Genomic DNA, 55,530 nt, shown 5'->3' on the forward strand with positions numbered 1-55,530 from the left:
CCATCAGCGGGATGGTGCCCAGGTAGGTCATGGAGCGGATGAAGGTGCGACTGTGTTCTGGCAGCATGCCGAGGAGTTCCGGAAATCGGGCGGCGCTCACCCGGACAGAAGCTGCTGCCGGCGCCAGCGGAAGCCGATCCGGTGGAGGGGCCGCACGGTGCGGCGGTGGGCGTCAAAGGTTGACAATTTGCTGAATGAATTCAACCACGCCATTGTGGGACAAAAGCCGGGCAGCGGATCGTCCGGGGGCAGCCCCCCGCCAGAAAATCGTCAGAAACCAGTCCGGGGCTGGCGTTTATTTGCTTTCATCCAACAGTTTCTCGAGTTCTGCCGCCGGCACGGCTCCCGGCACCCGCTTGCCGTTGGGGAACACCAGCCCGGGCGTGCCGGTGATGTGGTGCTTCTGGCCAAAGGCCACATTGCGCGACAGTGCGGCAGTGTCGCAGGTGGCCTGGGCCGGGGCCACGCGGCGCAGCATCCAGTCGTCCCAGGCGCGGTTGCGGTCCCGTGCGCACCAGATGTTCTGCGACTTGGTGGCCGAGTCCGGCCCCAGGATCGGCATCAGGAAAGTATAGACGGTGACGTTGTTCACCTTGGCCAGCTCGGCCTCGAAACGGTGGCAGTAGGGACAGTTGGGGTCCTCGAACACCGCAAGCTGGCGCGCGCCGGTGCCGCGTTTGGTCACGATGGCATCTGTCAGGGGCAGGCTTTTGAAGTCGACGGCCGTGAGCGCGTCCACGCGGGCCTGGGTCAGGTCCTTGCGGGCGCGGGTGTCGAGCAGCGAGCCGCGGATGAGGTAGTCGCCCTTGGCATCGGTGTAGAAGATGTCGGCGTCGCCCACCCGCAGCTCGTAGAGCCCCGGCATGGGCGTGGAGCGGATTTCGTCGATGCGCGGGAGCTGGGGCACGCGCTCGGCCAGCGTCTGGCGCAGGGTGGCCTGCGTCTTGGCATCGAGTTCGGCGGCAGGGGCGTCGGTTGCCGTCGAGGCATCGCCCGCGGGCTTGTTGTGGCAGGCAGTGAGCAGCACGGCCGACAGGGCCAGTGCGGTGAGGCGGGGGAGGGCAATCATGGAAACCGACACGAAAGAAAAAGAGCCCCGGCACGCGCCGGGCAGAAGGAGTAGCCCCACGTGCCATTCCGCAGCCTTTCGGATTCGGATCTGCGCACGGAGCGGCAGCGGGGCGGCACAGGAGGGCATGAAATCGCGCGCGAGCTGGCAATGGGTGCATCGAGAAATGGATCACCCATCAGTCCACGACAGGATGTGGACACACGGTCTGCGCCCGCACAGCCATGTCATACCTGCACCACTGTACCCCATTCGCAGGGGGGATCTGTTGCGCGGTTCGCCGCGCGGTCGCCTGCGGGGGCAGGCCAACGGCAGGGCGTGGCCTCAGCCCATGGCGCGCCGGGCGATGAACTGCTTGAGCGGGCCGCTGCGGTCGAACAGGGAGAGTCCCAGATTGCGCAGCTGGCGTGCTGCGCCGCTGTTGTGGGCAAAAAGCTGCTGGATGCCGTCCATGCCCGCCACCAGCGGGGCGATTTCGGCCTTGCGGGTGCGCTCGTACTGGCGCAGCAGGTGCATGTCGCCCGGGCCCCGCCAGTAGGGCCGTTCGCCGACCAGCGCGCCCAGCAGCTCTGCATCCGCGAGGCCGAGGTTCAGCCCCTGGCCCGCCAGCGGATGCACGCTGTGCGCGGCATCTCCGGCCAGCACCCAGCTGCCGGCAGCCTTGCCGTCCGCTGCCGTGCGCAGGCCTGCCCAGCGCCGGGCCAGACCCAGCTGCAGCGGCCATGCCATGCGGCGCGCCACGGACACCACGTCCGGCGCCGCAGCCGTGGCCGCAGCGGCGGAGGAACCATCCGCTTCCGGCAGCAGGTGGGAGGCCAGCTGCAGCGCGGCGGCAAATCCGTCGTCATCGAGTGCCAGCAGGTCGTCCACGCGCTCGCGGTCCACCGACCACACCACCGCCACCTCCTGCCCCTGCGGGCCGCCCAGCGGCAGAAAGGCCAGAATCTCGCCCATGCTGCCGGTGTGGCTGAACCACTGCCACGCCACCCCGCCATGCGGCGCATCGAGCGTGGCGCGGGTGGCAATGGCGGTCTGGCGGTAGGGCGTCACGTCGTAATCCACGCCCAGCTCGGCCCGGGTGGCGCTGTGCTTGCCCTCGCAGACCACCGTCAGCGCCGTGCGCACGCGGCCTGCCTCGTCGGCAGAGAGCACATCGAGCCCGCTCTGGTATTGGCAGGCCTGCTGCAGCATGTGCTCCAGCGCGGGCACGTCCACGATCCAGGTCATGGCGTGTTCGCCCATGGCCTCCGCCTCGAAGCGGGTATGGCCGCCGCCATCGCCTGTCACCCGCATCTCGCGCACGGGGGTGGCCAGCTCGGGTGCCGGCCAGCACTTCAGCCCAGCCAGCAGGCGCTGCGAGCGGTGGTTGAGCGCATAGGCGCGGATGTCGGGCAGGGAGCTGGCCGGAGCGGGCGACTCCACCAGTCCCACGCGCAGGCGGTGCCGGGCGAGCAGAAGGGCCAGCGTGCGGCCCACGATGCCGCTGCCGCGGATGCAGATGTCATAGGTGCTGTAAGCCATGGTGCCAGAGGGCGTCGCGCCGCCCCGCAGTTGAAAGGGATTCATTGTAGGACGCGCACCACCCGCTCCCCCTCCCCCCAGCATGCCCCCTTCGGTAAAATGCCGGATCAACCAGGCCCGCGAGCCGGGCCTCCTGCCGGGGCGTCCGGCCCCTGCATCGGCATGGCCCGGGTGGCTTCGGCTCCCGGCAGAGACCGTGCCGCCCGTGCGCCCCTTCCCGCCCGCGCCACTGCCCCCTCTTTTTCATCAGGAAATCTCCATGAGCCTCAAATGCGGCATCGTCGGCCTGCCCAACGTCGGCAAGTCCACCCTCTTCAACGCACTCACCAAGGCCGGCATCGCCGCCGAGAACTACCCCTTCTGCACCATCGAGCCCAACGTCGGCGTGGTGGAAGTGCCCGATCCCCGCCTGCAGCAGCTCGCAGACATCATCCACCCCGAGCGCATCGTGCCCGCCATCGTCGAGTTCGTGGACATCGCGGGTCTGGTGGCCGGCGCCAGCAAGGGCGAAGGTCTGGGCAACCAGTTCCTGGCCCACATCCGCGAAACCGATGCCATCGTCAACGTCGTGCGCTGCTTCGAGGACCCCAACGTGATCCACGTTGCCGGCAAGGTCGACCCCATCGCCGACATCGAAGTCATCCAGACCGAGCTGTGCCTCGCCGATCTGGGCACCGTCGAAAAGACCCTGCAGCGCTCCATCAAGGCCGCCAAGAGCGGCAACGACAAGGAAGCCGCCGCCATGGTCAAGGTGCTCGAACTCGTGCAGGCCGGCCTGCTCGAAGGCCGCCCCGCGCGCATCCTGTCGCTCACCGACGAACAGAAGGCCCTGCTCAAGCCGCTGTGCCTCATCACCGCCAAGCCCGCCATGTTCGTCGGCAACGTGGCCGAGGACGGCTTCGAGAACAACCCCCTGCTCGACCGCCTGCGCGACTTCGCCAAGGCCCACGGAGATGCCCCCGTCGTGGCCATCTGCGCCAAGATCGAGGCCGAACTCGCCGAAATGAGCGACGAAGACCGTATCCTCTTCCTGCAGGAACTCGGCCAGGACGAACCCGGTCTCAACCGCCTCATCCGTGCCGGCTTCCGCCTGCTCGGCCTGCAGACCTACTTCACCGCCGGCGTCAAGGAAGTCCGCGCCTGGACCATCCCCATCGGCGCAACCGCTCCCCAGGCCGCCGGCGTCATCCACGGCGACTTCGAGCGCGGCTTCATCCGAGCCCAGACCATCGCCTTCGAAGACTTCATCCAGTGCAAGGGCGAACAGGGCGCCAAGGACGCCGGCAAGATGCGCGCCGAAGGCAAGGACTACATCGTCAAGGATGGGGATGTGATGAACTTTTTGTTCAATGTGTGATTCGAGCAAACCATTTCAGGCGATTGCACATGCTTACAGGTGCATCACTGAAAACGACGCAAAGCCCCGTGGATACGGGGCTTTTTCATTTCAACTCGTTGCATGCAACGACGCTTGATAGCGCTGCGCAAGTGAATATGGGCGTGTATATGGATCTTGCACCGGACTGATGAAGGTGTACCAATGAGGACTTTCCGACACCCCAGCCGCCCGATACGCCAATCGAAATGGGTTGTCCGTTCGCCTGCTGCAGAAGCTTTGCGCAGGCATCAGCAACAACGCCGAAATTCAAGTAGTCCGTGGTTGTTTCGTTGTCATGCCACATGTGCTCCCCCCTGAAAATCGAGTGCTTATAGTTGCCCGCCTACACCTTTGAACTTCTCAACAAAGGCAGCGATCTTCTGGAAGACAGTCTGCTTCTTGGTCAGAAATTGCGGGTTCAATGGGCTCATCTTGGGCAGCACGGCGTTGAGCTCGGTGCCGTTCTCGCTGGCAAACTCGCGCTTGAGTGATGTGGTGATGTATCGCTTGGCGGCCTCAGCGTTGAGGTTCTCAGTGTCGATCAACTCCTGCACTTCGCGCTGCTGCTCCGCTTGAGCAAACTTGAAGAACGCATCGATCACGCTGGCCTTATCGCCGATCTGGTCGAGATCAGTCTGGTTGATGAAGTCGACCACCAGACTCTCCTTGGCGCGCTGGCCGAGACTGGCACGTATCACGCGCCGCATTTCCTCCACCAGCTCTGCCTTGCTCTTGATCTTCTTGTTGTGCTCGAAGATCAGCTCCAGGATGTAATCCAGATTGATCTCCTGCGAAGTGAGCAGATCCACCTCAAAGACCACGTCATCCCAGTCGATAGTCGATTTTGCCGTGTCGGCTGAGGATTTTTCCCGGCGCAGCCAGTCGCGCACATCGTTGTAGGTCGAGCGATAGTCCTGAATCTTCCGTTCGGCAGGCATGGTGATGGCCTGCAGGGCGGCCAGATCGGCATCGTCCAGATAGTGCTGGGCCTTGAACGCCTCCACTGCCGCAGGGTCGTTCAGGTCGACGGCTTGCATGGCCTTCAGGCTGGCGAACTCGTCGAAGTTCTGCAGCACGTTTTCCACGCGCAGATATTCCCCGAACAGCTTCACGAAAGCTTTCTTGTCAGCCTCCTTTTCAATGGCAGCGGGGTCTGGAAAGCGCGTTTCCAGCTCTTTCACCACCTCCTCAAAGCCTCGCCTCGCCTCGCCGGTGGTTACATCGGTGAAGCCTTCCATATATTCCCGGTAGCTTTTTTCCAGCACCACGTTTCTGGTGTGCTTGTCACCGAACAGGGTGATGGCATCGATGGTCGCCTGCTCCAGGTCGCGGAAGGTGACGATGTTGCCGAAGGTCTTGGTGGCGTCGAAGATGCGGTTGGTGCGCGAGTAAGCCTGCATCAGGCCATGGAAGCGCAGGTTTTTGTCGACAAACAGCGTGTTGAGCGTGGGGGCATCAAAGCCGGTCAGGAACATGCCTACCACGATCAGCAGGTCGACCTCCTTGGCCTTCACCTGCTTGGCCAGATCGCGGTAGTAGTTCTGGAAGCCGTTGCTGTCCACGCTGAAGTTGGTCTTGAACAGCGCGTTGTAGTCGGCAATGGCCGCGCTCAGGAACTCCTTGGCACTGCTGTTCATGGCAGACACATCAAAACTCTCGTCCTGGATGTCGCCAATCGCGTCCTGCTCTTCGTTGGCGGCGAACGAGAAGATGGTCGCCACTTTCAGCGGCTTTTGGCTGCTCTTTTGCAGTTCCCGGAAGCACTCGTAGTACAGCTTGGCAGCATCCACACTGCTTACGGCAAACATGGCGTTGAAGCCCTTGTTGCCCGCATGCAGGCGGTGGGTCTTCTGCCGGAAGTTGTTCAGAATGTACTGGGTGACCTCGCGGATGCGATCCGGGTGCAGCAGGGCCTGCTTGTTCTCGGCTGCGCTCAGTTTCTTCTCGTCCTTCTCGGTCTCGATGGCCTTGAACTGTGGGCGCACATCGTTGTAGTCCACCTTGAACTTCAGCACCTTCTCGTCACGGATGGCATCGGTGATTACATAGGAATGCAGCTCACGGCCGAACACGCTGGCCGTGGTCTCTGCGCCCAACGCGTTCTCCGGGAAGATGGGCGTGCCGGTGAAGCCGAACTGGCAGAACTTCTTGAACTTCTTCTTCAGGTTCTTCTGGGCTTCGCCAAACTGACTGCGGTGGCACTCATCGAAGATGAAGACCACCTGCTTGCCGTAGATGGGCAAGTCGGCCTCGCTCTTCATCAGGTTGTTGAGCTTCTGGATGGTGGTGACGACGATCTTGTTGTCGTCCTTCTCCAGATTGCGCTTCAGGCCTGCCGTGCTGTCCGAGCCATTCACGCTGTCCGGCGAGAACCGTTGGTATTCCTTCATGGTCTGGTAGTCCAGATCCTTCCGGTCCACCACGAAGAATACCTTGTCGATGAAGTCCAGCTCGGTGGCCAGGCGCGCCGCCTTGAAGCTGGTCAGCGTCTTGCCGCTGCCGGTGGTGTGCCAGATGAAGCCACCACTTTCCGTCTTGCTCCAGTTTTTGGCCTGATGGCTGCTCTTGATCTTCCACAGAATGCGTTCCGTGGCCGCGATCTGGTAGGGGCGCATCACCAGCAGCGTGTTGCTGACGTCAAACACCGAGTAGTGCAGCAGCACGTTGAGCAGCGTGTGTTTCTGAAAGAAGGTGGCCGTGAAGTCCTTCAGGTCCTTGATCAGCGTGTTGTCCGCCTTCGCCCAGTTCATGGTGAAGTCGAAGCTGTTCTTGTTGCGCGCCGTGGTGTTGGCAAAGTAGCGGCTGTCGGTGCCGTTGGAGATCACGAACAGCTGCAAATACTTGAACAGGGAATGCTCGCTGTTGAAGCTCTCCTTGCTGTAACGGTGCACCTGGTTAAACGCCTCGCGAATGGCCACGCCGCGCTTCTTCAATTCCACCTGCACCAGCGGCAGGCCATTGACCAGAATCGTCACGTCATAGCGGTTGGCGTGGCTGCCGGTCTGCTCAAACTGTTTGATCACCTGCACTTTGTTGCGGGCGATGTTCTTCTTGTCCAGCAGGTAGATGTTATGGATGCGGCCGTCGTCAAAGACAAAATCGTGGATGTAGTCGTCGTGAATCTTGCGGGTTTTCTCGACGATGCCATCACTGGGTTTATCCAGCCAAGTCTCGACAAAACGCAGCCACTCGCCATCCAAAAACTGCACCTTGTTCAAGGCTTCAAGCTGCACGCGCACATTGGCCAGTAGCTTTTCTGGCGTGTTCAGGCTGGGCAGGTATTCGTAGCCCTGATTGACCAGATCTTGGATAAGCTCGTGCTCCAGATCGCCTTCGCTCTGGTAGCCCTCCGCCACCTTCCAGTCCGGGTTGTATTTGTCCAGAACGATGAAATGCTTGGATTCGGCGATGGTTTTGTAATCCGTCATTGTTTCGCGCCCTTGTTTTTCAGCAGTTTTTTCACGGCGCGATCAAAATCCGATTCGATGCGTTGCTGTTTGTTGAACTTCTCGTACTCGGCCATGGCCTTGGCGTCGGCCTGCTGGCGTCGGCCTGCTGGCGCTGGACGCAGCCATAGCCCTCCAAAATTCGGTACTCATTGAAGGCCAGGAATTTGTCCACGCTGTCGGCAAAGCCTTCCATGGTGAAGGTATTGCGCCGCTCGATGATGCCTTCGATGTAATCGAAAAATGCCGCAACCGCCCGTTCTAGTTTTTTGATGTCGGCTTCAGCCAGGTAGTTTTTCGCCACCAGCACATCGGATTTCAAGACCCGCCCATCCGGTGCGTTTTTGTACGTCTTCAAGCCCATCAGTGGTTTGCCGGCGTCGGCATTCAGGGCAATGAGCTCTGCGGACGTGTGGCCGGTAATCGCGTAGTGGAATTTGTCTTGCACATGGGCGTAGAACAGGCGCGTGGTTTCCGACTTCGGGTCGTAGTCGATGCTGCACTCGGCGAAAATGTCGGTGATCTGCTGATAGATTCGCCGCTCGCTGGCGCGGATGGATCGCACCCGCTCCAGCAGTTCGCGAAAGTAGTCCTTGCCAAAGTAGCGGCCATTTTTCAGGCGCTCATCATCCATGGCAAAGCCTTTGATGATGTATTGCCGGATCAGTGCGGTGGCCCAGATGCGGAACTGCGTGGCCTGCGCCGAGTTCACCCGGTAGCCGACGGAAATCACCGCATCCAGGTTGTAGTACTTCACCCGCTGAACCTGGGTCAGGCCGTCGATCGCGCCGTGGGCAGTGGTATGTTCCAAAATGGAACTGACCACATCTTCCTGCAACTCATTGCTTTCAAAGATGTTTTTCAGGTGCTTGGTGATGGCCGGGCGCTGCACGCCGAACAGTTGGGCCATCCGTTCCTGCGTCAGCCAGATGCTTTCATCGCGCAGCAGCACCTCCACCTTGATCGCGCCATTCGGGGCGGTGTAGAGCAGGAATTCCGTGGTTTGGTCGTGCAATGTGAGCGGGTGTTTAGGCATGGCTGTGTCCCTTTACGCACCGGCGGCCAAAGCGGTTTCTGGCTTGGGGAAGCTCAGCAGCAAGTCGCGGTAATACTCGTACTGCTTTTGGCGCAATTCGATTTCGCGCGGCAGGCCTTCGGTCAGTGAGTTGGCCAGCGCGTCGAATTTATCGAGAACAGATACGATGCGACGCTGCTCATCAATATGAGGTATTGGGATTCGAAAGGAAAATAGCTTCTTACTGTCAATTGATGCGACTGACCCCCCTGTTTTTCTTGCAACCCGAAGAATTTCTTCGCCTCGCGAACTAATTATATGCGCTATATATCCAGGTAGGGTATCGCTATTAGGTGTTACCGCCTTCATATCCTGGTTAAGAGTAACCGGAACTGGAATTAGCGCACTCGGCAATTTTTTATCCAAGATACTTGAGCGAACGACAATTGCAATAGAGTTGGCTGGCACCAGCTTTGTTGAAGAATTTTTAATGGCCTCCTCAGTTATGTAATCTTCCGAGGAGTCAACAATTGGATTTCCCATGTCTTTAGGCGAAACCCATGGAATAGTGCCATTTTCCCAAAATTCACTTTGGCTTTTCGAGGGTGTGCCGCCACCGTACCAAGTACCAATTTCTCCCAACGCCTTCCACTCGACTTCGTCATCGTCAAAACTCAACAACTGATCCCTATAGTGGTTGTATTGTTTTTTGCGGGCGGTCAGCTCGGCGGTCAGCTCGGCGGTCAGCTCGGCGGTCAGCTCGGTGAAGGCGTCCAGGATGCGGACGATTTCGGCTTGGATTTCAAGGGATTTTTTGGGATTGTCTGGGCAGGGGATGGGGACAAGGATCTTCCTGAAGCGTTCCTTTGAAACATTGAAACGGGTCACGCCACTTGCGGTCTTGGCAATCTCAAGCCGCATCGATCTGCTTCTAAACAAGTATTTGGAAAACTCCGGTGCAAGTGGGACGCCCGCATGCAACCTGACACCAAATGAAAAGCTATTTAGATAAACCTTGCCGTCAAGCTTGGTTGTGATAGCCGATGACATGCCGACCTCATCGGCGGTTTCGGATGACCCCGTGAACAAGATATCGCCATACCTAACTTCGTGCTGACTTTCTGATTCCGAAACCTTCACAGACTCAAGTGATGAAAAGTCCACCTCGATGTTTGAGAATATATTTTTGTAGGTAACGAATTTTGAGTTTCCGCCATCGAAGTCGGATTTGTTTTTACCAGTGAGACCACCATATATCTCCCCCAGATCCCCCAGCGGCGTCCACTGGATGGCAACGCCGGCCAGCAGCCTGTCCAAGAAGTTCACGCAGCTCATGCCTCCAGCTCCCCGCCTTCAATTTCCGCCACGATGGCATCGATGTCCTTGCGCAGTTTGTCGATTTTGGCCAAGGTGGTCTTCAACTCGGCATTGAGCTGGGCAATGTCCACCACTTCGCGGTTGTCCTTGGCTTCCACATAGCTGCTGACCGACAGGTTGTAGTCGTTGGCGGCCACCTTCTCATAGGGCGCACACAGGGCAAAGTAATCCACATTCGCCTTGCTGTCGAACACGGCCATGATCTGGTCGATGTGCGCGTCCAGCAGCACGTTGTTGTTGGTCTCTTTCTTGAACAGGCCGCTGGCGTCGATGAACTGGGTGGTGGTGTCGGTCTTGTGCTTGGACAGCACCAGGATGTTCACCGCGATGGTGGTGCCGTAGAACAGGTTGGGCGCCAGCGAGATCACGGTTTCCACGTAGTTGTTGTCCACCAGGTACCGGCGAATCTTCTGCTCGGCCCCGCCCCGGTAGAAGATGCCCGGGAAGCAGACGATGGCCGCGCGGCCCTTGCTGGAGAGGTAGCTGAGCGCGTGCAGCACAAAAGCAAAGTCGGCCTTGGATTTGGGCGCGAGCACGCCGGCGGGGGCAAAGCGGTCGTCATTGATCAGCGTGGGGTCGTCGCTGCCAATCCACTTCACCGAGTACGGGGGGTTGGAGACGATGGCGTCAAAGGGCTTGTCGTAGGCGAACTGCGGGTCTTCCAGCGTGTCGCCGAGCTGGATGTTGAACTTGTCGTAGTTCACGTTGTGCAAGAACATGTTCATCCGCGCCAGGTTGTACGTGGTGTGGTTGATTTCTTGCCCAAAGAAGCCTTCTTCGATGATGTGATCGTCAAACTGCTTCTTGGCCTGCAGCAGCAGCGAGCCCGAGCCGCAAGCCGGGTCGTAGATCTTGTTGATGCTGGACTGGCCGTGCATCGCCAGCTGCGCAATCAGTTTGGAGACCTGCTGTGGTGTGAAGAACTCGCCACCTGATTTGCCCGCGTTGGCGGCGTAGTTGGAGATGAGGAATTCGTAGGCATCGCCGAACAGGTCGATGTGGCTGGCATCGAAGCCGCCGAAGTCCAGTTCCGCCACGCGTTTGAGCACTTTGGACAGACGATCGTTCTTGTCCTTGACGGTGTTGCCCAGGCGGTTGCTGGTGGTGTCGAAATCTGCGAACAGGCCTTTGATGTCCTGCTCGGAGGGATAGCCGTTGGCCGAGGCTTCAATGGCCTTGAAGATATGGGCCAGGTCGGTGTTCAGGCGTTCGTTGGTGTTGGCATTGGCCGCCACGTTGACGAAGAGCTGGCTGGGGTAGATGAAGTAGCCCTTGGTCTTGATGGCATCGTCTTTGGCAGCCGCGATGTTCGGATCCCTGTCTGCCATGGCGGCGTAATTGACAGCAGGGTCGCCGCCGGTGATGTAGTCGATGAAGTTCTCGCTGATGAAGCGATAGAACAGGGTGCCCAGCACGTATTGCTTGAAGTCCCACCCATCGACGGCACCGCGGACGTCATTGGCGATATCCCAGATCTTGCGCTGTAGGGCGGCGCGTTGTTCGTTGCTTGTCATCTTGAAAGTCCAGTTTTGATTCGTTGGGTCCGGCTCAGGCTCGATGCTTGAACTGGAGGAAATGGGTTGTTACGGCAAAAGGGCCGGGTTCTATCTCCCTGCTTTCTTCGTTTTGGGTTGATAGAAATCCTTGCGCCTTCAGGCGGTTGCCGACGTATCGCCCGGCTTCTATCACCCATCTATCGGCGATAGCGCGCAGGTTGTCCGATAGGCTGTTCATGCCACCGCCCAGTATCGCCGCCAGCGGTTGTTGCCCTCAAAGCGGACTTCCCCGCGATCGATCAGCTCTTCCAGCGCGCGCTTGACTTGCTTGGGATGGATTTCGCCGCCGACGCGCTGGTGGATGCCAGCCCTTGAGCTGGAAGATGCGTTGCACCGTGTTCTTGTTCATGCCCAGCAGATGCGCCACGGTACGGTAGCCCAACGACGGGTGTTCTTCAATCAGGGCCTTGATCGGCTCGGCCAGTTGCTCCTGCGCCTTGGGCGGAGATTTGACGCTGCGGTCATACAGCGTGCGCCGCGGCAGATCAAAGCAGCGGCACAACTTGACCAGGCTGACCGAATAGCCCTCTGCGGCCAGTCCCTGCTGCACGTCGAGGATCATTTCTCGTCCTCGTCGCCCAGCAGGGACGCCAATTTTTTTCGGGCACGCAGCTCCAGCATGGCTTCGCCATAGGCCTCCTGCAAGTCACTGAGCTTCTTCTCGTACAACTGGCGCACATCCAACGGGTTGGTGCGCAGCGCGTTTTCCATGCCGCGTTTGCCCTCATCCACCCACTGTTGCAGCTCAGACGCAGGCAGATCGAAGGCCCGGCTGGCCTCGGCCACCGTGGTCTTGCCCTGAATGATCTCCAGCACCAGCGCTGTCTTGCGCTTGGCCGTCCAGCGCTTGATTTCGTCTTCCATCAAGGTACTCATCGTTGTCTTCCTTTCGCGATAATACCTGTGCAGGATTTCAGTGGGTCAATACAGCAGTCCGTGCATATAGCTCAACCCTGCAGCCTTGCACTGGCCGTCGTAAACATGCCGCTGCTGGATGTAGGTCTTGTGCGCGGGGATAAGCGAGCAGACTTAGCCCAGCTGATGTGTTTCGTCTAGCACCGCATGGCTGCTCTGGCATCGTGATCGGCATGTGGCGCTAGCAGGGATGAATGCGCCTGCGGGGAGCCAAACGAGTGCGCGAGCCCCCAGAGACGAGCGCAAAAAAGCCACGGCAAAAATGCAGCAGCGCGAACGAATCTCGCATCACGAAAACCGCCCGACGCCCGCTGCCTTATCCGGCTCGGTGGCTTGGGTTTTGCAGACTTTTCTTCAAAAGATCTGGGCGCAACAGCTTATTTACCCCAGCACTTCCTGCACCCGTTCCGCCGGGCGGCAGATGAGGGCCTGGGTGGGGGTGACGACGACGGGGCGTTGCAGCAGGATGGGGTGCTGGGCCATGAAGTCGAGGAGTTCGTCTTCGGTCCACTTGGGATTGCCGAGGTCGAGTTCGGCGTAGGGGGTGCCTTTTTCGCGGAGCATGTCGCGCACGGGCAGGCCCAGGCGGGTGGCAAGGGCGCGCAGGGCGGCGTGGTCGGGCGGGGTCTTGAGGTATTCGATGACCTGCGGCTGCAGGCCGGCGGCGCGCAGGGCGTCGAGCACCTTGCGCGAGGTGCTGCACTTGGGGTTGTGGTAGATGGTGACGGGGGTGGTGGAGTCCATGGTGGGGTGGTTCCTGCTGGGGTGGAGTTGTACGGGAATGGGAATGGCGACACATGCGGGCGGCGGGGCGCGCCGGCCAGGTACGCGCAGAGCTGCCGGACGACGGCGCTGGCGGGCAAGGAGAACACCACACCGCCCTGCGGCGCGTAGAGCGCAACACGCGCGCAGTACGCAGGGGCTCGGGGCGCCGGGCGACAGGAGAATGGCAAGGCCCACGGCTGGCGCTGGCGTGTTCGCCGCGCTGGCTGCCGGGCGCTTCGTGCCCTTGTGCGTGTCTGTTTCTGCCGCTCCCAGCCTTTCCCTTTTACCGGGAGAGAGCTTCCTGCCAGTAGCGCTCGCTACTGTACTGGCTTTTGAGAAAGTCGATCCACAGGCGCAGGCGCAAGGGGAGGTGCTTGCGCTGGGCAAAGACAGCGTAGATGCCGTTGGGGGGCGCGGCATAGTCGTCCAGAACCGATTCGAGCCGGCCTTCGCGGATGTCGTGCGCGACTTCCCAGGTGCTGCGCCAGGCGATGCCGTGGCCGGCCAGACACCACTCGTGCAGCACCTGCCCGTCGCTGCAGTCCAGGGGGCCGCTGGGCTTGATGTGGAGCAGGGCGCCGTGTTCCATGAAGGCCCAGCCCCGCGTCTGCGAGGCTTCGCTGCTGAGGGTGAGGCAGTGCCAGCGCCGGCTGTCGAGCAGGTCCTGGGGATGGACGGGGCGGCCGTGGCGGCGCAGGTAGGTGGGCGTGGCCACGCACAGGCGCCGGTTGTCGGCCAGCCGGGTGCTGACGAGGGAGGAGTCCGGCAGGTCGCCCACGCGCACGGCGCAGTCGAAGCCTTCGGCTGCGAGGTCGACCACGCGGTCGCTCAGATTGAGCGAGATGCGCACTTCGGGATGCAGCTCATGGAACCGGGGCACCAGCGGGGCGACGTGCCGGCGGCCAAAGCCGGCCGGGGCGGTGAGGCGGAGCTGGCCGCTCGCGCGCACGCTGCCGGCGCTGACGGCGGCTTCCATGTTGGCGATGTCGCCCAGAATGCGCACGCTTTCTTCGAGGAAGGCGGCGCCTTCGTGCGTGAGCGAGATGCGCCGCGTGGTGCGCACCAGGAGCTTGACGCCGAGCCGGGCCTCCAGCGCGTCGAGGCGGCGGCCGACCATGGCGGCCGCGACGCCCTCGGACTGGGCGGCTGCGGTGAGGCTGCCGCGCTGGGCGACGGCCACGAAGGTTTCGATCTGTTTGAGCTTGTCCACGGCGGGGCGGGCTGGGCAGGGAGGTGGCGGGCCGGACACTCTGCCACGGAGGCAGTGGCGAGGCCAGTGCCCGCAGGGGCACGCATCTTACTGTAGCGGCGAAAGCCGCCGCGCAGGCAGCAGGACGTTCTGGACAGTTGACCTGCGGCAAGTCCCGGCTGGAATGTGAGGATTTGTCAGCGATGGTAAGGCGATGCAGGAGCCACTGCGGGCGGTGCAGGCTCTGGCGCTGCGGTGGCCCGGTGCGACTCTGGGCTGCCGGCGGCGAAGGGCAGGGGGCCGCGTGGGGCATGGACAGGGGCTGGCACGGAGGTGCCCAGAGGGAGATCACTGCCAAGATGGCATGGCTCGTGCTTGGCTCTGGGACATGTGACTGCAGGCGATGCCGGGCTCCCGTGCGGGAGCCGGTGCCGCAGGTGGGGGATTGCACTTGTGACAGGGTGTGGTCTTTGTGTCAGGTCGTTGAAACTCCTTGGTTACACTCGGAACATGTCTTCGCTGGAACTGGTTCTCGTTTATTTGCTCGCAGCGGTGCTCGGAGTGGTTGTCTTCCGGAGCATCAAGCTGCCGCCCATGCTCGGCTATCTGGCCGTGGGGGCCGTCATCGGCCCGCACATGCTCGGCATGGTGCACAGCAACAAGCGCATCGACCATCTGGCGGAGTTCGGCGTGGTGCTGCTGATGTTCGTGATCGGGCTGGAGTTCAGCCTCTCCAAGCTGCGGGCCATGAAGCGCCACGTGTTCGGGCTGGGGGCGGTGCAGGTGGGGGCGACCATGCTGCTGTCCATGCTGATCATGTTTGCCCTGCGCTGGCTCATGCCCTCGCTCTGGAAGCTGTCGTGGCAGGGGTCGCTGGCGCTGGCGGCGGTGCTGGCCATGAGCAGTACCGCCATCGTGGTGAAGATGATGGCAGAGCGGCTGGAGCTCGATACCGAATACGGCAAGCGGGTGCTCGGGGTGCTGCTGTTCCAGGATCTGGCGGTGGTGCCGCTGCTGATCCTGATTCCGGCACTGGGCGCGCGCGACGAGGACATGGGCATGGAGCTGCTCATCGCCATGGGCAAGGCGGTGGTGCTCATCGCGGTGCTGCTCTACGGCGGGCAGCGCATCATGCGGCGCTGGCTCTTCATTGTGGCGCGGCGCAAGAGCAACGAGCTGTTCATGCTCAACCTGCTGCTGATCGCCCTGGGGCTGGCGTGGCTCACGGAGCAGGCGGGCCTGAGCCTGGCGCTGGGAGCCTTCATTGCGGGCATGCTGATCTCGGAGACGCCGTACAAGTACCAGGTCGAGTCCGACATCCGGCCCTTCCATGACCTGCTGCTGGGGCTGTTCTTCATCACCATCGGCATGATGCTCGACTGGCACCAGATCGTGCGGCACTGGCAGTGGGTGCTGTTTCTGGTGACGGTGCCGGTGCTGTTCAAGCTCGTGGTGGTGTGGGTGAGCGCGTATGTGCTGGGCGCCAGCAACGGCGTGGCGCTGCGCACGGGCCTGTATCTGGCGCAGGCCGGGGAGTTCGGCTTTGTGCTGCTCAATCTGGCGCTGCACAGCGGGCTGGTGCCCACGCCACTGTTCAATGCCGTGCTGGCGAGCATGGTGCTGTCGATGATTGCCACGCCCTTCATCATCATGCACAGCAACCGCATCGTGCTGCGGCTGGTCAACAGCGAGTGGATGCATGAATCCCTCAAGATGACCACCATGGCCCGCCAGAGCATGGACCGGCGGGGGCACGTGGTCATCTGCGGCTACGGGCGCACCGGCAGCGCGCTCGGCCAGCTGCTCGACCAGGAGTCCATTCCGCACGTGGCGATCGACCTCGATCCCGAGCGTGTGCGGCAGGCCAACAACCAGGGCGACAGCGTGCTGTACGGCGATGCCACCCGGCCCAACACGCTGCAGGCGGCCGGGGTGTCGCGGGCCAGCGCCATTGTGATCACCATGGGAGATACGGCCACCACCTTCCATCTGCTCGATCAGCTGCGTGCCCAGGCGCCCAGCGTGCCCGTGATCGTGCGCACCCATGACGACCGCCAGCTCGACGACCTGCGCGAGGCCGGCGCCACCGAGGTGGTGCCCGAGGCGCTGGAAGGCACGCTCATGCTGGCGAGTCACACCCTGGCGCTCATGGGCGTGCCGGTGCGCCGCGTGCTGCGGGCCGTGCAGAACCAGCGCGGACAGCGCTACCGGCTGCTGCGCGGCTACTTCCGCAACGCCGAGGAGTTCATGAACGACGAGGACGCCGAGAATCTGGAGCGCCTGTCCACGCTGGTGCTCGATCCTGCGTCCTGCGCCGTGGGGCAGACGTTTGCGCAGATCCAGCCCACTCTGGCCGCCCAGAGCGTCACGCTGGTGAGCCTGCGCCGGGCCTCCGGCAGCTCGCTGGTGCCGCGCAGCGAGATGGTGCTGGCTCCCGGCGACACGCTGGTGATGAGCGGCCGCCAGCAGGAGCTGCAGACGGTCGTCGCGATGTTCTCCCGCCCCACCGACCACTGAGCGGCCGCTACCGCATGGGCAGGGCGACGCCGCAGGGCTGGCGGCGCGGGGCAGGGAAGGAGCCGGTCGCAATGCGGTACAGTTTCCCCTGCACACACTCCACCGGGATGCCGCCATGATCGCTTCTTCCACCGCAGACTTTCTGCGCAGCCGTATTCGCACCGTGCCCGACTGGCCGGCGCCCGGCGTGCAGTTCCGCGACATCACGCCGCTGCTGCAGGATGCCCGCGCCTACCGCGTGCTGGTCGATGCCTTCGTGCACCGCTACCTCGATCCTGCCCTGCGGCCCGACGTGGTGGCCGGGCTCGATGCGCGCGGCTTCATTCTGGGGGCCGTGGTGGCCTACGAGCTCAACGTGGGCTTCGTGCCGATCCGCAAGCAGGGCAAGCTGCCCTACGACACGGTGATGGAAACCTACGACCTCGAATACGGCAGCGCCAGCGTGGAGCTGCATGTCGATGCCGTGCAGCAGGGGCAGCGCGTGTTGCTGATGGACGACCTGATCGCAACTGGCGGCACCATGCTGGCGGGCCTGCGCCTGCTGCAGAAGGTGGGTGCCGAGGTGGTCGAAGGGGCCGCCATCATCGACCTGCCCGACCTGGGCGGCAGCCGTCGCATCCGCGAGGCAGGCCTGCCGCTGTATACGCTGCTCGACTTCGCGGGCGAATGACCGGCTCCCCGCAGGGGGCATGGAACCAGGCCGGGGCCGGGCCAGAGTCCGCCGGGAGGGGCTACATCCCCTTACCAGATGGCAGGAACCGCAGGGGCCATCCCGTGCTCCAATCCGGCATCTCTTTCACAAGCGAGACTGTCATGCGCATTGCATTCCTTCCTCTTGCACGCCGTGGGGCGTGTGCTTCGTCTGCCGGGACCGGGCCTGCGCTCGGGCGTATCGGTGGGCTGGTGGCCCTGTCTGCGGCGCTGCTCGGTGGCTGTGCGGTCTATGTGCCTGGGCAGCGCGTGGTGACTGAAGGCGGCGTGGTGGTGGGCTCGGCTCCGCCGCCCATGGTGCAGGAAACCGTCACCGTGCAGCCGTCCATCGGCATGGTCTGGATTCCCGGCCTCTGGTTCTGGGACGGCGGAAACTATCGCTGGCGCGGCGGTCACTGGGCGCATCCGCCTGCCGGATACAGCCGCTGGGCTCCCGGCGCGTGGCATGCCGCACCCGGCGGTCACGTCTGGCATGCCGGCGGCTGGCGTCGCTGAGCCGGCAGACTCCATGGCTCCCGCCCGGGGGCGCTCTTCTCCCTCGGTTGCGAGGGAGGGGAGAACGACAAAGGCCCACCTTGCGATGGGCCTTTGTCGTATCTGGGGCATTCGCGCGCGCCCCGGCATGGGGCGCGTCGTGCGTGGCCTCAGGCGGTCTGCTGCGGCGTGCCCGAGCGGATCAGGTAGTCGAACGCCGAGAGCGAAGCCTTGGCGCCTTCGCCCATGGCGATGATGATCTGCTTGTAGGGCTCACTGGTGCAGTCGCCCGCAGCGAACACGCCCGGCACACTGGTGCGGTCGTGGTCGTCCACCACGATCTCGCCCATGCGGTTGAGCTCCAGCGTACCCTTGAGCCATTCGGTGTTGGGCAGCAGGCCGATCTGCACGAAGATGCCGGCCACGGCCAGTTCGTGCGCCTCGCCGGTGGTGCGGTCCTGGTAGCGCAGGGCCTGCACCGACTTACCGTTGCCTACCACCTCGGTGGTCTGCACATGGGTCAGGATGTCCACGTTGGGCAGACTGCGCAGCTTGGCCTGCAGCACGGCGTCTGCCTTCATCTCGGGCATGAACTCGAACAGCGTCACATGGTCCACGATGCCGGCGAGGTCAATGGCGGCCTCGACGCCGGAGTTGCCTCCGCCGACCACGGCCACTTTCTTGCCCTTGAACAGCGGACCATCGCAGTGCGGGCAGAAGGCCACCCCCTTGGTCTTGTACTCGGACTCGCCGGGGATGCGCATTTCGCGCCAGTGCGCCCCTGTGGCCAGAATGATGGCCTTGCCCTGCAGGGTGGCGCCGTTTTCCAGCGTGACCTGGGCCAGCGCGCCCGGCTGCGGGGCCGGTGCGAGGGCCGTGACGCGCTGCACGTTCATCACGTCCACGTCGTACTGCTTGACGTGTTCTTCCAGACCGGCCACCAGCTTGGGGCCGTCGGTTTCCTTGACCGAGATGAAGTTCTCGATGGCCAGCGTGTCGAGCACCTGGCCGCCGAAGCGCTCGGCCACGATGCCGGTGCGCAGCCCCTTGCGGGCCGCATAGATGGCGGCGGCACTGCCGGCCGGCCCACCCCCTACGATCAGGACGTCATACGGCGCCTTGGCGCTGAGCTTCTCGGCATCGCGGACTCCGGCGTTCCGGTCGATCAGACCGATGATCTCGTCGACGCCCATGCGGCCGTTGGCGATCATCTTGCCGTCGAGGTAGAGCGTGGGCACCGCCATGATCTGCAGCTCGTCCACTTCCTTCTGGAACAGGCCGCCGTCGATCACCGTCACACGCACCTTGGGGTTGTACACGGCCATGAGGGTGAGGGCCTGCACCACGTCCGGGCAGTTGTGGCAGGACAGGCTCATGTACACCTTGAAGTCGTAGGTGTCGGGCAGCGCACGGATCTTCTCGATCGTGCCGGGTTCCACCTTGGGCGGGTGGCCACCGGTCCACAGCAGCGCCAGCACCAGCGAGGTGAATTCGTGGCCCAGTGGAATGGCGGCGAACGTGAGGTGCTGTTCGCCGTCCTGCCTGGTCAGGGTGAACGAGGGGCGGCGGGTGGCCGTGCCGTCGAGCCACAGCGTGATGCGGTCGCTCATGCCGGCGATTTCCGTCAGCAGTTCGCGCATCCGGCGCGAGCCGTCGTCCGTGCCGAGCGAGGCGGTCAGGGTGATGGGGCGGCGCAGAAGGGTCAGATATTGACGCAGCTGGGCAGCGAGGTCCTGTTCAAGCATGATGTGCTCCTTCATGGGGAAGGGCCGGGGCCCTTCGGATGGCAGGGGAGATGCGGACGAACCCGGCACACGGCCGGGCCACGGACGCATCCGTGGAAGTAACGGGCATGAAAAAGGCCTGCTCACACTCCTTGCTGGAGGCAAACCGAATACTGCCGGGCCTCCGGGGAGGTGCCCATGCGTGTTTTCAGCAGGAGTGTGAGCAGGCCCTTGTCCCGGACCGGCGGCGCCGCCAGCCTGGGAAAGGGAGTCCGGCCCGGCGGCCTGTGCCGCATGCAGTGCGCGCGGTGCAGGGTGCCGGTGCCGGCAGGCGAGATCAGATCTTGCCGACCAGGTCCAGGGACGGGGTCAGGGTCTTGTCGCCTTCCTTCCACTTGGCCGGGCAGACTTCGCCGGGGTGGTTGGCCACGTACTGGGCAGCCTTGACCTTGCGCAGCATTTCGCTGGCGTCACGGCCGATGCCGTTGTCATGGATTTCGCACAGCTTGATCTGGCCTTCGGGATTGATCAGGAAGGAGCCGCGCAGAGCCAGGCCTTCTTCCTCGATCATCACGCCGAAGTTGCGGGTGATGGTGCCGGTGGGATCGCCGAGCATGACGTACTGCACCTTCTTGATGGCTTCGGAGGTGTCATGCCATGCCTTGTGGGTGAAGTGGGTGTCGGTGGAGCAGGAGTAGACCTCGACGCCCAGCTTCTGGAACTCGGCATAGTGGTCGGCCAGGTCTTCCAGCTCGGTCGGGCACACGAAGGTGAAGTCGGCCGGGTAGAACACGAGGAGGGACCACTTGCCCTTGAGGGTTTCATGGGTCACTTCGAAGAAGTCCTTGCCAGCCTGGAAAGCCTGGGTCTTGAACGGCAGTACGGTGGTGTTGATGAGGGACATGGTTTCTCCTTGTTCAGGGTTGCAAAACGGATGAAGGGTCACGGAAGAGACCGTGCGCCACCCAGTGTGGCGCCGGCACCCTGCCGTAGTGTGACAGACCGTGTGTCCACGTGTCTGCCGCATGGGTTCCATGATAGCGGGGGCAGCGCGCAAGTCCATTTCTATTAATCTAATGGATCAATAGGCAAAGGCTATTCAGACGCATGGAAGGTGGGGGGTGCGGTTCGAACGGAAGATCAGGCCGGAGGAGGGAGAGGCGTGGTCGAGGCTTCGAGCGCCTTGAGGCGCCGGTACAGCGTGCGCTCGCTGATGCCCAGGGCGCGGGCCAGCTCGGTGCGGCGTCCGCGATGGGCATGCAGCGCCTGCACCAGCGCCTCTTCCTCGATGGCGCGCAGGCTGCGTGGCGGCGTGCCGGGGGCCAGAGCGGGCGGTGCGGATGCGGGCAGGGCACCCGGCAGGGACAGGGCTGCGCTGCCGAGGGAGAGGGGGCTGGGCTGGGGGGCGTCGGCGAGCAGGGCCTGTTGCAGAATGGCCGCCTCGATGGCATCTGCCTCGGTGAGCAGGGTGGCGCGTTCGAGCACGTTGCGCAGTTCGCGCACATTGCCCGGCCAGGGCTGGAGCTGGAGCAGGGCCATGGCCTGCGGGGTCAGGGAGAGCGGGCGCAGGGGAGCGATGCGCACGAGCAGCGAGCGGGCGATGAGCGGAATGTCCTCGGCGCGCTCGCGCAGCGGAGGCAGCCGGATCGGGAACGTGGCAAGCCGGTAGTAGAGGTCTTCGCGAAAGGTGCCGGCGGCCACCATGTCGCGCAGGTTGCGGTGGGTGGCTGCCACCACCCGCACGTCCACATGGCGCAGATCGGTGCTGCCCACGCGGCGATAGGTGCCGGCTTCGAGCAGACGCAGGAGCTTGACCTGCATGCCCAGCGGGATGTCGCCCACCTCATCGAGAAACAGCGTGCCGCCGTTGGCGGCTTCCACCAGACCGGGCTTGGCATGGGAGGCCCCCGTGAAGGCGCCTTTCTCGTGCCCGAACAGCTCGGACTCGAACAGGCTCTCGGCCAGGCTGGCGCAGTCGACCACCACGATGGGCTGCGTCTGGCGATGGCTGGCGGCGTGGATCGCGTGGGCCACCCCTTCCTTGCCCGTGCCCGATTCTCCCCGCAGCAGCACGCTGGCCTGCGACGGGGCCACGCGGGCCACCAGGTCGAGCATGTGCCGGAAGGCAGAGGATTCGCCCACCAGCGTGTGCTGGCCGGCCTGTCCCTGCGAGACGGGCAGGGTTTCCATCTTCTCGACGAAGAAGTGCAGCGCGCCCGAAGCGTCATGCAGGGGAACCAGCTCGATGCGCACATAGACCTTGCCATGAGGCGTATGGTGCAGGTGCAGCACCTGCTCGCGCTGGCGCGAGATGCGGGCCTGTGCGAGCGGGCAGGTCTCGCCGGCCTGGTCGCAGGGCATGGGGGAGTGGTGGGAGGCCTCATGGCAGCGCCGCCCGACCAGGGGCTTGCCGTCGCCGTACTGCCGGCGGTAGGCCGCATTGGCCGCCACGATGGTGTAGTGCCGGTCGCACACGATGTGTGGCTCGGGCATGCTTTCGAGATAGGCGATCAGGTTGTTGGGAATCTGCATGGAGCGTAATGGAGCACGGAAGGCGCCAGGGCCGGAGAAGGGGGTGTCGAGTGTCCCGCTGCTCCGGAGAGCCGCTTTTCCCCCGAGGGGGAGCGGCGGCTGGCAAAGTGATGACAGCAGCAAGGGCATTGCCTTGCATTCTTGCCGCTGTGCGCCATCTTGGCAAGATGGCTGCCAGATTGGCCGGAATTGACCGTCAATCTGTTTCATCCCTTCTTGTTTCTTGCTCCAAGTCATTGATTGTCATGTGTTTTGCAAACTGGCACGGAGTTTGTTAAGGTCTTTGTCATGTTCATGCCCCGAACCCGTCTCATGCGCCATCTCACGGTGGTGATCGTCGTCAAGATCCTTCTGCTGACGGCCTTGTGGTGGGTGTTTTTTCGGGATGCGCAGGCTCCGGTGGACAGCGAGCGCGTGGCAGAGCATTTCACCCAGTCCACCTCGACATCAGGAGCTTCGCAGTGATAACTGATCAACTGGTTGATCTCTCACGGCTGCAGTTCGCGGCCACAGCGCTCTACCACTTCCTGTTCGTGCCCCTGACGCTGGGCATGGTCTGGATGCTGGTGATCATGGAAAGCGTCTACGTGATGACCGGCAAGGTCATCTGGAAGGACATGACCCGCTACTGGGGCAAGCTTTTCGGCATCAACTTTGCCCTGGGCGTGACCACGGGCATCACCATGGAGTTCCAGTTCGGCACGAACTGGGCCTACTACTCCCACTATGTGGGCGACATCTTCGGGGCACCGCTGGCCATCGAGGGGCTCATGGCGTTCTTCCTGGAGTCCACCTTCATCGGGCTGTTCTTCTTCGGGTGGGATCGCCTGAGCCGTCCCAAGCACCTGATGGTGACCGTGCTGCTGGCGCTGGGCACCAACCTCTCGGCGCTGTGGATTCTGGTGGCCAACGGCTGGATGCAGAACCCGGTGGGCTCGGCGTTCAACTGGCAGACCATGCGCATGGAAATGACGAGTTTCTGGGAGCTGGTGTTCAACCCGGATGCCCAGGCCAAGTTCGTGCACACGGTCTCTGCCGGCTATGTGACCGGCGCCATGTTCGTGCTGGCCATTTCCTCGTGGTATCTGCTGCGGGGACGCAATGTGGAGTTCGCCAAGCGCAGCTTCCGCGTGGCGGCCGCCTTCGGGCTGGCCTCGGTGTGCTCGGTGATCGTGCTGGGTGATGAGTCCGGCTACATGGTCAGCGAGGCCCAGAAGACCAAGATGGCTGCCATCGAGGCCATGTGGAATACCGAGCCCGCCCCGGCCGGTCTGAAGCTGATTGCCGGCATCAACGAAGCCGAGCAGAAGAACGACTGGGAAGTGGAGCTGCCCTGGGTGATGGGCATCATCGGCACCCGTTCGCTCGACAAGACCATTCCGGGCATCCACGAGATCAAGGCGCAGAACCGCGAGCGCATCGTGAGCGGCATCCAGGCCGTGCAGGCGCTTGAAGCCCTGCGGCGTGACCGCAATGACGTCCAGGCTGCTGCGACCTTCAAGGCGCACCAGGCCGACCTGGGCTTCGGTCTGCTGCTCAAGAAGTACACCGCCGACGTGACCCAGGCCACCCCGGCCATGATCCAGCAGGCGGTGGACGACACCGTGCCGCACGTCACTCCCATGTTCTGGAGCTTCCGCATCATGGTGGCGCTGGGCTTCACCATGCTGGTGCTGTTCGCGCTGGCCTTCTGGCAGACGCTCAAGGGCCGCTTCACCGAGAAGCGCTGGCTGCTGCGCGCCGCCATCGTGTGCCTGCCCATGCCCTGGATCTCGATCGAGCTGGGCTGGCTGGTGGCCGAGTACGGCCGGCAGCCGTGGACGATCTATGGCGTGCTGCCCACGCACCTGTCGGTGTCGGCGCTCTCCGTGCAGAGCCTGTATGGCTCGCTCGCCGGGTTCCTGGGCTTCTATACGGTGCTCCTGATCGTGGAGATGTATCTGATGGTCAAGTTCGTGCGCTGGGGCCCCGGCAGTCTCGGCACGGGCCGCTATGACAACGAGGTCGCGCACGGCTGAGCGCCGCCCGCATCCAAGAGGAATACGAGGAGCAAACACAAATGCTGGACTATCCAACCCTCAAGATCATCTGGTGGCTGCTGGTGGGCGTGCTGCTGGTCGGCTTTGCCGTCATGGACGGCCATGACATGGGCGTGGGCACGCTGCTGCCCTTCGTCGGCAAGGGCGACGACGAGCGCCGCGTGGTCATCAACACCGTCGGCCCGCACTGGGACGGCAATCAGGTGTGGTTCATCACCGGAGGCGGCGCCATCTTTGCGGCCTGGCCACTGGTGTACGCCACGGCCTTCTCGGGCTTCTACTGGGCCATGATGGCGGTGCTCTGGGCGCTGTTCTTCCGGCCGGTGGGCTTCGACTACCGCAGCAAGATCCAGAACGCCACCTGGCGCAACACCTGGGACTGGGGCCTGTTCATCGGCGGCTTCATTCCGCCGGTCATCTTCGGCGTGGCCTTCGGCAACCTGCTGCAGGGCGTGCCCTTCCACTTCACGGGGCTGCTCGAACCCATCTACACCGGCAGCTTCTGGCAGCTGCTCAATCCCTTTGCGCTGCTTGCGGGGGTGGTGAGCAGTGCCCTGATCACCATGCACGGCGCCGTCTATCTGGCCCACCGTACCGAAGGCGACATCGAGCGCCGCGCACAGACTGCAGCCACCTGGGCGGCCGTGGTGATGGCGCTGGGCTTCGTGGCGGCCGGCCTGTGGCTGCGCTTCGGCGGCATCCAGGGCTACATGATCACGTCGCCGGTCGATCCGGCCGGGCTGCCCGACCCGCTGGCCAAGACGGTGGTGCGCAGTGCCGACGCCTGGTGGCTCAACTACGGCAGGCAGCCGCTCATCTGGCTGCTGCCTGCCCTGGGCATCGGATCGGCCCTGCTGGCAGCGACCCTGTGCCGCGCAGGCAAGACCCTCACGGCCTTCGTGATGTCGTCGCTCTCCATTCTGGGCGTGATCGGCACGGCAGGGGCTGCCATGTTCCCCTTCGTGATGCCGTCCTCCACCATGCCGAATGCCAGCCTGACCGTGTGGGACAGCGTGTCGAGCCACCTGACCCTGACCGTGATGTTCTGGGCCACGATGATCTTCATGCCGATCATCATCTTCTACACCAGCTGGGCCTACCGCGTGATGCGCGGGAAGGTGACGGTGGCGCACATCCGCGCCAATGACCATGCCGCGTATTGAAAGGAATGCACATGTGGTACTTCGCTTGGATATTGGGTGTCGGGTTTGCCGTGCTGCTGGCCATCCTGAACGCCATGTGGGGCGAGCACGAGGAACACCGTCAGGCGGCTCCCTCGCCCGATGAACACGCCTGAGCCACAGGCACAGGCACAGGCCATGGCATCCGCTCCCCGCCCCGATGACGGACCGCCTTCCGCGCCCCTCCCTGCGGAGGAAGCGCCCGAGGGTTCCCTGAGCCTGCCCCTGCTGTGCGTAGGGCTGGTGCTCATGCTGGGGCTGAGCCTGTATCCGCCCCTCGTGACACGGGCGGACGGCAAGCCCGATCACCTGCTCCTCATGCTGCTGGGCTGGGCCATGGCAGCGGGGCTGGTGCGAGGCATCGGCTTCATCCCGCGGCTGGCAGTGTGGCGCTGGCTGCTGTCGGGGTGGGCCTGCCTGGGAGCCCTTGTGGCCGCTGCAGCCTGGTGGTGGCTGCACGGCGGGGCTTCCGCTTTCCCTTTCGCACACTGATGTGCTCCCGGTCGGTCCGCCTGCTCCAAGGTCCGGCCGGTTTTTTTGTGTGGGGCTCCGTGTGCCCCTGACTCCCGGCAGGGCATGGCGCGGGAGTGCGCGGGACCGAAGGGCCCGGCGTACACTTGCCGGCATGAAACTGCTCTTCGTCGCCGATCCCCTCGAATCCTTCGTCATCTACAAGGACAGTACCTACGCCATGATGCGCGAGGCACAGTCCCGCGGGCATACCGTGAGCGCCTGCGAGCCGCGCGACCTGCACTGGTCCGCGCACAGCCACAGCGCCACCGGCAGGATCAGCGCCGTGGTGCGCGACATCACCCTCACGGGCGAGAAGCCGCTGTGGTTCACCGAGGCCGAACCCGCAGGCCGCCGCCGGCGCGTGGCGCTGTGCGATATGGATGCCGTCATCATGCGCAAGGACCCGCCCTTCGATGGCGAGTTCTTCTACTGCACCCACATGCTCTCGCAGGCCGAGCGAGAGGGCGCGCGCGTGTTCAACCGGCCCGGCGCGCTGCGCGAACACCCCGAGAAGCTCGCGATCATGGAGTTTCCGCAGTACATTGCGCCGACTCTGGTCACGCGCAATCCGGCCGACATCCGCGCCTTCCATGCCGAGCACCAGGACGTGATCCTCAAGCCGCTCGACGGCATGGGCGGCATGGGCATTTACCGGGTGCGGGCGGACGGACTCAACCTGGGCAGCATCATCGAGACCCTCAACCAGGGCGGCCGCACCAGCGTGATGGTGCAGAAGTACCTGCCCGAGATCGTCGACGGCGACAAGCGCGTGCTCATCATCGACGGCGAGCCCGTGCCCTACTGCCTGGCCCGCATTCCGCAGGGCAACGAGGTGCGGGGCAATCTCGCCGCCGGCGGCAAGGGCGTGGCACAGCCGCTCACCGAGGCCGACCGGACCACTGCGCGGGCCATCGGGCAGGTGCTTGCGCCGCGCGGGCTCACGCTCATCGGGCTCGACATCATCGGCACCCGGGTGACCGAGATCAACGTCACGAGCCCCACCTGCTTCCAGGAAATCCAGGTCCAGAAGGGCTGCAACGTGGCGGCCCTGTTCATCGACGCCATCGAGCGCGGGGTGTTGACGCAGCGCGTCTGAGCCTGCGGCCGGCGTCCCTGTGGCGCCTTGCGCGCCGGCGCAGCCTGGCAAGGCGGCGCCGAGCGCTTCGGGCGTCTGCCCGCTTTTCTGGAACCCACCATGTCCGCCACCTCAGCCCCTGCCACCGTCTCCCACCGTATGCTCGATCGTTCGGACATGCGGACCCTGGCCCTGTCCTCGCTGGGCGGGGCGCTGGAGTTCTACGACTTCATCATCTTCGTCTTCTACGCCAAGCTCATCAGCGAGCTGTTCTTTCCGCGGCAGCTCGATCCGTTCTGGGCCCTGCTGACCACCTATGGCATCTTTGCGGCAGGGTATTTCTTCCGGCCCGTGGGGGGCATCGTGATGGCGCACTTCGGCGACCGCCTGGGACGCAAGCGCATGTTCACGCTCTCCATCCTGCTGATGGCGCTGCCGACCTTCGCCATCGGGCTGCTGCCCACCTATGCGGCCGTGGGGGTAGCGGCGCCGCTTTTGCTGCTAACCATGCGCATCCTGCAGGGGGTGGCCATCGGGGGCGAGATTCCGGCGGCCTGGACCTTCGTGTCCGAGCACGTGCCGCAGCGGCATGTGGGGCTGGCCAACGGGGTGCTGTGCGCGGGGCTGAACGTGGGCATTCTCATCGGCTCGCTGGTGGCGCTCGGGGTGGAGCGCAGCTTCTCGCCGGCGGACATCCATGACGGGGCCTGGCGGCTGCCCTTTCTGCTGGGCGGGGTGCTGGGGCTGGTGACCATGTACCTGCGCCGCTGGCTGCAGGAAACGCCGGTGTTCCGCGAGATGCAGGCCCGGCGCGCCCTCTGCGAGGGCATCCCACTCAAGGCGGTGCTGACCCGGCACGTCGGTGGCGTGGTGCTCTCGATGCTGCTGACCTGGGTGCTGACTGCCTGCATCATGGTGGCGCTGCTGTCGACGCCGCAGCTCATGAGCGGCACCTTCCATGTGCCGCGGGCCACTGCGTTCACGCTGCAGAGCTGGGCCATTGTGGCGGGCGCGGTCGGCTGTGTGCTCGTGGGGGGACTGTGCGACCGATTCGGGGTGGGCAACACCCTGCTGGGCGTCGGCCTGCTGGAGCTGGTGGCCTGCACCTTCTACTACACGGGACTGGGGCACATGGCGTGGGGGACGGTGGCCTTCTGGTATGTGCTCATGGGGGCCGGCACCGGCATGGCGGCTGCGGTGCCTGCCGCCATGGTGCGCAGCTTTCCGGCGCCGGTGCGGCTCTCGGGGGTCTCGTTCTCGTACAACGTGTGCTATGCCGTGTGCGGGGGCGTGACCTTTCCGCTCATCACCGTGCTGTCGCGCCATAGCCCCATAGGCGGCATGTACTACCTGTGGGGCATCTGTCTGCTGGCCATGCTCTGCGGGCTGGTGGTGCGCTCGCAGCGCGAATCGGGCCTCTGACCCACAGCCTTCCGGACCACGCCGCCCCCAAACCGGGCGGGGGCAGGCTTCAGACGCCCCGTGCGCGCTCGGCGTGGAAGCGTGCCACCCAGGCCTCGAAGGCACCTGCATCCATCGCTTCGCGAATCTCGCGCATCAGGTGGAGGTAGTAGTGCAGGTTGTGGATGGTCGTGAGCATGGGGCCCAGCATCTCGCCGCACCGGTCGAGGTGGTGCAGATAGGCACGGCTGAAGCCATCGCGTCCCCCGGCGGCATAGGGCACTCCGCTTGCGCCCGCACAGGCATAGCAGGTGCAGGTCTCGTCGAGCGGACGGGCGTCGGTCTTGTGCCGGGCGTTGCGGATCTTGAGGTCTCCGAAGCGCGTGAACACATGGCCGTTGCGTGCGTTGCGGGTGGGCATGACGCAGTCGAACATGTCCACGCCATGCTGCACGCCGTGCACGAGGTCCTCCGGTGTGCCCACGCCCATGAGATAGCGGGGCTTGTGGGCGGGGAGCTGGTGCGGGGTGTGCGCGGTGATGCGCTGCATGTCTTCCTTGGGTTCGCCCACGCTCACGCCACCGACGGCATAGCCGGGGAAGTCCATTTCCACGAGCTGTTCGAGAGATTCCTGGCGCAGGTGCTCGAACATGCCGCCCTGCACGATGCCGAAGAGGGCGTTGGGGTTTTCCAGCCGGGCGAATTCGTCGCTGCAGCGACGGGCCCAGCGCAGGCTGAGCTCCATCGAGGCGCGGGCCTCGGCCTCGGTGGTGATGTGGCCGCGCGTCTCGTAGGGCGTGCATTCGTCGAACTGCATGACGATGTCCGAGTTCAGCACGGTCTGGATCTGCATGCTGATCTCGGGCGTGAGAAAGAGGCGGTCGCCGTTGACGGGGCTGGCAAAGCGCACGCCTTCCTCGCTGATCTTGCGCATCTCGCCGAGGCTCCATACCTGGAAGCCCCCGCTGTCGGTGAGGATCGGCTTGTGCCAGTTCTCGAAGGCGTGCAGCCCGCCGAACTGGCGCAGGATGTCGAGTCCCGGCCGCATCCACAGGTGGAAGGTGTTGCCCAGGATGATCTGGGCGCCCATGTCGTGCAGGCTCCGGGGCATGACGCCCTTGACCGTGCCATAGGTGCCCACGGGCATGAAGATGGGGGTTTCCACCACGCCGTGCGTGAGCGTCATGCGGCCACGGCGGGCCATGCCCTGAGCCCCGTGGGTGGAGAGAAGTTCGAATTGCAGCATGGGCGAGATTGTAGTCAGGCCCGTGCTGCCCTGCCGGCTCCTGGCGGCGACAGGCCGCAGGAGGCTCAGGCCAGGAGGGTGTCGTGTGCTCCCTGCTCAGGGAGGGGGCGGGAGTGCGGATTCCTGCCCCGGCCGTGCAGGATCAGGGCTGTTCCTGCGGGGTGTGCGAATCGGCCACGGTCTGGAAATGGGCCGGCGGGTGGGCGCGGCTGGCGTGGTCGGACTTGTCCCAGGCCCAGGCGGCCAGCAGACTGAAGGAGAACAAGATGACGAGGGACGCCAGAAGGCGCCCGAGCAGACCGACCATGATGTGAGCAATTCCTGTGCAATGGATGTCAGATTGTGCCAGCCGTGCACCGCACTGGGTCGGCGGGCTGCGCGGAAAGCGGGCAGAAGCCGCCAGGAATTACCGATCGTTGCATTTGCCGTGCGGGCCGTTGGCGCAGGGCAACGGTTCGGGGCGGCAGGCACCGCAGCGGTGCGCAGCGGCCGCCCCGTGCGGGATCAGGACTGTGGCTGCAGTGCCTGTGCCTGTGCCCATGCCTGGGCCTGCGGTTGGCGGGCCAGCAGCATGGCATCTCCGTAGCTGAAGAACCGGTAGCGCTCGGCAATGGCATGGCGGTAGAGCGCCATGACGTGCGCATGTCCCGAGAGGGCGCTCACCAGCATCATCAGCGTGCTCTTGGGCAGGTGAAAGTTGGTGAGCAGCAGATCGACCACCCGGAACTGGAAGCCCGGGGTGATGAAGATGTCGGTATCGCCCACGGTCTCGCCGGTGGCGGCCCAGCTCTCCAGTGCCCGCACGCTGGTGGTGCCGATGGCCAGCACCCGCCCGCCGCGGGCACGGCAGGCCTCGATGGCGGCGATGGTGGTCTCGGGGACCTGGTAGCGTTCGTGGTGCATCACATGGTCGGCGATGCGCTCGGTCTTGACCGGCTGGAAGGTGCCGGCACCCACATGGAGCGTCACGTTGGCACGCTGCACGCCCAGGGCATCGAGCCGCTCCAGCATGGCCTCGTCGAAGTGCAGGGCCGCCGTGGGGGCAGCCACGGCACCGGGCTGGCGTGCGAACACGGTCTGGTAGCGGCGCTCATCCTCTTCGTCGTCGGCGTGGGCGATGTAGGGCGGCAGGGGCACATGGCCGTGGCGGGCCATGAGCGTGTAGGGGTCGTCGCTGAAGCGGAAGCGGAAGATGGGGCCGTCTTCATGGGGCCAGCGGCCGAGCAGGGTGGCGGTGAAGCCACCGTCCATGTCCAGCACGGTGCCGGGTGCGGGCTTCTTGCTCACCTTCATGTGGGCGGCCACGGTGTACGGCTCGCCCGGCTCCAGCAGCACCCGCTCCACCAGGAGTTCGAGTCGTCCGCCGCTCGGCTTGCGGCCATAGAGGCGGGCCTTGACCACCTGGGTGTCGTTGAAGACCATGAGATCGCCTGCCCGCAGCAGGCCGGGCAGGTCACGGAACTGACGATCCACGGGCTGCTCGCCTGTGCCGTCGAGCAGGCGCGAGCCGCTGCGCTCGGCAGCGGGGTGCTGGGCAATGAGCTCCGGAGGAAGGTCGAAATCGTAGTCGCTGAGGGTATGGGTGAAATCGGCGCACATGGCAGGCAGACGGACGCAGGCAAAGGCGCTAGCTTACCGCGCGCAGCCCCACCGCTGCACATGGCCTCCCATGCGGCCCGATGCGGGGCAGGGGCAGTCTTCGCCCATAGGGCGGCATCATGGGCGGATGCCGGACGCTGCGGCCGTCGACGCAGAGGCGGCCGAGGCCGGGGATGCGGGCGGGGCAATGGCCGGGCCGACCGTGAAGTGGACGTGCACGTCCGTCTGGCCGAGGCGGGCCTTGAACCAGTCGATGATGCGCTGGCGGTCGGCTTCGCGCAGGGGGGCTTCGGTGCGCACTTCCAGTGCGTAGGCCGGAGTGGAGGTGCCCTGCGGATACAGGAACAGTCCTTCGCCGAGGAACACGTTGGACACGGACGGGTACAGCGCCCGCAGCTCGCGCACCATCGCATCGGTCTGCCGGGTCAGGGCGTTGCGCCGGTCGAGCTGGCTCTGGGTCTGCTGGAGTTTCTCGGTCATCTGCCGCAGGGCCTCTTCCTGCCCCTGGACCACGCCAGCGGTGTCGCGCTGGATGTCCTGCAGCAGGGTGGATCGCAGCGAGCCCATGTCGGGCTGGAGGCGGTCGGTCTGGTAGACCTTGAGGGTGCTGCCGCGCAGGGGCGTGGCAGCGAGGCGGTCGCGGATCTGGGCCAGCGTGGCCTCGGGGACGGGGGAGCCGATGAGGGCCACCTCGATGGCCCGGCTTGCCGGCGTGACGCGGATGTCCGTCACGTGGCTGAGCGGAAAGCTGAACTGCTGGGCCACGAACTGGCGGGCACGCGACTTGTAGAGCTCCACGTTGACGAGCTGGGTGGCCAGCCAGGCGCTCGGCAGGGCGGTGGCCAGCGCCACGAGCCACAGCACGATCTTGACGCGGTATTCGGTGCGGCGGTCGATGAAGCGGTGCGCGGGCATGTGCATGAGCCGCAGCGCGATGAGGGTGGGCAGGGCGATGAAGACGCAGTTGATGAAGTACAGGTAGAGCGCGTTGCCGAAGAAGTGCCACTGCTGGGTGGCAAGGCCGTAGCCGGCGGTGCAGATGGGCGGCATGAGCGCCGTGGCAATGGCCACCCCTGGAATGACGTTGGTGGTTTCGCGCCGGGTGATGCCGAGCACGCCGGCGATGCCGCCGAAGAAGGCGATGAGCACGTCCCACAGCGTGGGCGAGGAGCGTGCCAGCAGCTCGGAGCCGGCCTCGCGCAGGGGGCTGATGGCAAAGTACAGCGCCGAGACGGCCAGGCTGATGCCTGTGGCCACGAGCAGGTTGAACACCGAGCGCTTGATGAGGGCAAAGTCGTACACCGCCATGCTGTAGCCGATGCCGATGATGGGCCCCATGAGCGGCGAGATGAGCATGGCGCCGATGATGACGGCAGTGGAGTTGACGTTGAGCCCGATCGAGGCGATCAGGATGGCCGACATCAGGATCCAGGGAGTGGTGCCCGTGAGCTCGACCGAATCCCGGATGCGGGCATCGATGTCGGCGGGGGCGGCCTGGTCGATGCCGAGCTGGAACTTGCGGCCGAAGCGCCGCGGCAGATCGGGATGGTGGGCAGACTCGGGCTCCAGGGCAGGAGCGTCGGGGCGGGAATCGGGCTGGGTCATGGCAGGGAGTCGGATCGGAGAGGGAGCATGGAGCGCGTCGTCAGGCATCCTGCTGCAGGGTGCGCTGGAGCACGCCGCCCATGGTCATGCCCTGCACCAGCAGGGAGAACACCACCACGCAGTAGGTGAGCGCCAGGATGGCCGAGCGCGCCTCTCCGGCCGGCAGCGAGAGGGCCAGCGCCACCGAGATGCCGCCGCGCACGCCGCCCCAGGTGAGCACCTTCCAGGAGCCGGGAGGCAGGCGCAGCCAACGGCCGAAGGCCCAGGTGGGCAGTCCGGCCGACACGAAGCGCGCCAGCAGCGCCACTCCCACGGCGCAGGCGCCCAGCCCCAGCAGCTGAGGACTGAAGGGGATGAGCAGCAGCTCCAGCCCCAGAAAGACGAAGAGCACCGCATTGAGGATCTGGTCCATCAGCTCCCAGAACATGTCCACGTGTTGCCGGGTCAGCTCGGACATGGCCGAGGCCCGTCCCGCGTTGCCCACGAGCAGGCCGGTGACCACCATGGCCAGCGGGCCGGAGCATTCGAGGTGCAGCGCGAGCTGGTAGCCCCCGAGCACGCCCGCGAGCGTGAGCATGACCTCCACCACGTAGTTGTCGATGCTGCGCATGAGCAGGTTGAGCAGCAGCCCGAGGGCCAGCCCCAGAGCCAGGCCGCCTCCCACTTCCTGGCCCACGGTGTGCAGGATGCCCTGCATGTCGGGACTCTGTCCGCTCACGGCCATGCGGGTGAAGAGCACGAAGAGCACCACGCCCACGCCGTCGTTGAACAGCGATTCGCCCGCGATGGTCACCGACATGCTGGCCGGGGCCTTGTAGCGCTGCAGCAGTCCCATGACGGCCACCGGATCGGTGGGCGAGATCAGGGCGCCGAACACCATGCAGTACCACAGCGACAGCGGCAGCCCTGCCCAGCCCGCCAGCATCCAGGTGATCCAGCCGACGATGACGGTGGACACCAGCGTGGCCACGATCGACAGGGCCAGCACCGCGAGCCGGTAGCTGCGCAGCTGGTCGAAGCGCACGTGCAGGGCTCCGGCAAACAGCAGCAGCGAGAGCATGCCGTCCATCAGCATGGCGGAGAAGTCCACGTCGTTCAGAAAGGCCGTCACCGGCCGGTAGGCGAACTCCCACCCCAGATGGTGCGTGACCACCAGTCCGAGCGAGAGCACCATGGCGATCGTCATCACGCCCACCGTGCCTGGCAGGCGGATCCAGCGTTCGTTCACGTAGGCGAACAGGGCGGTGACGACGAGACAGGCAACGGCAATATCGAACATGGGCAAGGAAGCGGCGGTGGCAGGCGTGCAGGGCACGCACCGGCAAGGGGCTGCAGCGTGTGTGCGGCAGAAGGACACAGACAGGGGGCGAGCAGACGATGTCCGCCTGCGCAGCGGCCCGGGGCAAGGGGACTCGGCACGGGCCGCCATGCGCTGCATTATCCCCTGACGGCTGGAGCCTGGGGTGCGCCAGGGGCGTGGAGCGGCTCGGCACAGCCGGCATCGAACTGTCACATGATTGCGGTACCCTCGAAGACCGGAATACACAGACTGGCCCCCTGTGCGCGCGGAGGGCCGGATGCACGAGGAGACCCCGCGACATGAACAAGGAAGAACTGGTCCAGCGCCTGCAGAGCGACCTGCTCGACGGCTACGACGAAGAGCTCGAAATGGAGCTGGAGGACCGCAACATCGACCGCCTGGCCCAGGTGATGACCGACAGCGATGCCTACAGGGAAGCCCGGAGAACCTACTTCCGCGAGCTGTTCCGGCTGCAGGCCGAGCTCGTCAAGCTGCAGGACTGGGTGGTGCACACCGGCTACAAGCTCATCGTGATCTTCGAGGGGCGGGATGCGGCCGGCAAGGGCGGCATCATCAAGCGCATCACGCAGCGGCTCAATCCGCGCGTGTGCCGGGTGGCAGCCCTGCCCGCGCCCAGCGACCGCGAGCGCACGCAGTGGTATTTCCAGCGCTACGTGAGCCATCTGCCGGCAGCCGGCGAGATGGTGCTGTTCGACCGCAGCTGGTACAACCGCGCCGGTGTCGAGCGGGTCATGGGGTTCTGCAGCGACGACGAGCTCGAACAGTTCTTCCGCGACGTGCCCGAGTTCGAGAAGATGCTGGTGCGCTCCGGCATCAAGCTCATCAAGTACTGGTTCTCGATCTCCGACGACGAGCAGCACACCCGCTTCCTCGGGCGCATCTACGATCCGCTCAAGCAGTGGAAGCTCAGCCCCATGGACCTGGAGAGCCGGCGCCGCTGGGAGGACTACACCCGCGCCAAGGAAGACATGTTCGAGCGCACGCACATCCCCGAGGCGCCCTGGTGGGTCGTGCAGGCCGACGACAAGAAAAAGGCCCGCCTCAACTGCATCGAGCACCTGCTCAGCCAGATCCCCTACTACGAGATCGACCGCCCCGAGATCGTCCTGCCCGAGCGGGTGCATCACCTCGACTACGAGCGCCACCCCGTGCCGCCCGAGATGATGGTGCCGGAGAAGTTCTGAGGCGCGGTCGGGGCGCACACCCGCCGGAGGCGGGGCTATCGGCCTCCGGCCGCCCTGACCTCGGACAGAAACGCCTCGAACGTGCGTCTGGCCGCCGGGGTGAGAGAGGGCGCAAGGCGCGCGAACGGAATTTCCGCATCCTCGGCACAGGCCTGCACGACATGGGGCATCTCGGGCGTGAAGGCCATGCCTCTGGCCGTGAGGTGCGGGCTCCAGAACGTGGTGCTCCGTGCCGCGTCCCGGCAGTCGGCATCGTGGCGGGGATAGGCGGCCTCGATGAGCCGGCGGAACGCCGGGGTGTAGGTGGGGGGCAGATCGAAGGCATCTGCTTCCCTGTCGGTGCCAGCGCCAGCGCCGGCGGGCGGTCTGGAGCGTTGCCTGTGCAGGGCCGTGGCGGTGAACCATGAATAGAGATCGACCACCGCGCCGTGCCGCAGGTCCCAGGTCTGGTAATCCACCCCGGCGCTGGGATGAGCGCCCCCGCAGGTGACGGAGGTGCTGTTCTGTACCACCAGCCAGCCCGGGGTCAGGATCAGTGGGGTCAGCGTGGTCGAGATCGCGCCGTCGAGTCCGCTCTGTCCCAGCGCGGCCCGTGAACAGGCGAAATGGGCCGCATCCTCCCGGCTGCGGGGCACTGGCCGGGAGAGTGCCGCGTTCACCCGGCGGATTTCGGGCGAGTCGCCAGGAAGCTGGAAGGTCTCGATGGACGAGTCCTCGAACTGCCTGCCGGGATCGACCTGCACGCGCGTGTAGGTCCGGCCCATGAGGGTGGCCGGCCGTGTCGTCACCACCGGGCGGGTGTAGCGGGGCGCGCTGAAGGCCACGCTGCCGCAGGGCGACTCGCCGGCGGAGGTGCTTGTCTGCGGTACCGGGACGCGCTGCAGCCGCAGCGGCAGCGTGCGGGAGCCGCTCTGCCAGACCCCCTGCAGATGATGGTCGTTCAGTGGGGTGATGCGCCACAGCGGCCCCTTGCCAGGTGTGCGGCCGTACGGGGACTCGCTCCACACCGGGAGCGTGGCACTGTTCGTGGGGCGGTCGAGCGGCCCCAGTGAAATGATTTTCAGGTGCTTCAGGTAGTAGTAGGCTCCGAAATCCCGGTCCAGACAGACCTGCACCGGAGCCTGACCGATGGTGCCGCGCCACACCCCCTGCCAGGTCGAGGGTGCGGGACTCTGGGCCTGTGCAGGGGCAGCTGCGAGCCCCAGCGCGGTGCCGAGGAAACTCGTCAGCACGGCCTGCAGCAGGATGGAGCGAGGAAGGTGCAGAGCCTGATGACAGCGCATGGAAGATTCCTGGTCGAGGAGGGCAAAAAAGGATCAGTCACAGGACTGCAAGGTGGCAAGGAGGACGTGCCAGGCCTCGGTGGCCATGCGGGAGAACACGATCCGGGCATCAGACCCGGGAAACCCACAGCGGCAGGTCGCGCATGTGCCGCATCGTCCTGCCCTGAACCTTCTGGCAGTGCATGATGGCCTTGCCCACGGTCGAGAGATGCAGGTTCAGGGTGTGGCTTTCGAACTGCGGCCACTCTACCCGATCGATCGAACCTGCAGCCGGCCCAGCACCCAAGGGTTTGCAGTGCCTTGCGATCCAGCCATGGCTGCTCCCGCTCTCTGTCGATGCAGGCATCCGATTGCCCCCTCACTCCATTCCTTGAGGTGATCATAAAAATGAGGCGACACCTGGATCGCCTCGTGGACGCTGCGTGGTGGGCTCCCCTGACCACCAACGGAACCTTTGGGCCCCAGGTCTGCCCTCAACGATTGTCGGGAGGCTTTGCCGCAGCGTCTTGCCCTCAATCTACTGCATAGGGGCCTGCAGTGCAACGCAAGGGACGATATGGGGGTGAGGGATGTGTACAGCCCGCTGTACACGGGCGCATTCCATGCGGTGGTGCACCTGGGGCTGGACGCAGCTCCATCTCCTTCAGCAGGGCCTGCGGCACAGCCACGCCCCACCTCACTTCCATGCCCTGTGTGCGATGCCGGAGGGGCGCCCTGCATCGCACGGAATTCCCCAACGAAAAATGGCCTCGAACGACGAGGCCATGCGGCTATTCCGTCATGGGGTCTGCGGCCCATGGCGGGGGACGGCGGTCGGCACCTCTTGGAGAGGCACCGATCGCGCCGACCCTGCTCAGAACGGGGCGTCGATGTCCACCACGTCGATGAGCTTGTGGTTCACGAATTCCTTGATGCCCAGGCCCAGCAGCTCACGGCCATAGCCGGAGCGGCGGATGCCGCCGAAGGGCAGGTCGGCTTCCACCTTGGTGGGGTGGTTGACGAACACCATGCCGGTGGAGATCTGGGCTGCCACTTCGGCGCCGTGGGCCGTGTCGCGCGTGAACACCGAGCCGCCCAGGCCGAAGGGCGAGTCGTTGGCGATGCGGATGGCATCGGCCTCGTCGCGGGCACGGAACAGCATCGACACCGGGCCAAACAGCTCCATGGAGTACACCGGGTTGTCCTCGCCCACCTCGGTCAGGATGGTGGGCTGCACGAAGGCGCCCTGCGTGGGCACCGGCGCACCCACCTGCTCGGCGCGTGCGCCGTGAGAGATGGCGAATTCGATCTTTTCCTTGAGCTCGTCGGCAGCGCCCTGGGACGACAGCGGTGCAAGCGTGGTGGCAGGGTCGAGCGGATCACCGGCCACGAGTTTGGCCACGCCCTCGCGGTACAGAGCCAGGAAGCGGTCGTACACCTCGTCGACGATGATCATGCGCTTGGAGGACACACACACCTGACCGCCGTTCCAGTGGCGACCGAACACGGCCCACTTGACCGTCTTTTCCAGATCGGCATCGGCGAGCACCACGAAGGCATCGGCGCCGCCGAGTTCCATGGTGGACTTCTTGAGGGCCTTGCCGGCCGCAGCGGCGACGATGGAGCCAGCCGCTTCGGATCCGGTCAGGGCCACGCCGTGCACGCGCGGGTCGTTGAGCACCAGCTCGATCTGGCTGTGGGCCATGTACAGGTTGATGAAGGCGCCTGCGGGCAGACCGGCTTCGCGCATCAGTGCCTCGAAGGCGGCAGCGGACTGCGGCACGTTGGAGGCATGCTTGAGCAGCATGGTGTTGCCGGCGGAGAGCTGGGGCGCCAGGATGCGGGCGATCTGGTAGTAGGGGAAGTTCCAGGGCTCGATGGCGAGCAGCACGCCCAGGGGCTCATGCACCAGCACGGCGTCGCCTTCGGCAGCGTCGAGCACCGGCAGCTTTTCGGGCTTGAGCAGCGCTTCGGCGTTGCGCACGTAGTATTCGAGGATCTTGGCGGAGAGTTCGACTTCGGCATGGGCCTCGGTCAGGAGCTTGCCCATTTCCAGGGTGAGCAGGCGGGCGTAGCGGTCTGCGTCCTTGCGCAGCAGGTCGGCGGCTTTCTGCAGGATGGTGGCACGCTCGGCAAAGGATGTCTTGCGCCAGTCGAGGAACGCGGCATGCGACTGGTCGATGGCGGCCTGCACTTCGGCGTCGGTGGCGGTGGGGAACGTCTTGAGGGTTTCACCCGTGTACGGGTTGACGGTTGCATAAGACATGAAGGTCTCCTTTTTGGAAAAAGAAGGCGTGGCCGGCGTACTCCTGGAATCATGCCGGACCGGGGGACTCATGAACTGCCGAAACCCTCGGGCCCCTGACTTCGGAACGCTGTCCGGCGGTCTTTCCGATCCGCGCGCCGACACGCCCGTTGTCCTGTCGGCGGGCCTTTGCAGGTGTGCGCAGATCGCGTCCGCAGGAACTGTGGGGCACTCTAGCACTGGCCCCATGCTGCGGTGCAGCCGGTTGCGGGCATATCCCTGCTGAACGGGAGGGTGACTTGCAGACGGCGTGCAGCCGCTGCACTTTGAGGCTATGGAACATACGCCGTGCAGTGCTCGATGCGCAGTGCGCCGGGGCGGAAGCGCTGCTCCTGCAGAGCCGGGCAGCCTCAGCCGGCAGAACCGTCCGCCGGCTTGTCGTAGCCGTGCTCGACGGCATATACGGCGGCCTGCACGCGGCTGTGCAGGTCGAGCTTGCGCAGGATGTTCTGCACATGAACCTTGATGGTGCTCTCGGCCACGTCGAGGGTGCGGGCGATCTGCTTGTTGCTCGCGCCCCGGGCCAGCCAGGTCAGGGTCTCGCGTTCGCGCGGGGTGAGGGATTCGTATTCGGGCGGCACGCTTTCCACGACGGGGGCGCGCAGCTTCTGCACGAGCTTGGCCGTCATCTCGGGCGAGAGCACGCTGTCGCCGGCCACGGCGCGCCGGATGCTGCCGAGCAGGAAATCGGCATCGATCTTCTTGAGCAGGTAGCCGCGCGCGCCCATCTTCATGCATTCGGCCAGGTCGTCGCTGTCTTCCGAGACGGTGAGCATCAGCACGGCGAGATCGGGATGCGTGTCGAGCATCTGCGCCAGGGCATCGCGGCCGTGCATGACGGGCATGTCGAGGTCGAGCAGCACCACGTCCGGGCGCAGCTGCTGGGCGAGCTTGACCCCTTCGAGGCCGTCGCCGGCCTCGCCCACCACCTGCAGGTCGGGCTGGCGCTGCAGCAGGGCCTTGAGGCCGCTGCGGAAGAGGGTGTGGTCGTCCACGAGCAGGATGCGGATGGGCGCATCGGACGAAGCGGAGGGGAGGGGAGAGGCGTCGGTCATGGTCAGGTGGCAATGCGTTGTTGCTGCGGGAGCACCAGCTCCACCCGGGTGCCGCCCTGCGGGGCCGGGGTGATGTGCACGGTGGCGTGGATGCGGCTGGCGCGCTCCTGCATGATGGACAGGCCGACATGCCGGGCCTTGCGCTCCTGCATCTGCGCATAGTCTATGCCACGGCCGTTGTCGGTGACGGTGAGGGTGAAGTCCGCCTCGTTGCGCACATGCACGTCGACATGGCTGGCCTGGGCGTGCTTGCGCACGTTCGAGAGGGCTTCCTGCAGGATGAAGATGACCTGCAGCTGCTGCTGCGGGTCGAGCGGCAGGCCCGTGCCGGTCAGGTCGAGGTGGGTGGCCACATGCGTCTGCTGCTCGAAGCGGGCGAGCAGGGTGCGGATGGCCTCGGGCAGCTCCTGGCGGTTGATGCGCACGCGGAAGTTGAGCAGCAGCTCGCGCACGTCCTCGTAGCTTTCCTGCACGCCGGCGCGGATGAAGGCCAGATTCTCCTGCGCCTGCGCGAGCTCGCCGTCGCGCAGGGCGGTGTCGAGCATCTGCACCTGCAGGTTGAGGAAGGACAGCGACTGCGCGATGCTGTCGTGCAGCCCCTGCGCCATGAGGTTGCGCTCCTCCATGACGGCCAGCTGCCGGTCGCGGGCGGCCAGGCGGGTGTTGTCGATGGCCACGCCCAGGTGGCTGCCCAGCACTTCGAGCAGGTGGCGCTCGTCCGTGTCCAGCGTGCGCGGGGTGCGGAAAAACAGCGTGAACACGCCGATGTTGTGCTGTCCGCTGCGAATCTGGAACACCGAGATGCCGTGAAAGCCCGCCGTCTCGCAGGGACGCACGGCCGGGCCTGCCTCGCCGGCTGCGGCACCGCCCTGGACGATGGGGAGCACCGCAGGCAGAAGCTCGCCGGGGCTGGGGCCGGGATCGGACGCAGCGGCGCGCCGGAGGTCCTCGGCGCTGAAGAAGTGCACCACGGCGTCGGTCTGGTTGGCAGCCTGGCCGCAGAAGCAGCCGTCCACGCGGGCACAGACGTCCTGGTGCTGCAGCTCCTCGGGCAGGCCGATCTCGGCGACCTCGTCGATCTTGCCGCGAGCCTCGTCGAGCAGACGCACGCTGCCGCCGTCGGCCTGCACCAGCGCCATCACATGGCGCAGAAAGCCCGCGCAGATGTCTTCGAGGTTGTGCGACTGGTGCAGGAAGGTGGTGACCGCATACAGGGCGCCGAGCTGCCGGTTGTTGGATTCGAGCGCGTGGGTCTTGTCGCGCACCTTGCGCTCCATGTCCTGCACCAGCCCCTGCAGGCGGCTGGCCATCTGGTTGAAGCCCGAGGCCAGCGCCCCGAATTCGTCCCGGCTCTCGATGTCCACCCGGCTTCCCAGATCGCCCTGACTCAGGCGCTGCATGCCCTGGTGGAGCAGGTCCACGGGCAGGATCACCATGAGATAGAGCAGGTAGATCATGCTGATCGAGCCGACCACCGCCATGCCGATGAGCGTGAGCTGGAAGATGCGCAGCAGTGCGGTATTGGAGGCGTTGTCGATCTCCACCAGCCGCACGAGCTGGTCGATGCGGCCCACGAAGCGGTCTCCCTCGGTGTCGAGTGCCGCGTTGCCCAGCCGTTGGGCCGACGCCGCCGTGAGCAGCGGCAGCATGTGGGTGTGCCACTGCTGCCGCACGAGCTCCGCCTGTGCGCGCACCTGGGGCTGGTCGGGCAGGAACAGGGGGCGCGAGGGATCCCCCGCGATCAGGCGGTCGAGCGTGTTCGTGAATTCCTGCTTCTCGGCCTCCACCACCGCCGGGGGCTGGTTCTGGCTCAGCAGCTCCATGGCGTGGTAGGTGTGCATGCGCAGGCTGCCGGCGTCGTTGATGGCGGCGGCGCCGCCCTGCAGCTTCCACGACAGCACGAGCGTGTAGCCGATCGACACCATGGCGGCCACCAGCCAGACCAGTGAAAGCAGCAGCAGCTTGCTCGCCAGGCTGTGGCGGTTGGGGAGTTGGTCGAGATTCATGGCCGCATGATAGAGGAGCCTTCTGGCCCGCGTGCCCGGGCGGCAGGGAGTCCGCGCGGGCCAGTGCGGGATGGAGTCGCTCGCGTCAGCCGCCCGTCATCGACATGAAGCGCACGATCTTCTCGGGGCGGGCCAGAAAGTCATGGCGTTCCGGCTTGCGGTCGATGGCGGCGCGCAGCGTGGCCTCCAGTTCGGCGTCGCTGCAGCCGGCGCGCAGCAGCGGGCGCAGCTCCACACGGTCCTCCTGGCCGAGGCACAGGTACAGCGTCCCGTCCACCGACAGGCGCACCCGGTTGCACGTGGCGCAGAAATGCTGCGACATGGGCGTGATGAGGCCGAGCGTGAATCCGGTGGCCGGATTGCGCCAGTACCGGGCCGGCCCTCCGCCCAGCGGCTCGATGGCCGGCAGCAAGCCCAGGCGGGGCTGCAGCTGCGCCAGCAGCGGGCCGAGCGCCAGTCCGCGGGCGGCGCGGCCGGTCTCGCCCATGGGCATGGCCTCGATGAGCCGCAGCACGAAACCCTCGTTCATGCACCACTGTGCCATCGCCTCGATGTCCTGCACGTTCACCCCTTCGAGCGGCACCATGTTGATCTTGATGCGCTCGAATCCGGCGTCCCGGGCGGCGTGCAGGCCGTCGAGCACCGGCTGCAGGCAGTCGCTTCCGGTAATGGCCTGCACGCAGTCGGCCCGCAGGGAGTCGAGGCTCACGTTCAGCCGGCGTACCCCCGCTGCGCGCAGGGCTTGCGCCTGCCGGGCCAGCTGGGTGCCGTTGGTGGTGAGCGAGAGGTCTTCCATGCCAGGCAGTGCGGACAGCCGCCCCGCCAGCTCCGGCAGGCCCCGGCGCAGCAGCGGTTCGCCTCCCGTGAGCCGCACGCGGCGCGTGCCCATGCGCACAAAGGCCGCCACCACGCGCTCGATCTCGTCAAAGGTGAGCCAGTGCTCCGGCTCCTCGAAGCCCCGGAACCGGCGGGGCATGCAGTAGGTGCAGCGCAGGTCGCACTTGTCGGTGACCGACACGCGCAGATAGTCCACCGTGCGGCCGTAGCGGTCCTGCAGGCTGGCGGAGGAGAGAGGCTGGAAAGAGGGGGGCGAGGCGGTCATGCTCCGGTTATAGCCTGTGGCGTGTGGCGGCACAGCTCCCCTGCGGAAGGGGGCCGGCTACTCCTTTCGGAGAGGGGCCCCTGCCGTGCGCTCGCAGCAGGCCGCAGCGCCGAAATGCACTTCCGGCAGCCTTGCGGGATAATTCCCCCAGTCGCTTTCCCCTCTTTTTCCATTCACGCACTCCGGGAGCGGGTTGCCTGCGCGGCCCGTGGCCTGCTGCCCACACATGAAGATCGCCCTCCTCGTCCTGCTCCTTCTCTTTGCGGCCTCGGCCACGGTCATGCACCTGCGCGGCAAGGTGCGCCTGCGCCTGTCGCGGCAGGCGTTCGACCACTCGACCTTCATGGCGCCCATCAATGTCTTCATGCTGGCGTTCTCGCGCGTGCCGCGCACGCCCTATCTGCCGGTCGAGACCTTCCCCGAGCTGGCCGTGCTGCAGGCGCACTGGAAGGAAATCCGGGAGGAGGCCGAGAACCTGTCGCGCGCCATGCAGATCAAGGCTGCCGCCAACAACGACGACGCCGGTTTCAACTCCTTCTTCAAGACGGGCTGGAAGCGCTTCTATCTCAAGTGGTATGGCGATGCCCATCCCTCCGCCGCCAAGCTGTGCCCCAAGACCACGGCCCTCGTGGCCGGCCTGCCGAGCATCAAGGCTGCCATGTTCGCCGAACTGCCCGACGGCGCCCGCCTCGGCATCCACCGCGATCCCTATGCCGGGTCGCTGCGCTACCACCTCGGACTCATCGCACCGGGCAACGAGGCCTGCTACATCGACGTCGACGGCCAGCGCTACAGCTGGCGCGAGGGCGCGGGAGTCGTGTTCGACGAAACCTATCTGCACTACGCCGACAACCACAGCGGCCAGAACCGCATCGTGCTGTTCTGCGACGTCGAGCGTCCCATGCGCAACCGGTTTGCGCAGGCTGTCAACCGCTGGATCGGCGAGCACATGGTCGCTGCGGCCAGCTCGCCCAACAGCGAGGGCGATCCCAAGGGACTGGTGAGCCGGCTGTTCTTGGTCTCCTTCTACGCCGGCAAGGCCCGCCGCCGCTTCAAGAACTGGAACCCCACCGTCTATCGCCTCACCAAGCTGGCGCTGCTGGCCGGGGTGGTGGCGCTGTTCGTGTGGTGGTGAGTCACTCGCCTGTGCCTTCCAGGGCGTCTGGCATGTCGGGGCCGGCATGGCGTGCGCCCCGGACACAGGCCTGCGAAGGCGGGGATTTTCTGCTCCCGCTATGATGGTGCCGCCGCGGATGGGGCCAGAAGGCCCCTCCCGGTCGCGCCGGCGTGCCAGCCCGATTCCGGGGGGTGCCGGGCGACGGCAGAGGCCTGTGTGCCGTGGAGGTCAGGGATGACCTCCCGCAGCAGGCGACCTGCATGGCCGATCCTTCCCTGTCTATGAATGCTTCTACCCTGAGCACCCTGTCTTCCCGGCTTGCTGCCCTCACTGCCGACCGCGTGGGCGGCATGCGGCGCGGACTGGAAAAGGAGAGCCTGCGCGTGCGTCCCGACGGCATGCTCGCCCTCACCCCGCACCCGGCCGAGCTGGGTGCGCCGCTGACCCACCCGCACATCACCACCGATTTCAGCGAGTCCCAGATCGAGCTCGTCACCGGCGTGCACCCCAGCCCCGAAGCCTGCCTCGACGAACTCACCCGCGTCCACCGCGAGGTCTATCGCGTGCTGGCCGCACATGGCGACGAGATGCTCTGGGCGGCCAGCATGCCCTGTGGCCTGCCCACCGACGAGACCATCCCGCTGGGGCGCTACGGCACCTCCAACATCGGACGCGCCAAGAGCGTCTACCGCATGGGGCTGGGCCACCGCTATGGCAGGCGCATGCAGACCATCTCCGGCATCCACTACAACTGGTCGATGCCCGGCATCGACAGCGAAGCCTATTTCGGCCTCATCCGCAACTTCCGCCGCCATTCCTTCCTGCTGCTCTATCTGTTCGGCGCGTCTCCCGCCGTGTGCAGCACCTTCGTGGCCGGACGCGAGCATGGGCTCGAACCCCTGGGCCCGCGCACCATGCACCTGCCCTGGGCCACGTCGCTGCGCATGGGGCGGCTCGGCTACCAGAGCGATGCCCAGGCCACGCTGGCCGTGAGCTACAACCACCTGGAAGGCTATGCCGCCTCCCTCCAGGAAGCGCTCACCGTGCCCTATCCGCCCTACGAAGCCATCGGCATCCGCAACCTGGGAGGCGAGTACAACCAGCTCTCCACCACCCTGCTGCAGATCGAGAACGAGTTCTACGGCACCATCCGGCCCAAGCGGGTGATCCACCAGGGCGAACGGCCCCTGCATGCCCTGCGTGAGCGTGGCGTGGAATACGTCGAGGTCCGCCTCATGGACCTCAACCCCTTCCTCGATGTCGGCATCGATGCAGGCACCATGCGCTTCCTCGATCTTTTCCTGCTGCATGCGCTCCTGACCGACAGCCCGCCCGACACGCCCGAGGAGCTCGCGGCCCTCAAGCACAACCAGCACCTCACAGCCTCGCGCGGACGCGAACCCGGCCTGCGGCTGGAGCGCCACGGAAGCGAGGTGGTGCTCACCGAATGGGCTCATGAGCTTCTGGAGGAAATGGCTCCCATCGCCGCCCACCTCGATGCCGTGGGCGGTGGGCAGGCCCATGTGCAGGCGCTTGCCGAGGCGCGCCGGCGTCTGGCCGCCCCCGAGACCCTGCCGTCGGCCCAGGTGCTTGAGGCGCTGCGGCGCGATGTGGAGCAGGGCAGCTTCGTGGGCTTCGTGCGGAGCCGCTCGGCTGCCACGCGCGCCGCCATGCTGGCGCAGCCGCTGGCCCCCGACCAAGAAGCCGCCTTCCGGCACATGGCGGAGGCCTCGGTGGCGGAACGCCAGCGCATCGAGGCCGCCGACACCATGCCGTTCGAGATCTTCCGCCAGTGCTATGTCTCGGCCGAACGGCTCATGCCGGCTGCCATGCGGCGGACCCAGACGGCAGGCTGCGGCAGCTGAGCTGCAGCGGAAAGGGCCGCAGTGTGCACGGCCCGCTGCACAGCGACACAAGGGGGAAGGAGTCCGGGCAGCAGGGCTGCACGCGCACCGGGCGTGCTCCTGCGGTGGGAGAGTGGCTCAGCCCTTGATGGTCTGCTCCAGCACGTGCAGCTGCTGGTTCAGGTCGGGATCGTTGGCGCGTTCGCCGCCGATCTTGCGCACGGCATGCAGCACCGTGGTGTGGTCGCGCCCGCCAAACATCTCGCCGATTTCCGGCAGGCTCTTCTGCGTCATTTCCTTGGCCAGGTACATGGCAATCTGGCGTGGCCGTGCGATGTTGGCCGGCCGCTTCTTGCTGTGCATGTCGGCGACCTTGATCTTGTAGTAGTCGGCCACCGTCTTCTGGATGTTCTCGACGCTGATCTGGCGGTTCTTGATCGACAGCAGGTCGCGCAGCGCCTCGCGCACGAGCTGGATGTCGATCGGGCGGCCGCTGAAGCGCGAATACGCCAGGATGTTCTGCAGCGCCCCTTCGAGTTCGCGCACGTTGGCCCGCACGTTCTTGGCCACGAAGAAGGCCACTTCCTCGGGCAGCTCGCGGTCCTCGGCCTGCGCCTTGTTCATCAGGATCGCCACGCGCATCTCCAGCTCGGGCGGTTCGATCGCCACCGTGAGGCCGGAGTCGAAGCGCGACACCAGCCGCTGCGTGATGTTGGCCAGTCCCTTGGGATAGGTGTCGCTCGTCATCACGATGTGGCTCTTGCGCGAGAGCAGCGCCTCGAAGGCGTTGAAGAACTCCTCCTGCGTGCGGTCCTTGTTGGCAAAGAACTGCACGTCGTCGATCATCAGCAGGTCGAGCTGGTGGTAGCGGGCCTTGAACTCGTCGAAGGCCTTGCGCTGGTAGGACTTGACCACGTCCGTCACGAACTGTTCGGCATGGGTGTAGAGCACGCGCGCCGAGGGGCGCAGCTCCAGCAGCTTGTTGCCCACGGCCTGCAGCAGGTGGGTCTTGCCCAGGCCCACGCCGCCATAGATGAACAGCGGGTTGTAGAGCTGCCCCGGCTGCGAGGCCACATGCAGCGCGGCAGCGCGTGCCATGCGGTTGGCACTCCCCTCCACCAGGTTCTCGAACGTGCGGTTGGGGTCGAGCCGGGTCGGGTTGGCGCGCACGCCGGTCTGCGGCGGCAGGGAGGGGGGCGCCATCAGCGGATCGGCAGGCGGCAGAGGCTGCGGGGCCGCCATGGGCTGCATCGGCGGCGCCATCAGGGGCTGTGCAGCCGGCTGGGCGGCCGCGAGCGCGGCCCGCGACACCCCCGCACGGGGCCGGCGGCTGGCGATGCCCAGCTCCACCGGCACGGGCTGGTCGGCGAGCTGTTCCAGGATCTCGACAATGCGCGGCAGGTACTGGGCGCGGATCCAGTCGAGCTTGAAGCGGTTGGCCACCAGAATCTGCACGTGCTGCTCGGTCACCGAGGCCTGCAGGGGCTTGATCCAGGTGTTGAACTGCTGCGAGGGCACATCCAGCGCCAGAACGTCCAGGCAGGCCTGCCACAGATCGGCATCGAGCGGTTCACTGGCAGACGGGGAAACTTCGGCGGGCATGGACACAGGCAACACGGGGCGGAAAAGGACTCGGAGGGCGCAGGGCGCCGGAGCGATGGAAGTATAGCGGCCTGTGGATAACTTGGGCAGTCCCGACCGGCCGGGGCGTCCCGATGGTGGGGATTTGGCACAGGTGCTTGACGCGCCCGGCAGGCTCGCGGTATGCGCGGGGCAGGGTGTGCCGCAGGAGCCGCGGCCCTCTGCAGAAGCCACAATCTGCACGAGCTGTGGGGGCAAATGGTTGATTCGACGAAAAAAGTTTGTGATAATCCGAGGCTTTCCCGAAATTTTGCGGGAGAACGAGGGTCCGGCGAGCCGCCGGGCCTGGCATAACAACAGGTTTCTTTCCCAGGAATTTCTCCCATGAAACGCACTTACCAGCCCTCCAAGACCCGCCGCGCACGTACCCACGGTTTCCTCGTGCGCATGAAGACCCGTGGCGGCCGCGCCGTCATCAACGCTCGCCGTGCCAAGGGCCGCAAGCGCCTGGCCGTCTGATTTTCCTGCGATGACTGGCGGGCGCTGTGCCGTCCGCAAGCCATCCATGCGCCATGGACCAGCCTGACGCCTGCACCGCGAGCCTGCAACGGTTGCGCAGCAGTGCCCAGTTTCAGGCGGTGCTGCAGGGCGCGACCGTGGGGCGTACGCCCCATTTTGCGTTGCATGTCCTGCGCTGGCAGCCCCGGCAGGAAGGGGCTGCAGCCTCTTCTCTCCTCTTTGCCGATGCCCACCGCCATGCGGGGGTGCTCGTGCCCAAGCGCTGGGCCCGCCGGGCCGTGACGCGCAACACCATCAAGCGCCAGATGCGCGAGGCCGTGCGGGCGCACCTGCCCGAACTGCCGGAGTGCTGTGCGCTGGTGCTGCGTCTGCGCAGCGGCTATGACCGCAAGGTGTATGTGAGCGCCACCTCCGACGCTCTCAAGCGGGCGGTGCGGGCCGAGCTCGACCAGCTCTTTCTGCAGGCCCGGTCCCGCTGGGCCTCTCTCCCGTCCCCTTTCCGCCCTGCGCCGGCACCCCGCCGCAGGCCTTCCGCCGCGCCGGCAACGGCCGGGGAGCAGGGGGCGCCATCTGGCACAATGCGGAGCGCATCATGAAACATCTCCTCATGCTCGGGGTCAGGGCCTACCGGCTGCTGCTGAGTCCGTGGGTCGGGTCGCAATGCCGGTTCGAGCCCACCTGCTCGGCCTATGCGCTCGAAGCCCTGGAGCGGCACGGCGCGGCAGCCGGCAGCTACCTCACGCTGCGCCGTCTGGGACGCTGCCAGCCCTGGTGCGAGGGGGGATGCGATCCCGTGCCGGAGCAGGCACCCCGCCTGTTCAGCGGTCTGGCAGGCCTGCGCCGCCGCGCACCCGCCCCGTCTTCCTCCGACGAATCCCCGTCATCCATCACGCACTGCTCATGAACGATTTTCGCCGTACCTTTCTGTGGGTCATCTTCGGCATCTCGCTGATCCTGCTCTGGGATCAGTGGCAGATCCACAATGGCCGTCAACCGACGTTCTTCCCCGGCAGCACGCCCCCTGCAGTGACTGCGTCGGCTCCGGCCTCGACCGGCGTGCCGGCTGCTGCTCCGGCAGCAGGCGCATCGGCCGCTGCGGCGCAGCCTGCACAGGCGGCATCGGCTCCGGCCGCAGGGCAGAACGTGACGGTCACCACCGACGTCTACCGCCTCACGTTCAATACGCAGGGTGGCTCTCTCGTGGGGGCACAGCTCCTGCAGTATCCAGAGGCCAGCAACGACCGCAACAGCCCGCCCATCGTGCTGCTGGAAAACGCAGGCTCCCACGTCTATGAGGCGCAGACCGGACTGGCGGGCGGCACGCTGCCCAACCACCTCACGCCCATGCAGCTCGTGGGCTCGGTCCACAACCTGGCCGATGGGCAGGACAGCCTGCAGGTGCGCTTCGAATCCGCGCCCGTGGGTGGCGTGAAGCTGGTCAAGACCTATACCCTCAAGCGCGGCAGCTACGCCATCGGCGTGCAGCACAGCGTGGTCAACGTGGGCACTACCGCCGTGTCTCCCCAGCTCTACGAGCAGCTGGTGCGTGACGGCAGCAAGGCTCCGGGCGGCAACCGCTTCTATTCCACCTTCACGGGGCCGGCCTTCTACAGCAGCGAGGGCAAGTACCAGAAGCTCACCTTCGAGGACATCGACAAGGGCAAGGTCACTCTGCAGAAGGACAGCAGCGACGGCTATGTCGCCATGGTGCAGCACTATTTCGCCAGCGCCTGGCTGCCGGCAGCCGGCACGGCCCGCGAGAACTACGTGCGCAAGGTCGACGGCCTGTATGCGGCCGGTCAGGTCATGGGCCTGGGCCAGATCGCTCCCGGAGCGACCAAGTCGGTGGACACCACGCTGTTCATCGGGCCGCAGGACGAGCAGGTCATGAAGGCGCTGTCGCCCAACCTCGACCTGGTCAAGGACTATGGCTGGCTGACCATCATCGCCCGTCCGCTGTATGCGCTGCTGACCTTCCTGCACGGCTTCCTGCTGAACTGGGGCTGGTCCATCGTGGCGCTGGTGGTGCTGCTCAAGGCCGCCTTCTACTGGCTCAACCACAAGGCCTATTCGAGCATGGCCAAGATGAAGGCCATCAATCCGCGCATCCAGGCGCTGCGCGAGCGCCACAAGGACGAGCCGCAGAAGATGCAGCAGGAGATGATGCGCATCTACCGCGAGGAAAAGGTCAATCCGCTCGGCGGCTGCCTGCCGATCATGATCCAGATTCCGGTGTTCATCGCCCTGTACTGGGTGCTGCTCGCCAGTGTCGAGATGCGCGGGGCGCCGTGGATTCTGTGGGTGAAGGATCTGTCCACGCCCGATCCCTTCTACATCCTGCCGATCCTGATGACGCTGTCGAGCCTGCTGCAGGTGTGGCTCAACCCGACGCCGCCCGATCCCATGCAGGCCAAGATGATGTGGATCATGCCGCTGGTGTTCAGCGTGATGTTCTTCTTCTTCCCGGCCGGTCTGGTGCTGTACTGGCTGACCAACAACCTGCTGTCGATCGCGCAGCAGTGGATCATCAACCGCCGGCTCGGCGTGCAGTGAGTGCAGCAGGGCACCGTGTCTGTCGTACGCGGCAGGACGGTGTTCCGGTGTTCTTCCGCTTTTACTGAAACAGGCGCTCCTTGTGGGCGCCTGTTTTTTTTCGTGCATGGGCGGGCGCGGCTCGGATGTGCTGAGTGGGCCGGTCGGCGGCCGTTGCTCTCAGCGGTCCGGCTGACGGGCAGGCGACATGGGCTGTCCGTTCCGGGACACGAGTTCCAGGCGGCCGTCGTCGTGCAGGTCGAGCACGTCGAAATCGCAGGCGAGGTGCAGGTGGCCGTGGTAGTGGGCCGTGGCTTCGTCACGCACGGGGGCAAGGCGTTCGGGCGGACCATCGAAGCGGGGGCTGAAGTGCGTCAGGATCAGGTTGGGCAGACCGCAGTCTTCGGCGAAGCGGGCCACATCGGCCGCGCAGCTGTGCAGGTACTCGGGGCCCACGCGCTGGAGCACGGCTTCGGTGTAGGTGCTTTCATGCACGAGGAGCTGGGCGCCGGCACAGGCCTCGGTGAGGAGGGTGGGCATGGCGTTGTCGCCTGCCACCACGGCGCACAGATGCCGCTCTTCGTGCAGGCACACGGCGTCGGGCCGGATGCGCTGGCCCTGCCACTCCACTTCGCTGCCCTGCTGCAGGGCCTTCCACAGCGGGCCGCGGGGCAGGCCCAGGCGTCGCAGGGCCTCGCCGTCGAGCCGCGTCCGGTGCTGAATCTGTTCGATGCGGTAGGCGTGGCTGGGCACGCGATGGGCCAGCGGGTGGCGGGTGATGTGCAGGTCGTGGCGCGAGACCACGGTGTCGTGCGGCTCCACGGGGTGGACATGCAGCGGGTAGGGCAGGCAGAGGTCGCCGCAGCGTTCGGTGGCGGCCACCCAGTCCAGCACGGCCTGGGGGGCGATCAGGGTGAGCGGCTCGGTGCGGTGGTGCATGGCGCAGCTCGACAGCAGCCCCGGCAGGCCGTAGCAGTGGTCGCCGTGGGCATGCGTGATGAGGATGGTGTGCAGGTCGTGCACCGACAGCGCAGAACGCAGGATCTGGTGCTGGGTGGCCTCGCCGCAGTCGACGAGCAGCCAGGATTTGCCCGGGCCGGTCTGGACGGCCAGCCCCGTGACGTTGCGCCGGCGCGTGGGAACACCGGCCGAGGTGCCGAGAAAGGTGAGCTGGAGCATGGAATGCAGGAAATGGACAGGACCGGGCGCCCGGACGGGAGCACCCGGCCATGGGCCCATGGGGCAAGCCTACCATTTTCCGCTGGATGCCTGCAGCCGGCAGGAGGGCGGCACGGCCATAATCACGCCATGACCGATGATCGCACTCCCCCCCGTTCCCGCCTGGTGCTCAGGCGTTCCGCCGCGCCGCAGGCGGCCCCCGAGGCACCTGCGCCTTCCCGCGGCAAGCCCCCTGCCCGCCGTTCCGACGGATACCGGGGCGAAGCCCCGTCCGCACCGCGCCGCAATGTGTGGCGCAGCGAGGGCAGCGATGCGGCGGACCCCGCTGCCCGTCCTGCCGGCGGAGGACGTTCGCCAGAGGCGGGACGGGAGCAGGGACGCAGCTGGGGAGGCCCCGAGCGGGAGGGGCGCAGGGCGTTCGGTGGGGCGGGACGGGCCCGGGAGGAGGGCGCGCGAGGCCCACGCGAACGCGAGGGCGCACCGCGCCGAGGCCCTGGAGCCCGCCCGGAGTCCGCCGGACGCGGCTGGAATGACCGTCCGCCACAGGGGCGTTTCCCTGCACCGGGGCAGGACGCGCCGCCGCCCCGGCGCCGGGCACCGCTGGCACCGGCCGTGCCGGTGGCTGAGGGGCAGCATGCCACCCCGCACCGGGGCCGGGGAGCGCAGGCGCCCGGTGCGACGTCCGAGCGCACGCCCAGTCCGGTGGGAGGACATGCGCAGGGAGGCATCCGGCTCAACAAGCGCATGGCCGATCTGGGGCTGTGCTCGCGCCGCGAGGCCGATGACTGGATCGAGCGCGGCTGGGTGCTGGTGAACGGCGAGCCGGGCCACATGGGGCAGCGGGTGTCGATGGAGGATGCGGTGACGGTGGACCGGGCCGCGCGCGGGCATCAGGCGCGGCAGGTGACGATCCTGCTGCACAAGCCGGTGGGCTACGTGAGCGGCCAGCCCGAGGACGGGCACCAGAGTGCTGCGACGCTGATCGGGCCGGCCAGCCACTGGCGGGAGGATCGCAGCCGGCAGCGGTTTGCGCCGGGCCAGCTCCATGGGCTGGCGCCTGCCGGGCGGCTCGACATCGATTCCACCGGGCTGCTCGTGCTCACGCAGGATGGCCGGGTGGCGCGCCAGATCATCGGCGAGGACAGCGACATCGACAAGGAATACCTGGTGCGCGTGACCTATGACGCCCGCGGGAACGGCGAGGTGGTGGAGCGCGATGTGCAGGCGGTCTTCCCGGAGGAGCGGCTGGCCCTGCTGCGCCATGGGCTGAGTCTGGATGGGCAGGTGCTCCTGCCTGCCGGGGTGGAGTGGCAGAACCCCGAGCAGCTGCGCTTTGTGCTGCGCGAGGGGCGCAAGCGCCAGATCCGCCGCATGTGCGAGGCTGTGGGGCTGCGGGTGGTGGGGCTCAAGCGCATCCGCATCGGGCGGGTGCTGCTGGGCCAGCTGCCGCAGGGGCAGTGGCGCTATCTGGGGCCGGACGAGGGGTTCTGACCGGACGGGGCCTGACCGGAGGGCGTGTGCGGCAGCAGGGCGGCTGCCGCGGCCGCACCCGGCTCCGGTCAGGGGCAGGAAGGGTCAGTCGGCCAGCACCTCGAAGTCGATCACCACGCCTGCCGGGCTGCGGTCACGGTAGGTGACGTGGACGCGCTCGCCGTAATGGGCTCCGATCTGCTGCAGCAGCGGCAGGGGATCGTGGTCGTTGACGAAGCGCATGGTTTCGCCGGGGTGCAGGGCATCAAGTGCCCCGAAGATGGCGGCATGGCGGAAGCGCTTGGCGATGCCGCGGGCATCGAAGGGGTAGATGCTGTCGGGACGGGTGTGGTCGTGGGCGTGGGCGGGCTGCACGGGAATCGAGATCATGGGAAATGTCCTGTGATGACTGTCGGAAGGAAGGCCGCAGTATTCCGTGCCGGCGCGCTTCTGCCATTGATTGCCGGCAAGTTCAGGCGTTGAGCTCGGCAGCCAGCGTGGCCACCAGCTCGGCCGCCGGCAGGACGCGGGTGCGTGCGACGCCCGTGCCGGCCCAGCAGGCCGCGTGTGCACCGACGCCCTGCCGCTGCGCGGCGGCATGCAGCTGCTTGGCGGCATCGTAGGCGATGGGGTAGTCGGGTGGAGGTGGGCTGCCGGGGGCTTCGCACCAGGTCATGAAGCGGTTGGCGATGCCGCGGGCGGGGCGTCCCGAGAACACGGAGGTGAGCCGGGTGTCGCTGCCCCGCGCGTGCAGCAGGGCCGTGCGGTAGCTGTCGGACGCGGCCGATTCCGGGCAGGCGATGAAGGCGGTGCCGAGCTGCGCAGCCACGGCGCCAAGGGCCAGCATGGCGCGGATGTCCTGCCCCCGCATGAGTCCCCCGGCTGCCACGATGGGCAGCGCGGTGTGCCCGACCAGGTCGCGCACCAGATCGGCGGTGGGCAGGCACGCATCGGGGCCCGCCGGGTCGAACAGGCCTCGGTGACCGCCTGCCTCGATGCCCTGGGCCACGAGGGCGTCCACGCCGGCCTCGGCGATGCGGTCGGCCTCCTGCACGCTGGTGGCGGTGGCCAGGGTGTACATGCCGGCGGCGCGCAGGGCCTGTACCCAGTCGCGCGGCGGCAGCCCGAAGTGGAAGCTCACGGCGGCGGGGCGCAGTTCGAGCAGCAGGGCGAGCATGGCCTCGTCCTCGACGAAGCTGCGGTAGATCTCGTGCAGCGCAGCAGGCGGGGAGGCCTGCACTTCGGCAAACAGGGGCGCGAGGTGGGCCAGCCATGCGGCCTCGCGTGCGGGGTCGTGTCGGGCGGGAGCGTGGCAGAACAGGTTGACGGCAAAGGGGCGGTCGGTCAGGGCACGGGTATCGAGGATGGCCTGCCGGGCCTGTGCGACGGTGCTGGCCCCGAGCCCCAGCGAGCCGAGGGCTCCGGCCCGGGATACGGCGGCGGCCAGGTGCGGCGTGCTCACCCCGGCCATGGGGGCCTGGATCAGCAGAATGCTCAGCCCGAGGCGCTCGGACAGTGAAGAAGAGGGGGTAGGCATGGGCATGGCTTCCGGACAGAGGGCAGACAGGAGGAGAGGGCACGCACGGGCTCCGGTGTGGGGCGCACAGGGGAAGGGCAGGTGCGCGCGTCGTGCACCGTGCGGCGTGCGGCGTGCGGCGTGAGACAAGCATACGGCATGCCCCGAGCCCTGCCGCAGGGGGCGGTGCGGGCGGAAGCGCAGGGGGCGCGGGCGGAGGTTCACCCGCCGTGCGGGGGGCGGGTGGGGTGGATCAGGCTGTCGAGCACGGGCTGCACGCGCTGGAGCACGTCGGCGGGCATGGTGATGGGGCGGCCCCATTCGCGGGTGGTTTCACCGGGCCATTTGTGGGTGGCGTCGAGTCCCATCTTGCTGCCGAGGCCGCTCACCGGGGAGGCGAAGTCGAGGTAGTCGATGGGGGTGTGCTCCACCATCAGCGTGTCGCGGGCCGGATCGCAGCGCGTGGTCATGGCCCAGATCACGTCGGGCCAGTGGCGCACGTCGATGTCGTCGTCCACCACGATGATGAACTTGGTGTACATGAACTGGCGCAGGTGGCTCCAGACCCCCATCATCACACGCCGGGCATGGCCGGGATAGGCCTTGCGGATCTGCACCACCGCCATGCGGTAGCTGCAGCCTTCGGGCGGGAGGTAGAAGTCGGTGATCTCCGGGAACTGCCGCTGCAG

General features: G+C 65.9%; 50 protein-coding genes and 1 pseudogene (2 of these 51 cut by a window edge). 19 read left to right on the forward strand and 32 right to left on the reverse strand.

Annotation, left to right across the window (positions count from 1 at the left end; translation table 11 throughout):
• The 3 genes from ACP2WS_RS05785 to ACP2WS_RS05795 form a co-directional block, all read right to left on the reverse strand.
• Window positions 1-67: the 5' end (the start) of a DUF3429 domain-containing protein gene (locus tag ACP2WS_RS05785; RefSeq protein ID WP_374492007.1), read on the reverse strand. The gene continues 371 nt to the left of window position 1, outside the view; the window shows 67 of its 438 coding nt (coding positions 1-67); the start codon lies at window positions 65-67; its stop codon lies off the left edge, out of view.
• A 228-nt stretch (window positions 68-295) separates the two neighbouring features.
• Entirely contained in the window at window positions 296-1,069 is a 774-nt protein-coding gene (locus tag ACP2WS_RS05790; protein ID WP_426459907.1) for a DsbC family protein, read from the reverse strand.
• A gap of 324 nt (window positions 1,070-1,393) precedes the next feature.
• Window positions 1,394-2,590, reverse strand: coding sequence for an FAD-dependent monooxygenase (locus ACP2WS_RS05795; protein WP_426459908.1), 1,197 nt, complete (start codon window positions 2,588-2,590; stop codon window positions 1,394-1,396).
• Between the two features lie 259 nt (window positions 2,591-2,849).
• Here ACP2WS_RS05795 and ychF point away from each other — a divergent pair, with 259 nt between their 5' ends.
• Window positions 2,850-3,947, forward strand: a complete 1,098-nt coding sequence (gene ychF, locus ACP2WS_RS05800) for a redox-regulated ATPase YchF (RefSeq protein ID WP_374492004.1) — start codon at window positions 2,850-2,852, stop codon at window positions 3,945-3,947.
• An 85-nt stretch (window positions 3,948-4,032) separates the two neighbouring features.
• On the opposite strand, the gene ACP2WS_RS05805 is transcribed toward ychF, so the two are convergent.
• From ACP2WS_RS05805 to ACP2WS_RS05850, 10 genes and pseudogenes are all read right to left on the reverse strand, one after another.
• Complete coding sequence (locus ACP2WS_RS05805) at window positions 4,033-4,272, reverse strand: P-loop NTPase fold protein (protein ID WP_426459910.1); 240 nt, start codon at window positions 4,270-4,272, stop codon at window positions 4,033-4,035.
• A 25-nt stretch (window positions 4,273-4,297) separates the two neighbouring features.
• Window positions 4,298-7,396: an HsdR family type I site-specific deoxyribonuclease gene (locus tag ACP2WS_RS05810; RefSeq protein ID WP_426459911.1), complete on the reverse strand. Its 3,099-nt coding sequence runs from the start codon at window positions 7,394-7,396 to the stop codon at window positions 4,298-4,300.
• A 31-nt stretch (window positions 7,397-7,427) separates the two neighbouring features.
• A complete protein-coding gene (gene rhuM, locus ACP2WS_RS05815; protein WP_426459913.1) occupies window positions 7,428-8,450 on the reverse strand; it encodes a RhuM family protein in 1,023 nt (340 codons plus the stop codon).
• A gap of 12 nt (window positions 8,451-8,462) precedes the next feature.
• A complete protein-coding gene (locus ACP2WS_RS05820; RefSeq protein ID WP_426459914.1) occupies window positions 8,463-9,764 on the reverse strand; it encodes a restriction endonuclease subunit S in 1,302 nt (433 codons plus the stop codon).
• Window positions 9,761-11,320 (reverse strand): type I restriction-modification system subunit M, encoded by a 1,560-nt coding sequence (locus ACP2WS_RS05825; RefSeq protein ID WP_426459915.1) that lies wholly within the window; start codon window positions 11,318-11,320, stop codon window positions 9,761-9,763. The genes ACP2WS_RS05820 and ACP2WS_RS05825 overlap by 4 nt, the downstream gene beginning before the upstream one ends.
• A 256-nt stretch (window positions 11,321-11,576) precedes the next feature.
• Entirely contained in the window at window positions 11,577-11,924 is a 348-nt protein-coding gene (locus ACP2WS_RS05830; RefSeq protein ID WP_426459917.1) for a hypothetical protein, read from the reverse strand.
• The gene (locus ACP2WS_RS05835) at window positions 11,921-12,238 is read right to left on the reverse strand and encodes a DUF1153 domain-containing protein (RefSeq protein ID WP_426459918.1); all 318 of its coding nucleotides are present in this window, start codon (window positions 12,236-12,238) and stop codon (window positions 11,921-11,923) included. Before ACP2WS_RS05835 ends, ACP2WS_RS05830 begins: the two co-directional genes overlap by 4 nt.
• A 54-nt stretch (window positions 12,239-12,292) precedes the next feature.
• Window positions 12,293-12,385: pseudogene (locus tag ACP2WS_RS05840) on the reverse strand (integrase); the annotation flags it as partial.
• 273 nt (window positions 12,386-12,658) lie between these two features.
• Window positions 12,659-13,021, reverse strand: coding sequence for an arsenate reductase (glutaredoxin) (gene arsC / locus ACP2WS_RS05845; RefSeq protein WP_374491995.1), 363 nt, complete (start codon window positions 13,019-13,021; stop codon window positions 12,659-12,661).
• Between the two features lie 304 nt (window positions 13,022-13,325).
• Window positions 13,326-14,252: a LysR family transcriptional regulator gene (locus tag ACP2WS_RS05850; protein ID WP_374491994.1), complete on the reverse strand. Its 927-nt coding sequence runs from the start codon at window positions 14,250-14,252 to the stop codon at window positions 13,326-13,328.
• A 489-nt stretch (window positions 14,253-14,741) separates the two neighbouring features.
• Between ACP2WS_RS05850 and ACP2WS_RS05855 the strand changes: the two genes are divergently transcribed.
• The 3 genes from ACP2WS_RS05855 (at window position 14,742) to ACP2WS_RS05865 (ending at window position 17,954) form a co-directional block, all read left to right on the forward strand.
• On the forward strand, window positions 14,742-16,748 hold the full coding sequence (locus ACP2WS_RS05855; RefSeq protein ID WP_426459920.1) for a cation:proton antiporter domain-containing protein: 2,007 nt from the start codon (window positions 14,742-14,744) through the stop codon (window positions 16,746-16,748).
• Window positions 16,749-16,863: 115 nt separating this feature from the next.
• Window positions 16,864-17,418: an adenine phosphoribosyltransferase gene (locus tag ACP2WS_RS05860; protein ID WP_374491992.1), complete on the forward strand. Its 555-nt coding sequence runs from the start codon at window positions 16,864-16,866 to the stop codon at window positions 17,416-17,418.
• A gap of 143 nt (window positions 17,419-17,561) precedes the next feature.
• Window positions 17,562-17,954, forward strand: a complete 393-nt coding sequence (locus tag ACP2WS_RS05865) for a hypothetical protein (protein WP_426459922.1) — start codon at window positions 17,562-17,564, stop codon at window positions 17,952-17,954.
• A 149-nt stretch (window positions 17,955-18,103) separates the two neighbouring features.
• On the opposite strand, the gene ahpF is transcribed toward ACP2WS_RS05865, so the two are convergent.
• The 3 genes from ahpF to ACP2WS_RS05880 form a co-directional block, all read right to left on the reverse strand.
• Window positions 18,104-19,678: an alkyl hydroperoxide reductase subunit F gene (ahpF, locus tag ACP2WS_RS05870; RefSeq protein ID WP_426459924.1), complete on the reverse strand. Its 1,575-nt coding sequence runs from the start codon at window positions 19,676-19,678 to the stop codon at window positions 18,104-18,106.
• A 316-nt stretch (window positions 19,679-19,994) separates the two neighbouring features.
• Entirely contained in the window at window positions 19,995-20,561 is a 567-nt protein-coding gene (gene ahpC, locus ACP2WS_RS05875) for an alkyl hydroperoxide reductase subunit C (protein WP_374491989.1), read from the reverse strand.
• Between the two features lie 236 nt (window positions 20,562-20,797).
• On the reverse strand, window positions 20,798-22,189 hold the full coding sequence (locus ACP2WS_RS05880) for a sigma-54 interaction domain-containing protein (protein ID WP_426459926.1): 1,392 nt from the start codon (window positions 22,187-22,189) through the stop codon (window positions 20,798-20,800).
• A gap of 288 nt (window positions 22,190-22,477) precedes the next feature.
• On the opposite strand from ACP2WS_RS05880, the gene cydP reads away from it, so the two are divergent.
• From cydP to ACP2WS_RS05915, 7 genes are all read left to right on the forward strand, one after another.
• Window positions 22,478-22,654: a cytochrome oxidase putative small subunit CydP gene (cydP, locus tag ACP2WS_RS05885; RefSeq protein ID WP_374491987.1), complete on the forward strand. Its 177-nt coding sequence runs from the start codon at window positions 22,478-22,480 to the stop codon at window positions 22,652-22,654.
• On the forward strand, window positions 22,651-24,207 hold the full coding sequence (locus ACP2WS_RS05890; RefSeq protein ID WP_374491986.1) for a cytochrome ubiquinol oxidase subunit I: 1,557 nt from the start codon (window positions 22,651-22,653) through the stop codon (window positions 24,205-24,207). Before cydP ends, ACP2WS_RS05890 begins: the two co-directional genes overlap by 4 nt.
• A 41-nt stretch (window positions 24,208-24,248) precedes the next feature.
• Window positions 24,249-25,391, forward strand: coding sequence for a cytochrome d ubiquinol oxidase subunit II (gene cydB, locus ACP2WS_RS05895; RefSeq protein WP_426459927.1), 1,143 nt, complete (start codon window positions 24,249-24,251; stop codon window positions 25,389-25,391).
• Between the two features lie 11 nt (window positions 25,392-25,402).
• Window positions 25,403-25,525: a cytochrome bd-I oxidase subunit CydX gene (gene cydX, locus ACP2WS_RS05900; RefSeq protein WP_374491984.1), complete on the forward strand. Its 123-nt coding sequence runs from the start codon at window positions 25,403-25,405 to the stop codon at window positions 25,523-25,525.
• A 22-nt stretch (window positions 25,526-25,547) separates the two neighbouring features.
• Complete coding sequence (locus tag ACP2WS_RS05905; protein ID WP_426459928.1) at window positions 25,548-25,901, forward strand: cyd operon YbgE family protein; 354 nt, start codon at window positions 25,548-25,550, stop codon at window positions 25,899-25,901.
• A gap of 133 nt (window positions 25,902-26,034) precedes the next feature.
• Window positions 26,035-27,018, forward strand: a complete 984-nt coding sequence (gshB, locus tag ACP2WS_RS05910) for a glutathione synthase (RefSeq protein ID WP_374491982.1) — start codon at window positions 26,035-26,037, stop codon at window positions 27,016-27,018.
• Window positions 27,019-27,117: 99 nt separating this feature from the next.
• Window positions 27,118-28,419, forward strand: coding sequence for an MFS transporter (locus ACP2WS_RS05915; protein WP_426459929.1), 1,302 nt, complete (start codon window positions 27,118-27,120; stop codon window positions 28,417-28,419).
• Between the two features lie 49 nt (window positions 28,420-28,468).
• Here the strand turns inward: ACP2WS_RS05915 and tgt are convergent, their stop codons facing one another.
• From tgt to ACP2WS_RS05940, 5 genes are all read right to left on the reverse strand, one after another.
• Window positions 28,469-29,644, reverse strand: a complete 1,176-nt coding sequence (gene tgt / locus ACP2WS_RS05920; protein WP_426459930.1) for a tRNA guanosine(34) transglycosylase Tgt — start codon at window positions 29,642-29,644, stop codon at window positions 28,469-28,471.
• A 142-nt stretch (window positions 29,645-29,786) separates the two neighbouring features.
• A complete protein-coding gene (locus ACP2WS_RS05925) occupies window positions 29,787-29,951 on the reverse strand; it encodes a hypothetical protein (RefSeq protein ID WP_374491979.1) in 165 nt (54 codons plus the stop codon).
• A 197-nt stretch (window positions 29,952-30,148) separates the two neighbouring features.
• The gene (gene queA, locus ACP2WS_RS05930; protein WP_426459931.1) at window positions 30,149-31,243 is read right to left on the reverse strand and encodes a tRNA preQ1(34) S-adenosylmethionine ribosyltransferase-isomerase QueA; all 1,095 of its coding nucleotides are present in this window, start codon (window positions 31,241-31,243) and stop codon (window positions 30,149-30,151) included.
• A gap of 117 nt (window positions 31,244-31,360) precedes the next feature.
• A complete protein-coding gene (locus ACP2WS_RS05935) occupies window positions 31,361-32,848 on the reverse strand; it encodes a DUF389 domain-containing protein (protein WP_426459932.1) in 1,488 nt (495 codons plus the stop codon).
• Window positions 32,849-32,888: 40 nt separating this feature from the next.
• Complete coding sequence (locus ACP2WS_RS05940) at window positions 32,889-34,127, reverse strand: cation:proton antiporter (RefSeq protein ID WP_426459933.1); 1,239 nt, start codon at window positions 34,125-34,127, stop codon at window positions 32,889-32,891.
• A gap of 320 nt (window positions 34,128-34,447) precedes the next feature.
• Here ACP2WS_RS05940 and ppk2 point away from each other — a divergent pair, with 320 nt between their 5' ends.
• Entirely contained in the window at window positions 34,448-35,353 is a 906-nt protein-coding gene (gene ppk2 / locus ACP2WS_RS05945) for a polyphosphate kinase 2 (protein WP_374491975.1), read from the forward strand.
• Window positions 35,354-35,388: 35 nt separating this feature from the next.
• Here ppk2 and ACP2WS_RS05950 read toward each other — a convergent pair whose 3' ends face one another.
• From ACP2WS_RS05950 to moaA, 6 genes are all read right to left on the reverse strand, one after another.
• A complete protein-coding gene (locus ACP2WS_RS05950; RefSeq protein ID WP_426459934.1) occupies window positions 35,389-36,636 on the reverse strand; it encodes a hypothetical protein in 1,248 nt (415 codons plus the stop codon).
• A gap of 109 nt (window positions 36,637-36,745) precedes the next feature.
• Entirely contained in the window at window positions 36,746-36,922 is a 177-nt protein-coding gene (locus ACP2WS_RS05955; protein WP_426459935.1) for a hypothetical protein, read from the reverse strand.
• A gap of 567 nt (window positions 36,923-37,489) precedes the next feature.
• The gene (locus ACP2WS_RS05960) at window positions 37,490-38,881 is read right to left on the reverse strand and encodes an NAD-dependent succinate-semialdehyde dehydrogenase (protein ID WP_426459936.1); all 1,392 of its coding nucleotides are present in this window, start codon (window positions 38,879-38,881) and stop codon (window positions 37,490-37,492) included.
• 389 nt (window positions 38,882-39,270) lie between these two features.
• Window positions 39,271-39,975, reverse strand: a complete 705-nt coding sequence (locus tag ACP2WS_RS05965) for a response regulator (protein WP_374491969.1) — start codon at window positions 39,973-39,975, stop codon at window positions 39,271-39,273.
• Between the two features lie 2 nt (window positions 39,976-39,977).
• Window positions 39,978-41,981 (reverse strand): type IV pili methyl-accepting chemotaxis transducer N-terminal domain-containing protein, encoded by a 2,004-nt coding sequence (locus ACP2WS_RS05970; protein ID WP_426459937.1) that lies wholly within the window; start codon window positions 41,979-41,981, stop codon window positions 39,978-39,980.
• An 85-nt stretch (window positions 41,982-42,066) separates the two neighbouring features.
• Window positions 42,067-43,083, reverse strand: a complete 1,017-nt coding sequence (moaA, locus tag ACP2WS_RS05975) for a GTP 3',8-cyclase MoaA (protein WP_426459938.1) — start codon at window positions 43,081-43,083, stop codon at window positions 42,067-42,069.
• A 226-nt stretch (window positions 43,084-43,309) separates the two neighbouring features.
• Here moaA and ACP2WS_RS05980 point away from each other — a divergent pair, with 226 nt between their 5' ends.
• Together ACP2WS_RS05980 and gshA are read left to right on the forward strand one after the other, a co-directional pair.
• The gene (locus ACP2WS_RS05980; RefSeq protein ID WP_426459939.1) at window positions 43,310-44,218 is read left to right on the forward strand and encodes an aspartyl/asparaginyl beta-hydroxylase domain-containing protein; all 909 of its coding nucleotides are present in this window, start codon (window positions 43,310-43,312) and stop codon (window positions 44,216-44,218) included.
• A 263-nt stretch (window positions 44,219-44,481) separates the two neighbouring features.
• The gene (gene gshA / locus ACP2WS_RS05985) at window positions 44,482-46,065 is read left to right on the forward strand and encodes a glutamate--cysteine ligase (protein ID WP_426459940.1); all 1,584 of its coding nucleotides are present in this window, start codon (window positions 44,482-44,484) and stop codon (window positions 46,063-46,065) included.
• Between the two features lie 117 nt (window positions 46,066-46,182).
• Here the strand turns inward: gshA and dnaA are convergent, their stop codons facing one another.
• A complete protein-coding gene (gene dnaA, locus ACP2WS_RS05990) occupies window positions 46,183-47,646 on the reverse strand; it encodes a chromosomal replication initiator protein DnaA (RefSeq protein ID WP_426459941.1) in 1,464 nt (487 codons plus the stop codon).
• 363 nt (window positions 47,647-48,009) lie between these two features.
• Here dnaA and rpmH point away from each other — a divergent pair, with 363 nt between their 5' ends.
• Genes rpmH through yidC form a run of 4 tightly spaced genes read left to right on the forward strand, consistent with a single transcriptional unit; the run spans window position 48,010 to window position 50,697 of the window.
• The gene (rpmH, locus tag ACP2WS_RS05995; protein WP_005798102.1) at window positions 48,010-48,144 is read left to right on the forward strand and encodes a 50S ribosomal protein L34; all 135 of its coding nucleotides are present in this window, start codon (window positions 48,010-48,012) and stop codon (window positions 48,142-48,144) included.
• 53 nt (window positions 48,145-48,197) lie between these two features.
• Complete coding sequence (gene rnpA, locus ACP2WS_RS06000; protein ID WP_426459943.1) at window positions 48,198-48,740, forward strand: ribonuclease P protein component; 543 nt, start codon at window positions 48,198-48,200, stop codon at window positions 48,738-48,740.
• A complete protein-coding gene (gene yidD / locus ACP2WS_RS06005; protein WP_374492142.1) occupies window positions 48,734-49,048 on the forward strand; it encodes a membrane protein insertion efficiency factor YidD in 315 nt (104 codons plus the stop codon). The genes rnpA and yidD overlap by 7 nt, the downstream gene beginning before the upstream one ends.
• Window positions 49,045-50,697 carry a membrane protein insertase YidC gene (yidC, locus tag ACP2WS_RS06010; RefSeq protein WP_426459945.1) on the forward strand — a complete coding sequence of 551 codons (1,653 nt, stop codon included), beginning with the start codon at window positions 49,045-49,047 and terminating at the stop codon, window positions 50,695-50,697. Before yidD ends, yidC begins: the two co-directional genes overlap by 4 nt.
• 159 nt (window positions 50,698-50,856) lie before the next feature.
• Here yidC and ACP2WS_RS06015 read toward each other — a convergent pair whose 3' ends face one another.
• Entirely contained in the window at window positions 50,857-51,855 is a 999-nt protein-coding gene (locus tag ACP2WS_RS06015; protein ID WP_426459946.1) for a ribonuclease Z, read from the reverse strand.
• Between the two features lie 129 nt (window positions 51,856-51,984).
• Between ACP2WS_RS06015 and ACP2WS_RS06020 the strand changes: the two genes are divergently transcribed.
• Window positions 51,985-53,346 carry a pseudouridine synthase gene (locus tag ACP2WS_RS06020; protein WP_426459947.1) on the forward strand — a complete coding sequence of 454 codons (1,362 nt, stop codon included), beginning with the start codon at window positions 51,985-51,987 and terminating at the stop codon, window positions 53,344-53,346.
• 84 nt (window positions 53,347-53,430) lie between these two features.
• On the opposite strand, the gene ACP2WS_RS06025 is transcribed toward ACP2WS_RS06020, so the two are convergent.
• The 3 genes from ACP2WS_RS06025 to ACP2WS_RS06035 all read right to left on the reverse strand — a co-directional run.
• A complete protein-coding gene (locus ACP2WS_RS06025) occupies window positions 53,431-53,715 on the reverse strand; it encodes a DUF2249 domain-containing protein (RefSeq protein WP_426459948.1) in 285 nt (94 codons plus the stop codon).
• Window positions 53,716-53,797: 82 nt separating this feature from the next.
• On the reverse strand, window positions 53,798-54,868 hold the full coding sequence (locus ACP2WS_RS06030) for an NAD(P)H-dependent flavin oxidoreductase (protein ID WP_426459949.1): 1,071 nt from the start codon (window positions 54,866-54,868) through the stop codon (window positions 53,798-53,800).
• 194 nt (window positions 54,869-55,062) lie between these two features.
• Window positions 55,063-55,530 carry the end of a UbiD family decarboxylase gene (locus ACP2WS_RS06035; protein ID WP_426459951.1) on the reverse strand. The gene runs 1,038 nt beyond the window's last position, so 468 of the gene's 1,506 nt are visible here — the last part of the coding sequence; its start codon lies beyond the right edge, outside the window; it ends in the stop codon at window positions 55,063-55,065.

The organism is Brachymonas moutaii (nom. illeg.) (assembly GCF_049977365.1).
Lineage (GTDB): Bacteria > Pseudomonadota > Gammaproteobacteria > Burkholderiales > Burkholderiaceae_C > Brachymonas.

What these genes read in the sequence shown, in the direction of transcription:
- ACP2WS_RS05830 (WP_426459917.1), bottom strand. Translation starts at nt 11,924, where the DNA reads ATGATCCTCGACGTGCAGCAGGGACTGGCCGCAGAGGGCTATTCGGTC.
- ACP2WS_RS05865 (WP_426459922.1), top strand. Translation starts at nt 17,562, where the DNA reads ATGCGCATTGCATTCCTTCCTCTTGCACGCCGTGGGGCGTGTGCTTCG.
- ahpC (WP_374491989.1), bottom strand. Translation starts at nt 20,561, where the DNA reads ATGTCCCTCATCAACACCACCGTACTGCCGTTCAAGACCCAGGCTTTC.
- ACP2WS_RS06015 (WP_426459946.1), bottom strand. Translation starts at nt 51,855, where the DNA reads ATGCTCCAGCTCACCTTTCTCGGCACCTCGGCCGGTGTTCCCACGCGC.
- ACP2WS_RS05950 (WP_426459934.1), bottom strand. Translation starts at nt 36,636, where the DNA reads ATGCGCTGTCATCAGGCTCTGCACCTTCCTCGCTCCATCCTGCTGCAG.
- ACP2WS_RS05980 (WP_426459939.1), top strand. Translation starts at nt 43,310, where the DNA reads ATGAAGATCGCCCTCCTCGTCCTGCTCCTTCTCTTTGCGGCCTCGGCC.
- gshB (WP_374491982.1), top strand. Translation starts at nt 26,035, where the DNA reads ATGAAACTGCTCTTCGTCGCCGATCCCCTCGAATCCTTCGTCATCTAC.
- ACP2WS_RS05795 (WP_426459908.1), bottom strand. Translation starts at nt 2,590, where the DNA reads ATGGCTTACAGCACCTATGACATCTGCATCCGCGGCAGCGGCATCGTG.
- ppk2 (WP_374491975.1), top strand. Translation starts at nt 34,448, where the DNA reads ATGAACAAGGAAGAACTGGTCCAGCGCCTGCAGAGCGACCTGCTCGAC.
- rhuM (WP_426459913.1), bottom strand. Translation starts at nt 8,450, where the DNA reads ATGCCTAAACACCCGCTCACATTGCACGACCAAACCACGGAATTCCTG.
- gshA (WP_426459940.1), top strand. Translation starts at nt 44,482, where the DNA reads ATGAATGCTTCTACCCTGAGCACCCTGTCTTCCCGGCTTGCTGCCCTC.
- ACP2WS_RS05805 (WP_426459910.1), bottom strand. Translation starts at nt 4,272, where the DNA reads ATGTGGCATGACAACGAAACAACCACGGACTACTTGAATTTCGGCGTT.
- cydP (WP_374491987.1), top strand. Translation starts at nt 22,478, where the DNA reads ATGTTCATGCCCCGAACCCGTCTCATGCGCCATCTCACGGTGGTGATC.
- arsC (WP_374491995.1), bottom strand. Translation starts at nt 13,021, where the DNA reads ATGGACTCCACCACCCCCGTCACCATCTACCACAACCCCAAGTGCAGC.
- cydB (WP_426459927.1), top strand. Translation starts at nt 24,249, where the DNA reads ATGCTGGACTATCCAACCCTCAAGATCATCTGGTGGCTGCTGGTGGGC.
- ACP2WS_RS06020 (WP_426459947.1), top strand. Translation starts at nt 51,985, where the DNA reads ATGACCGATGATCGCACTCCCCCCCGTTCCCGCCTGGTGCTCAGGCGT.
- moaA (WP_426459938.1), bottom strand. Translation starts at nt 43,083, where the DNA reads ATGACCGCCTCGCCCCCCTCTTTCCAGCCTCTCTCCTCCGCCAGCCTG.
- cydX (WP_374491984.1), top strand. Translation starts at nt 25,403, where the DNA reads ATGTGGTACTTCGCTTGGATATTGGGTGTCGGGTTTGCCGTGCTGCTG.
- ACP2WS_RS05905 (WP_426459928.1), top strand. Translation starts at nt 25,548, where the DNA reads ATGGCATCCGCTCCCCGCCCCGATGACGGACCGCCTTCCGCGCCCCTC.
- ACP2WS_RS05915 (WP_426459929.1), top strand. Translation starts at nt 27,118, where the DNA reads ATGTCCGCCACCTCAGCCCCTGCCACCGTCTCCCACCGTATGCTCGAT.
- ACP2WS_RS06030 (WP_426459949.1), bottom strand. Translation starts at nt 54,868, where the DNA reads ATGCCCATGCCTACCCCCTCTTCTTCACTGTCCGAGCGCCTCGGGCTG.
- rpmH (WP_005798102.1), top strand. Translation starts at nt 48,010, where the DNA reads ATGAAACGCACTTACCAGCCCTCCAAGACCCGCCGCGCACGTACCCAC.
- rnpA (WP_426459943.1), top strand. Translation starts at nt 48,198, where the DNA reads ATGGACCAGCCTGACGCCTGCACCGCGAGCCTGCAACGGTTGCGCAGC.
- queA (WP_426459931.1), bottom strand. Translation starts at nt 31,243, where the DNA reads ATGTGCGCCGATTTCACCCATACCCTCAGCGACTACGATTTCGACCTT.
- dnaA (WP_426459941.1), bottom strand. Translation starts at nt 47,646, where the DNA reads ATGCCCGCCGAAGTTTCCCCGTCTGCCAGTGAACCGCTCGATGCCGAT.
- ahpF (WP_426459924.1), bottom strand. Translation starts at nt 19,678, where the DNA reads ATGCTTGAACAGGACCTCGCTGCCCAGCTGCGTCAATATCTGACCCTT.
- ACP2WS_RS05925 (WP_374491979.1), bottom strand. Translation starts at nt 29,951, where the DNA reads ATGGTCGGTCTGCTCGGGCGCCTTCTGGCGTCCCTCGTCATCTTGTTC.
- ychF (WP_374492004.1), top strand. Translation starts at nt 2,850, where the DNA reads ATGAGCCTCAAATGCGGCATCGTCGGCCTGCCCAACGTCGGCAAGTCC.
- ACP2WS_RS05940 (WP_426459933.1), bottom strand. Translation starts at nt 34,127, where the DNA reads ATGTTCGATATTGCCGTTGCCTGTCTCGTCGTCACCGCCCTGTTCGCC.
- yidC (WP_426459945.1), top strand. Translation starts at nt 49,045, where the DNA reads ATGAACGATTTTCGCCGTACCTTTCTGTGGGTCATCTTCGGCATCTCG.
- ACP2WS_RS05965 (WP_374491969.1), bottom strand. Translation starts at nt 39,975, where the DNA reads ATGACCGACGCCTCTCCCCTCCCCTCCGCTTCGTCCGATGCGCCCATC.
- tgt (WP_426459930.1), bottom strand. Translation starts at nt 29,644, where the DNA reads ATGCTGCAATTCGAACTTCTCTCCACCCACGGGGCTCAGGGCATGGCC.
- ACP2WS_RS05855 (WP_426459920.1), top strand. Translation starts at nt 14,742, where the DNA reads ATGTCTTCGCTGGAACTGGTTCTCGTTTATTTGCTCGCAGCGGTGCTC.
- ACP2WS_RS05810 (WP_426459911.1), bottom strand. Translation starts at nt 7,396, where the DNA reads ATGACGGATTACAAAACCATCGCCGAATCCAAGCATTTCATCGTTCTG.
- ACP2WS_RS05790 (WP_426459907.1), bottom strand. Translation starts at nt 1,069, where the DNA reads ATGATTGCCCTCCCCCGCCTCACCGCACTGGCCCTGTCGGCCGTGCTG.
- ACP2WS_RS05835 (WP_426459918.1), bottom strand. Translation starts at nt 12,238, where the DNA reads ATGAGTACCTTGATGGAAGACGAAATCAAGCGCTGGACGGCCAAGCGC.
- ACP2WS_RS06025 (WP_426459948.1), bottom strand. Translation starts at nt 53,715, where the DNA reads ATGATCTCGATTCCCGTGCAGCCCGCCCACGCCCACGACCACACCCGT.
- ACP2WS_RS05960 (WP_426459936.1), bottom strand. Translation starts at nt 38,881, where the DNA reads ATGTCTTATGCAACCGTCAACCCGTACACGGGTGAAACCCTCAAGACG.
- ACP2WS_RS05935 (WP_426459932.1), bottom strand. Translation starts at nt 32,848, where the DNA reads ATGACCCAGCCCGATTCCCGCCCCGACGCTCCTGCCCTGGAGCCCGAG.
- ACP2WS_RS05860 (WP_374491992.1), top strand. Translation starts at nt 16,864, where the DNA reads ATGATCGCTTCTTCCACCGCAGACTTTCTGCGCAGCCGTATTCGCACC.
- ACP2WS_RS05970 (WP_426459937.1), bottom strand. Translation starts at nt 41,981, where the DNA reads ATGAATCTCGACCAACTCCCCAACCGCCACAGCCTGGCGAGCAAGCTG.
- ACP2WS_RS05820 (WP_426459914.1), bottom strand. Translation starts at nt 9,764, where the DNA reads ATGAGCTGCGTGAACTTCTTGGACAGGCTGCTGGCCGGCGTTGCCATC.
- ACP2WS_RS05880 (WP_426459926.1), bottom strand. Translation starts at nt 22,189, where the DNA reads ATGCAGATTCCCAACAACCTGATCGCCTATCTCGAAAGCATGCCCGAG.
- ACP2WS_RS05825 (WP_426459915.1), bottom strand. Translation starts at nt 11,320, where the DNA reads ATGACAAGCAACGAACAACGCGCCGCCCTACAGCGCAAGATCTGGGAT.